Origin of the sequence: Rhizobium cerradonense, assembly GCF_030182455.1 — a bacterium.
Taxonomy (GTDB): Bacteria; Pseudomonadota; Alphaproteobacteria; order Rhizobiales; family Rhizobiaceae; genus Rhizobium.
This window is the reverse complement of record NZ_JAQJCK010000016.1, coordinates 57,672-115,342: the sequence shown is the minus strand read 5'-3', so window position 1 is coordinate 115,342 and position 57,671 is coordinate 57,672. Positions and strand designations below refer to the sequence as shown.

At 60.5% G+C, this 57,671-nt stretch carries 52 protein-coding genes and 1 riboswitch (2 of these 53 cut by a window edge); of the genes, 46 read left to right on the top strand and 6 right to left on the bottom strand.

Features of this window, described 5'->3' with window-relative positions; genetic code table 11:
* Positions 1–531, top strand: partial view of an aspartate/glutamate racemase family protein gene (locus PH547_RS26935; RefSeq protein WP_285169925.1) — the 3' portion only. The gene continues 213 nt to the left of window position 1, outside the view; the window shows 531 of its 744 coding nt (coding positions 214–744); its start codon lies off the left edge, out of view; it ends in the stop codon at positions 529–531.
* A gap of 79 nt (positions 532–610) precedes the next feature.
* Here the strand turns inward: PH547_RS26935 and PH547_RS26930 are convergent, their stop codons facing one another.
* On the bottom strand, positions 611–1,693 hold the full coding sequence (locus PH547_RS26930) for a LacI family DNA-binding transcriptional regulator (protein WP_285169924.1): 1,083 nt from the start codon (positions 1,691–1,693) through the stop codon (positions 611–613).
* Between the two features lie 219 nt (positions 1,694–1,912).
* Here PH547_RS26930 and PH547_RS26925 point away from each other — a divergent pair, with 219 nt between their 5' ends.
* From PH547_RS26925 to PH547_RS26900, 6 genes are all read left to right on the top strand, one after another.
* Complete coding sequence (locus PH547_RS26925) at positions 1,913–2,866, top strand: sugar phosphate isomerase/epimerase family protein (RefSeq protein WP_285169923.1); 954 nt, start codon at positions 1,913–1,915, stop codon at positions 2,864–2,866.
* A gap of 59 nt (positions 2,867–2,925) precedes the next feature.
* Positions 2,926–4,161 (top strand): ABC transporter substrate-binding protein, encoded by a 1,236-nt coding sequence (locus PH547_RS26920; protein WP_285169922.1) that lies wholly within the window; start codon positions 2,926–2,928, stop codon positions 4,159–4,161.
* 82 nt (positions 4,162–4,243) lie between these two features.
* Positions 4,244–5,131: a carbohydrate ABC transporter permease gene (locus PH547_RS26915; RefSeq protein ID WP_104827620.1), complete on the top strand. Its 888-nt coding sequence runs from the start codon at positions 4,244–4,246 to the stop codon at positions 5,129–5,131.
* On the top strand, positions 5,131–6,015 hold the full coding sequence (locus PH547_RS26910) for a carbohydrate ABC transporter permease (RefSeq protein WP_285169921.1): 885 nt from the start codon (positions 5,131–5,133) through the stop codon (positions 6,013–6,015). Before PH547_RS26915 ends, PH547_RS26910 begins: the two co-directional genes overlap by 1 nt.
* 4 nt (positions 6,016–6,019) lie before the next feature.
* A complete protein-coding gene (locus PH547_RS26905; protein WP_285169920.1) occupies positions 6,020–7,102 on the top strand; it encodes an ABC transporter ATP-binding protein in 1,083 nt (360 codons plus the stop codon).
* A 30-nt stretch (positions 7,103–7,132) separates the two neighbouring features.
* Positions 7,133–8,785, top strand: a complete 1,653-nt coding sequence (locus PH547_RS26900) for a GMC oxidoreductase (protein ID WP_285169919.1) — start codon at positions 7,133–7,135, stop codon at positions 8,783–8,785.
* 20 nt (positions 8,786–8,805) lie between these two features.
* Here PH547_RS26900 and PH547_RS26895 read toward each other — a convergent pair whose 3' ends face one another.
* Complete coding sequence (locus tag PH547_RS26895; RefSeq protein ID WP_285169917.1) at positions 8,806–9,705, bottom strand: LysR family transcriptional regulator; 900 nt, start codon at positions 9,703–9,705, stop codon at positions 8,806–8,808.
* A gap of 113 nt (positions 9,706–9,818) precedes the next feature.
* Here PH547_RS26895 and PH547_RS26890 point away from each other — a divergent pair, with 113 nt between their 5' ends.
* From PH547_RS26890 to PH547_RS26845, 10 genes are all read left to right on the top strand, one after another.
* Positions 9,819–10,331 (top strand): SRPBCC family protein, encoded by a 513-nt coding sequence (locus PH547_RS26890; RefSeq protein ID WP_285169916.1) that lies wholly within the window; start codon positions 9,819–9,821, stop codon positions 10,329–10,331.
* Positions 10,332–10,617: 286 nt separating this feature from the next.
* Positions 10,618–12,252, top strand: a complete 1,635-nt coding sequence (locus PH547_RS26885) for an arylsulfatase (protein WP_283052578.1) — start codon at positions 10,618–10,620, stop codon at positions 12,250–12,252.
* Between the two features lie 67 nt (positions 12,253–12,319).
* On the top strand, positions 12,320–13,297 hold the full coding sequence (locus PH547_RS26880) for an AAA family ATPase (protein ID WP_104827988.1): 978 nt from the start codon (positions 12,320–12,322) through the stop codon (positions 13,295–13,297).
* 9 nt (positions 13,298–13,306) lie between these two features.
* Positions 13,307–14,257 carry a DUF58 domain-containing protein gene (locus tag PH547_RS26875; RefSeq protein ID WP_285169915.1) on the top strand — a complete coding sequence of 317 codons (951 nt, stop codon included), beginning with the start codon at positions 13,307–13,309 and terminating at the stop codon, positions 14,255–14,257.
* Positions 14,258–14,259: 2 nt separating this feature from the next.
* Positions 14,260–14,775, top strand: coding sequence for a DUF4381 domain-containing protein (locus PH547_RS26870; RefSeq protein WP_285169914.1), 516 nt, complete (start codon positions 14,260–14,262; stop codon positions 14,773–14,775).
* Positions 14,762–15,751: a vWA domain-containing protein gene (locus PH547_RS26865; RefSeq protein WP_283052584.1), complete on the top strand. Its 990-nt coding sequence runs from the start codon at positions 14,762–14,764 to the stop codon at positions 15,749–15,751. Before PH547_RS26870 ends, PH547_RS26865 begins: the two co-directional genes overlap by 14 nt.
* A complete protein-coding gene (locus PH547_RS26860; RefSeq protein WP_283052585.1) occupies positions 15,748–17,304 on the top strand; it encodes a VWA domain-containing protein in 1,557 nt (518 codons plus the stop codon). The genes PH547_RS26865 and PH547_RS26860 overlap by 4 nt, the downstream gene beginning before the upstream one ends.
* Positions 17,301–18,638: a BatD family protein gene (locus PH547_RS26855; RefSeq protein ID WP_285169913.1), complete on the top strand. Its 1,338-nt coding sequence runs from the start codon at positions 17,301–17,303 to the stop codon at positions 18,636–18,638. Before PH547_RS26860 ends, PH547_RS26855 begins: the two co-directional genes overlap by 4 nt.
* 84 nt (positions 18,639–18,722) lie before the next feature.
* Entirely contained in the window at positions 18,723–19,688 is a 966-nt protein-coding gene (locus PH547_RS26850; protein ID WP_285169912.1) for a formylglycine-generating enzyme family protein, read from the top strand.
* Between the two features lie 13 nt (positions 19,689–19,701).
* Positions 19,702–20,712: an HAD family hydrolase gene (locus PH547_RS26845; protein ID WP_285169911.1), complete on the top strand. Its 1,011-nt coding sequence runs from the start codon at positions 19,702–19,704 to the stop codon at positions 20,710–20,712.
* A gap of 251 nt (positions 20,713–20,963) precedes the next feature.
* Here PH547_RS26845 and PH547_RS26840 read toward each other — a convergent pair whose 3' ends face one another.
* The gene (locus tag PH547_RS26840; RefSeq protein WP_285169909.1) at positions 20,964–22,706 is read right to left on the bottom strand and encodes a tetratricopeptide repeat protein; all 1,743 of its coding nucleotides are present in this window, start codon (positions 22,704–22,706) and stop codon (positions 20,964–20,966) included.
* Positions 22,707–22,833: 127 nt separating this feature from the next.
* Positions 22,834–23,133 (bottom strand): hypothetical protein, encoded by a 300-nt coding sequence (locus PH547_RS26835; RefSeq protein WP_283052593.1) that lies wholly within the window; start codon positions 23,131–23,133, stop codon positions 22,834–22,836.
* Positions 23,134–23,321: 188 nt separating this feature from the next.
* On the opposite strand from PH547_RS26835, the gene PH547_RS26830 reads away from it, so the two are divergent.
* Positions 23,322–25,280 carry a mechanosensitive ion channel family protein gene (locus tag PH547_RS26830; protein ID WP_285169908.1) on the top strand — a complete coding sequence of 653 codons (1,959 nt, stop codon included), beginning with the start codon at positions 23,322–23,324 and terminating at the stop codon, positions 25,278–25,280.
* Between the two features lie 277 nt (positions 25,281–25,557).
* Entirely contained in the window at positions 25,558–26,346 is a 789-nt protein-coding gene (locus PH547_RS26825; RefSeq protein ID WP_285169907.1) for a hypothetical protein, read from the top strand.
* 7 nt (positions 26,347–26,353) lie between these two features.
* Here the strand turns inward: PH547_RS26825 and PH547_RS26820 are convergent, their stop codons facing one another.
* The gene (locus PH547_RS26820; protein WP_285169906.1) at positions 26,354–27,061 is read right to left on the bottom strand and encodes a GntR family transcriptional regulator; all 708 of its coding nucleotides are present in this window, start codon (positions 27,059–27,061) and stop codon (positions 26,354–26,356) included.
* A 310-nt stretch (positions 27,062–27,371) separates the two neighbouring features.
* Here PH547_RS26820 and PH547_RS26815 point away from each other — a divergent pair, with 310 nt between their 5' ends.
* The 23 genes from PH547_RS26815 to PH547_RS26705 all read left to right on the top strand — a co-directional run bounded on the left by PH547_RS26815 (position 27,372) and on the right by PH547_RS26705 (position 52,818).
* Complete coding sequence (locus PH547_RS26815; RefSeq protein WP_285169905.1) at positions 27,372–28,499, top strand: BMP family ABC transporter substrate-binding protein; 1,128 nt, start codon at positions 27,372–27,374, stop codon at positions 28,497–28,499.
* A gap of 20 nt (positions 28,500–28,519) precedes the next feature.
* Positions 28,520–29,650, top strand: coding sequence for an ABC transporter permease (locus PH547_RS26810; RefSeq protein ID WP_285169904.1), 1,131 nt, complete (start codon positions 28,520–28,522; stop codon positions 29,648–29,650).
* Positions 29,650–30,576 carry an ABC transporter permease gene (locus PH547_RS26805; RefSeq protein ID WP_285169903.1) on the top strand — a complete coding sequence of 309 codons (927 nt, stop codon included), beginning with the start codon at positions 29,650–29,652 and terminating at the stop codon, positions 30,574–30,576. The genes PH547_RS26810 and PH547_RS26805 overlap by 1 nt, the downstream gene beginning before the upstream one ends.
* Positions 30,577–30,588: 12 nt before the next feature.
* On the top strand, positions 30,589–31,302 hold the full coding sequence (gene biuH, locus PH547_RS26800; RefSeq protein ID WP_104827639.1) for a biuret amidohydrolase: 714 nt from the start codon (positions 30,589–30,591) through the stop codon (positions 31,300–31,302).
* Positions 31,299–32,849: an ABC transporter ATP-binding protein gene (locus PH547_RS26795; protein WP_285169902.1), complete on the top strand. Its 1,551-nt coding sequence runs from the start codon at positions 31,299–31,301 to the stop codon at positions 32,847–32,849. The genes biuH and PH547_RS26795 overlap by 4 nt, the downstream gene beginning before the upstream one ends.
* The gene (locus tag PH547_RS26790) at positions 32,849–33,517 is read left to right on the top strand and encodes a cysteine hydrolase family protein (protein WP_283052603.1); all 669 of its coding nucleotides are present in this window, start codon (positions 32,849–32,851) and stop codon (positions 33,515–33,517) included. The genes PH547_RS26795 and PH547_RS26790 overlap by 1 nt, the downstream gene beginning before the upstream one ends.
* A complete protein-coding gene (locus PH547_RS26785) occupies positions 33,510–33,863 on the top strand; it encodes a cupin domain-containing protein (RefSeq protein ID WP_104827642.1) in 354 nt (117 codons plus the stop codon). Before PH547_RS26790 ends, PH547_RS26785 begins: the two co-directional genes overlap by 8 nt.
* A 246-nt stretch (positions 33,864–34,109) precedes the next feature.
* A riboswitch (guanidine-I (ykkC/yxkD leader) is annotated at positions 34,110–34,223 on the top strand.
* 75 nt (positions 34,224–34,298) lie between these two features.
* Positions 34,299–35,372, top strand: a complete 1,074-nt coding sequence (locus PH547_RS26780; protein WP_285169901.1) for a putative urea ABC transporter substrate-binding protein — start codon at positions 34,299–34,301, stop codon at positions 35,370–35,372.
* A 60-nt stretch (positions 35,373–35,432) separates the two neighbouring features.
* Positions 35,433–36,251 carry an ABC transporter permease gene (locus PH547_RS26775; protein WP_285169900.1) on the top strand — a complete coding sequence of 273 codons (819 nt, stop codon included), beginning with the start codon at positions 35,433–35,435 and terminating at the stop codon, positions 36,249–36,251.
* Positions 36,248–37,069 (top strand): ABC transporter ATP-binding protein, encoded by an 822-nt coding sequence (locus PH547_RS26770; protein WP_285169899.1) that lies wholly within the window; start codon positions 36,248–36,250, stop codon positions 37,067–37,069. Before PH547_RS26775 ends, PH547_RS26770 begins: the two co-directional genes overlap by 4 nt.
* A gap of 2 nt (positions 37,070–37,071) precedes the next feature.
* A complete protein-coding gene (locus PH547_RS26765) occupies positions 37,072–37,890 on the top strand; it encodes an urea amidolyase associated protein UAAP1 (RefSeq protein WP_285169898.1) in 819 nt (272 codons plus the stop codon).
* 17 nt (positions 37,891–37,907) lie between these two features.
* Positions 37,908–38,558 carry an urea amidolyase associated protein UAAP2 gene (locus PH547_RS26760; RefSeq protein WP_285169897.1) on the top strand — a complete coding sequence of 217 codons (651 nt, stop codon included), beginning with the start codon at positions 37,908–37,910 and terminating at the stop codon, positions 38,556–38,558.
* A gap of 1 nt (position 38,559) precedes the next feature.
* Positions 38,560–42,096, top strand: coding sequence for an urea carboxylase (uca, locus tag PH547_RS26755; RefSeq protein ID WP_285169896.1), 3,537 nt, complete (start codon positions 38,560–38,562; stop codon positions 42,094–42,096).
* Complete coding sequence (gene atzF / locus PH547_RS26750; protein ID WP_285169895.1) at positions 42,096–43,907, top strand: allophanate hydrolase; 1,812 nt, start codon at positions 42,096–42,098, stop codon at positions 43,905–43,907. Before uca ends, atzF begins: the two co-directional genes overlap by 1 nt.
* 339 nt (positions 43,908–44,246) lie before the next feature.
* Complete coding sequence (locus tag PH547_RS26745; RefSeq protein WP_285169894.1) at positions 44,247–44,498, top strand: acylphosphatase; 252 nt, start codon at positions 44,247–44,249, stop codon at positions 44,496–44,498.
* 138 nt (positions 44,499–44,636) lie between these two features.
* The gene (locus PH547_RS26740) at positions 44,637–45,281 is read left to right on the top strand and encodes a Rieske 2Fe-2S domain-containing protein (RefSeq protein WP_285169893.1); all 645 of its coding nucleotides are present in this window, start codon (positions 44,637–44,639) and stop codon (positions 45,279–45,281) included.
* The gene (locus PH547_RS26735; RefSeq protein WP_285169892.1) at positions 45,278–46,123 is read left to right on the top strand and encodes an aromatic ring-hydroxylating oxygenase subunit alpha; all 846 of its coding nucleotides are present in this window, start codon (positions 45,278–45,280) and stop codon (positions 46,121–46,123) included. Before PH547_RS26740 ends, PH547_RS26735 begins: the two co-directional genes overlap by 4 nt.
* Positions 46,120–46,773, top strand: a complete 654-nt coding sequence (locus PH547_RS26730) for a glutathione S-transferase family protein (protein ID WP_285169891.1) — start codon at positions 46,120–46,122, stop codon at positions 46,771–46,773. The genes PH547_RS26735 and PH547_RS26730 overlap by 4 nt, the downstream gene beginning before the upstream one ends.
* A 7-nt stretch (positions 46,774–46,780) precedes the next feature.
* Entirely contained in the window at positions 46,781–48,160 is a 1,380-nt protein-coding gene (locus PH547_RS26725) for an amidohydrolase (protein WP_285169890.1), read from the top strand.
* A gap of 21 nt (positions 48,161–48,181) precedes the next feature.
* Complete coding sequence (locus tag PH547_RS26720) at positions 48,182–49,282, top strand: BMP family ABC transporter substrate-binding protein (protein WP_285169889.1); 1,101 nt, start codon at positions 48,182–48,184, stop codon at positions 49,280–49,282.
* A gap of 7 nt (positions 49,283–49,289) precedes the next feature.
* Entirely contained in the window at positions 49,290–50,813 is a 1,524-nt protein-coding gene (locus tag PH547_RS26715; RefSeq protein WP_285169888.1) for an ABC transporter ATP-binding protein, read from the top strand.
* The gene (locus tag PH547_RS26710) at positions 50,810–51,910 is read left to right on the top strand and encodes an ABC transporter permease (protein WP_285169887.1); all 1,101 of its coding nucleotides are present in this window, start codon (positions 50,810–50,812) and stop codon (positions 51,908–51,910) included. The genes PH547_RS26715 and PH547_RS26710 overlap by 4 nt, the downstream gene beginning before the upstream one ends.
* A complete protein-coding gene (locus PH547_RS26705; RefSeq protein WP_285169886.1) occupies positions 51,907–52,818 on the top strand; it encodes an ABC transporter permease in 912 nt (303 codons plus the stop codon). The genes PH547_RS26710 and PH547_RS26705 overlap by 4 nt, the downstream gene beginning before the upstream one ends.
* A gap of 299 nt (positions 52,819–53,117) precedes the next feature.
* Here PH547_RS26705 and PH547_RS26700 read toward each other — a convergent pair whose 3' ends face one another.
* Positions 53,118–54,050, bottom strand: coding sequence for a LysR family transcriptional regulator (locus tag PH547_RS26700; RefSeq protein WP_285169885.1), 933 nt, complete (start codon positions 54,048–54,050; stop codon positions 53,118–53,120).
* Between the two features lie 98 nt (positions 54,051–54,148).
* On the opposite strand from PH547_RS26700, the gene PH547_RS26695 reads away from it, so the two are divergent.
* The 4 genes in view from PH547_RS26695 to PH547_RS26680 are tightly spaced (at most 27 nt apart) and all read left to right on the top strand, a layout consistent with a single transcriptional unit that may run on beyond the window.
* Positions 54,149–55,324, top strand: coding sequence for an acyl-CoA dehydrogenase (locus tag PH547_RS26695; protein WP_285169884.1), 1,176 nt, complete (start codon positions 54,149–54,151; stop codon positions 55,322–55,324).
* Between the two features lie 22 nt (positions 55,325–55,346).
* The gene (locus PH547_RS26690; RefSeq protein ID WP_285169883.1) at positions 55,347–56,516 is read left to right on the top strand and encodes a CaiB/BaiF CoA transferase family protein; all 1,170 of its coding nucleotides are present in this window, start codon (positions 55,347–55,349) and stop codon (positions 56,514–56,516) included.
* Positions 56,513–57,262: an electron transfer flavoprotein subunit beta/FixA family protein gene (locus tag PH547_RS26685; RefSeq protein WP_285169881.1), complete on the top strand. Its 750-nt coding sequence runs from the start codon at positions 56,513–56,515 to the stop codon at positions 57,260–57,262. Before PH547_RS26690 ends, PH547_RS26685 begins: the two co-directional genes overlap by 4 nt.
* Positions 57,263–57,289: 27 nt before the next feature.
* Positions 57,290–57,671 carry the 5' end (the start) of an electron transfer flavoprotein subunit alpha/FixB family protein gene (locus tag PH547_RS26680; RefSeq protein ID WP_285169880.1) on the top strand. The gene runs 554 nt beyond the window's last position, so the window shows 382 of its 936 coding nt (coding positions 1–382); the start codon lies at positions 57,290–57,292; its stop codon lies off the right edge, out of view.

Here is a 57,671-nt window from a genome sequence, read left to right as displayed (position 1 = left end):
GCGATCATCGCCTGTTTCGATGATACCGGCCTCGAGGCCGCCCGGTCGTTTTGCGATGTCCCCGTTCTGGGGCTTTGCGAGTCCGCCGTCGCGACCGCTGGCTTTCTCGCCCAGCGCTTCACGGTCGTGACGACGCTGGAGCGTTCACGCGTCCTGATCGACAATCTCGTTCAACGCTACGGCATGGGCGGTCGGGCGAAGGTGCGTGCTTCCGATATCGCCGTGCTGGAACTCGAACATGCCGCATCCGGGGCGATCGGCAAGTTGCGAGCGGAAATCGAACGAGCGCTGGAAGAAGACGGGGCGGAGGCGATCGTGCTCGGCTGCGCCGGCATGACTGATCTTGCGCACGAGTTGCAGGCGATCTACGGCGTCCCGGTGATCGACGGCGTCGCGGCGGCGGTGAAACAGGCGGAAGCACTGGTGTCGCTCGGCCTCTCCACCAGCAAACGCGGCTCCTATGCCTCGCCGCTGCCGAAGCCCTTTAGCGGCGCGATGAGCGATTTCGCGCCAAGGAAACTAGCTGTCTGAAGGCCGGCACGAAGATCATGCCCTGCTCGCTCAATCAGTAAAGTAGAGCGGCAGTTTCTCACCAACAAAGCGCAATGCGTTATTTTCCGATGCAGCTCTTTGGCGGAGCCATACTCTCGCGCGGGATCAGCCTGCTGCGGATGACAACACGCCTGTCCCGCTCCTTCTTTTCCTGTCCGATGGCATCAAGCAGGCGCGCTACGGCAACCTGTCCCATCTCCTCGAATGGCTGTTCGATCGTCGAAAGCGGCGGAAAGCAAAACTCGCATACCGGTGCGCCATCGAAAGAAACCACCGACAGATCCTCGGGAATTCGCAACCCCGTGCGCTTTATGCGACTGATGAAAGAAATCGCCATGTCATCGCTGGTCGCAATCACCGCTGTCGGCTTGTCCGTCAGCCGCGCGAAGTCGGCCGCCGCTTGAATGCCGATCTTGAAGCCTTCCTGGTAGTCGAGGTTGCCGCCGGATCGCGACACCGCCTCCTCAGAAAGCTCGGCATCGCGCAAGGCTTCGATCACGCCGCCATAACGTTCCACGTCATGATAATTGCCCTCCGGCCCGGCGATATAGAGAAACCGTTTATGGCCCAGTCTGATCAGCTCGGTTGTCACGTCCCGTACCGCCTCACGATCATTCGTCACGACACTCGGCACCCCGGCGTCGCTCATGTCGAGCAACATGGAGACGATCGGCAAGCCCGCATTGGCTAAGGAGCGTCCATCGACCTCAGGCAGTTTCGACGACAGGATGATGGCGCCGCGAATGGTGCCGCCGAAGGCCAGGTCGAGAATATGCCTTTCCGATTCCGCATCGCGGCCCAGATTGGCGATCATCAGATTGTAGCCATTCTGCAGCAAGGCCTTGTTGATGCTTTGCAGAACTTGGGGAATGACTTGGGAAACGCCGTAATAGAGCGATCCGGGAAGGATGATCATGATGGTGCTGGATTTGCCGACCCTGAGGCCGCGGGCCATAGCATTCGGCGTGTAGCCCAGTTGCTTGGCGGCCGCATCGATCTTGACGCGCGTCTTCTCGTTCACGCGACCGGGATTGGCAAGTGCGCGGCTGACCGTGGAAATTGCCACTCCAGCCAGCCGCGCGACATCCGCCATTAAAGGTCCTGATTGCTCCTCCACCGGCATATCTTTGTTTTTTTTCAATTTTTTCTTCCTTCCCGATGCCTGCTGCGCCGGATGCTACGGTAATCGCAGCCATATAGCAAACGATTGCCAAAAACCGCTTGCATAAAAAAACGACTTGTCTACTATCTGGGCATGGCAAACGATTGCCAATGACAGCGCATTGAAATCATTATGGATTATTCGTTGTGGACCTCAACTCCACAACCGATCCCCCATGCCCGGAGAACGGATAGCGTCATGACCTCAACCGAACGGCTTCGCTTTGGCGTCGATCTCGTCACCTTTTTCCACCCCGGTTTCTGGGGCGTGAAGGACTATGACAGCATCATTGCACTCTCCCGAAGCGAACCCCGCGTTTTTTGGGACAAGATCCTTGATGCCGTGCAGACTTCCGGCGTTACCGGCGTGGAGCTGACCTTCTCGCCGTTCAACTGGCAGGACGCGACGAAGACCTACGGCTCGGTGGAGGCTTTCGCCGCCGAGCTTTCCAGGCGCGGACTGACACTGGCGAGCGGCTTTTTCGCAGAGCTGGAAGCGGCGGGCGATTTTACGGAGGCGAACGCACAGGCTGCCATCATCGAAAAGGCGGAGAAATACGCCGAGTTCCTCAAGGCCTGCGGCAGCGATATCATGGTCATTGGCGCGCCGCTGCGTCAAACGCTTGGCGCTCAGCCGGTGCGGTTCTTCGATTTCGAGCAGGCGCGCAAGATTGCCGATTTCCTCAATCGCCTTGGCGCAGTTCTTTATGCGAAGGGCGTGCGGCTGGCCCTTCACACCGAGGCGCACTCAATCTTCGCTGCTTCCCGCGATGTCGATCTGCTGATGCTGCTGACAGACCCGGCTTACGTGCATATGTGCCCAGACACAGCCCATATTATCGTCGCCGGCTCGGACCCGCTGCAGGTCGTCGAGCGTCATCACGAGCGCATGATCATCGCCCACTGGAAGGATGCACTCGGACCTATGCCGGCCGATACCCCGATCGACGAGCACATCCATGATCGCCATCATCCCTATTTCTGCGGCTTCGGACTCGGCCGCGTCGATTGGCCGGGCTGGATCAGGCTGTTGCGAGACCGCGGCTATGAGGGCTGGGCCATTCTCGAGCTCGATGCCGCACCGGATCCGGTCACCGACATCGCAAATGGGCTCAAGCTCGTGCGGCAGGCGCTTTTGCCGACCTATCGCTGATTTTCATGACCCGAAAACCAAAAGCCCCACCAAGAGGGCTTTCTTGAAGAGGTGGAACGATGAAAAATACAATGAAGCTCCTACTGGTGGGAGCCGCCGTGCTCTCGGCAGCCATTTCCTCGGCCCGTGCCGAAGACAAGCCGAAAGCCGAGGTGATGACCTCCTGGACCTCCGGCGGAGAAGCGGCAGCTCTGGACGTCATTAAACAGGAGTTTGAAAAACGCGGCGGGATCTGGAAGGATTCGTCCATTGCCGGTTTCGGCGCGGCCGATGCAGCGTTTCAGAACCGCTTGGTCGCTGGCGATCCGCCGGCCGCCAAGCAGACCGTGCTCGGTCTCGCCAATGCGGACTTCGTCAGTAAGGGCCTTCTGAGCCCCATCGATGGCATCGCGAAAGCCGGAAAATGGGCGGATGTCCTGCCGAAATCGATCGCCGACCTCATTTCATACAACGGCCAGGTCTATCTTGCCCCCACCGGCGCCCATGGCGAAAGCTGGGTGTTCTATTCCAAGGAGACCTTCGCCAAGGCCGGCGTGAGCGAAGAGCCCAAGAGCTGGGACGAATTCTTCGCGGCTCTCGACAAGCTCAAGGCCGCCGGCGTACAGCCGGTCGCCTGGGGCGGCCAATCCTGGCAGGAATCCAAGGTCTTCAACATGATCCTGCTGACACAGGTCGGCATCGACGGCTTCCTGAAGATCTATGTCGGCAAGGACAAGGGCGAGGCATCGACGGAAGGCGTGAAAAAGACGCTCGATATTCTCGGCAAGCTGCGTGCCTATGTCGATGAAGGTGCCGCAGGGCGCAACTGGAATGACGCAACTGCCATGGTCATCACCGGAAAGGCCGGCGTGCAGTTCATGGGCGATTGGGCCAAGGGCGAATTCGTTGCCGCCGGCAAAGCGCTCGGCAAGGACTATGGCTGCATGCTCGCCCCGCAATCGCCGGGGATGGTCTATGTCGCCGATTCCTTCTCATTCCCGAAGATCGCCGATGCGGCTTCACAGAAGGGTCAGACACTGCTCGCGGAGGTCGCCATGGATCCTGCCATCCAGGTCGAATTCTCGCTCAGGAAGGGTTCCGTGCCGATGCGCACCGACGTCGATAAGTCGAAGCTCGATATATGCGCGCAGAAAGGACTGGAATTGATGAGCGCGGGCAAGATCGTGCCGGACCAGGCTCTGATCCTCTCCCCGCAGCAAGCCGGCGCACTCAACGACTTTGTAGACGAGTTCTGGACCAACCCTTCGGAAGATAGCGCCTCCGGCGCCGAGAAATTCTTCGCGATCTTCGAATAGGGCCTCGTCAGGCGCCGACCGGCAGGGACGCCGGTCGGCTCTGCCTATTCCTTTTGAGAGAATTTGTTGAGAGAGTTTGCCGATGCAAGCCAAGCGCAGACGTTCCCTTGCTGCGACCTGTGCGCTCCTGCCGACATGGCTCGCCGCGATTTTCGTCTATATCGGCACCATGGTCTGGTCGGTGCGGCTGTCCTTCACGGATTCGACGATCTTCCCGTCGTCCAACTATGTCGGCTTTGCCCAATATACCAGGCTGTTTAAGAATTCGCGCTGGCTCGCCTCATTGGAAAATGTGCTGATCTTCGGCGCGCTCTATGTCGCAGGCTGCCTCGCCCTCGGCTTCGTGCTGGCAGCCGCCCTTGACCGCAAGGTCCGCTTCGAAAGCATGTTCCGCACCATATTCCTCTATCCCTATGCCATGTCCTTCGTGGTCACGGGCCTCATCTGGCAGTGGATGCTGAACCCGACCCTCGGCATTCAGGCCACCGTCCGGGCGTTTGGCTGGCAAGGCTTCGTCTTCGACTGGATCGTCAATCGCGACATGGCGATCTATACCGTCGTCTTCGCTGGCGTCTGGCAGGGGGCTGGCCTTGTCATGGTCATCGCGCTCTCCGGCATGCGCGGCATCGGCGAAGAGCAATGGAAAGCCGCCCAGATCGACGGAATACCGATCTGGCGCATCTATCTCTCCATTATCCTGCCGCAACTTGGGCCGGCGCTTGCGGCATCGGGCATGCTGCTCTCCATGGGCGTGATCAAGACCTATGATCTGATCGTGGCGCAGACCGGCGGCGGACCCGGCTATTCGACGGAAGTGCCTGCAAAATTCATTATGGACAATCTGTTCGAACGCCAGAACCTCGGACTGGCGAGCGCGGGAGCCACGGTCCTAGTGCTCTCCGTCATCATCGCCGTTGCACCGTTTCGCTATGCGCTTGCCATGCGCGCCAGAAGAAGGGGAGCGCGTTGATGACAGCCCTTCACGCCCGCGGCCCGAAACCTTCGCGACTGACAGCCGGCCAGATCGGGCTCTATGCCTTCCTGATCCTTTCGGCGCTGTTTTTCCTGTTGCCGCTCTATACGATGCTCGTCACCTCCTTGAAAACGATGGAGGAAATCCGTCAGGGCCGTATCTTCGCCTGGCCCAGCGCGGTCACTTTCGATGCATGGAAAACAGCGTGGTCTGGAGCCTGCATGGGCACGCAATGCCTTGGCGTGCGCATCGGGTTCTGGAATTCGGTGAAGATCACCGTACCGGCCGTGGCGATTTCCGTCTTCATCGGTGCGATCAACGGTTATGCCCTGTCCTTCTGGCGGCCGAGGGGATCGGGCCTGCTCTTCGGACTTCTGATGGCCGGCGGCCTCATCCCCTATCAGATCTTCCTTTATCCGCTGGTGCGCCTGCTCGCCAATCTGAGCCTTTATAACTCGGTGGCAGGTGTCGTCCTGGTTCATGTCATTTTCGGCCTGCCGCTGGTGACGCTGCTGTTCCGCAATTATTTCGTCGCCATCCCCGAAGAGCTCTGCAAGGCCGCCCGCGTCGACGGCGCCGGCTTCTGGCGGATCTTCGTCGAGATCATGCTGCCCATGTCGGTACCGATGGTCGTCGTCGCCTCCATCTTCCAGTTCACCGGGATCTGGAACGACTTCCTGATCGGCCTGGTCTTTGCCGGGAGGGACAACCTGCCGATGACCGTGCAGCTCAACAACATCGTCAACACCACAATGGGCGAGCGCGCCTACAACGTGAACATGGCGGCCACCATCCTGACCGCCGTCGTTCCGCTCGCCATCTATTTCTTCTCCGGCCGCTGGTTCCTGCGTGGTGTCGCCGCCGGCGCCGTCAAGGGATAACGCCATGCAGCCTGCCGTATCGGTAAAAGACCTCAAGATCGCCTATGGCGACCATACTGTCATCGAGAAGCTCTCCATCGACATTGCTCCGCGCGAGTTTCTGGTGCTTCTTGGGCCGTCCGGCTGCGGAAAGTCGACCCTGCTCAACTCCATCGCGGGTCTTCAGGACATCAGCGATGGCGAGATCTGGATATCGGACAAGAACGTCACCTGGGCCGAGCCGAAGGACCGCGGCATCGGCATGGTGTTCCAATCCTATGCCCTCTACCCGCGCATGTCGGTGCGCAAGAACCTGTCCTTCGGTTTGCGCGTGGCGGGCCTTCCGAAGGCCGAGATCGAGGCGCGCATTGCCCGAACCGCTTCGCTTCTCCATCTCGACACACTGCTCGATCGCCGACCTTCGGAACTGTCTGGCGGTCAGCGCCAGCGCGTCGCAATCGGCCGCGCCCTGGTGCGCGAGGTCAACGTCTTCCTGTTCGACGAGCCGCTTTCCAACCTCGATGCCAAGCTACGCAACGAATTGCGCGTCGAGATCAAAAAACTGCATCAGAGCCTGGGCAACACGATGATCTATGTGACGCATGACCAGGTCGAAGCGCTGACCCTGGCCGACCGCATCGCCATCATGAAGGACGGTGTAATCCAGCAGCTTGCCAGCCCATCCGAGATCTACCATCGCCCCGCAAACCTTTTCGTTGCCGGTTTCATCGGCGCACCGGCGATGAACTTCATCAAGGGCGAGATCGCCATCAAGGCGGATACCCCGGTCTTTAAAAGCAACGGCCTGACCATCGATCTGACCGACTATCCATTTCTGGCACCAGTCAAGTCAGGTCCTGCTACGCTCGGCATCCGGCCGGAACACATCGCGCCGGATGGCGCTGCAAGCGGTTGGCCCACCATTTCCGGCATCGTCTCGGTCGTCGAGCCAATGGGAGCAGACACCGTACTGTGGTTCGACTGGGCGGGACAAAGTCTCTCCTACCGCATCATGGGGGACGCCGCACTCCAGCCGGGCACGACGATCAACCCAGGGCTCGATGTCGCCAAAGCCTCCCTCTTCGACGCTGATGGCGCCCGCCTCTAAAGCCACTTTCACCTCATACGGAAGCTACCCATGTCTCAGACTGTCTACGACGCGCTGGTGATCGGTTCCGGCGCCGCCGGCTCCTTCGCCGCCAAAGAATTGACCGCTCAGGGGCTTTCAGTGCTTTTGCTCGAAGCTGGTCCCGCAGTAAGCCAGAAGGATTTTGATCCGACTCGCAAGAAACTGCCGGCCAGCAGCATCAACATATGGGAGCGCGCACGCGCTACAATAAAGGGCCAGCCCATCCAGGCGCGCGCCGCCTTCTTCACCGAGCGCTTCAGCCATTTCTTCGTCAATGACCGAAAGAACCCTTACACCACGCCAAAGGATGCGCCGTTCCTCTGGATCCGCGGCAGGCAGGGCGGTGGTCGCCTGCACAGCTTCGGTCGCGTGCTGCTGCGCTGGACGGATGATGACTTCAAGATCCAGTCGCGAACAGGCAAGGGTATGGACTGGCCGGTCAGCTATGACGATCTCGTGCCTTACTACGAGGAGGTTGAAGCCGGCCTTGGGCTCTACGGCAATCCCGATGGTGTAGAGACGCTGCCGGACGGCATCTATGCGCGCCCGGCAAAACTCACACCGGCCGAACAAATCTTCAAGAGCGAAGTGGAAGGTCGCTGGCCGCAGCGGCATGTCGTGTCCTGGCGCTATATCGCGCCGGACGCAGAGCGTACGCCGAAACCCTTGAGGGAGGCGCTCGCGACCGGGCGGCTGACCATCCGCCACGATGCGATCGTCCGCCGTATCGCGACGGACGAGCAAGGCACCCGGGCAACCGGCGCCGAGTTCATCGATCGCGTCACCGGCAAGGTCGAGACCGTGCATGCTGCCCTCGTGGTACTGTCGGCTTCGCCAATCGAAAGCGTGCGGCTGCTTTTGAATTCGGCATCCGCCAGGCACCCAGAGGGACTGGGCAACAGCTCTGGTGCGCTCGGGCGTTATTTCATGGATCAGTTGCCATGCCTTGCCTTCGGCTCCTTCGGCAAGGCAAAAGGATGGGCGACCGACGATTCCGCCCCGACCGATCCTTTCTACAATTCCTCGGGCGGCATTTTCGTGCCGCGTTTTGGAACCGGCGATGCCGGTCGCGGCGATTTCGACTACCAGGGCAGCATCGGCCGTGCGCCGACGCCCGATGACGGTCCGGCGCGGCTGGCATTCTTCGGCTTCGGTCGCATGCTGCCCTACGCGGACAATCGCGTTACCCTCAACGCACGACGGAAGGATGTCTGGGGGATCCCCGTTCCCCATATCCGCTGCCTCATGGGCGAGGAAGAGCACGCACTTCTCCGCCAGCAGGAAGAGGTGCTCATCGACATGGTGCGCAGCGTCGGCGGCGATCTCGAGTTCATCGGCTCCCCCACTGGCCTCAGGGAAATGGGACGCGGCGCCTTCCCCGATGCCGATCCGTTCAGCCGCTTCATGTTCCGAAAATGGTTCCGCAAGACTATGTGCATGGGAGCAGCAATCCATGAAACCGGCGGAGCGCGGATGGGGAGCGACCGGGGGAGTTCGGTGCTGAACCCTTACAATCAGCTTTGGGATGTTCCCAATGTCATCGTCACCGACGCCAGCGCCTTTCCCGGCAGTGGCATCGCGGGCACGACACTTACCGTCATGGCGTTGACGGTCCGCGCCTGCCGGAATCTTGTCAGCCGGCACTCAGCAAATCATACGTGAGCCCAGCACGCCAGATCGGGTCAGGTGACCGCAAGCGTCTCGAATATCATCGAGCGGATCCACCGATGGCGCGGATCGCTATGCGTTCGTTCATGCCAAACCGCGATCTTCGAGAATCCAGGAATGCTGACTGGCGACTCCTTCACCAAAATGCCCTCGACGCCTTCAACAAGACGTCGGGGAACAACGGCGATCAGGTCAGTACTGCGTAAGATTTCGGCAAGGATAAGGAAGCTGGTTACGGAAAGCGCGACCCGCCGTCGGCGGCCAAGGGAGGCCAAAGCGTCGTCGGTGACGCCCCAGAAGCGCTCGCCGGAATAAGATACGAGCGCGTGGTCCAGTGCGCAAAACCGGTCGAGATCGATCGTCCCACAAGCGTCTGGATGTCCCTCGCGCATGGCGCACACGTAGGTCTCGTCGAAGAGATGGCGCGCATGCAGGTCCGGCGGCGCAGTTTCCGGCGTCACGAGCGCCAGATCGAGATCGCCACGCTCGAACTGCATCTGTGCCCGATCGTGCTCCAAGGGCCGCACGGCCACGCGTACACCTGAGGAGACTGCCCTTAGCTTCGGCAGGAAAGGGAGGACAACAGCATGCAGCGCGTAGTCTGTCGCCGCGATAGACATTGTGAACTCCGCCGTAGCAGGATCGAATGTCGGCGGCTGAAGCAATGCTTCTACGTCGCCCAGGACTTGTTTAACCGGCCCAGCGAGCTCCATCGCTCTCAGCGTCGGCACAACCCCGCGCTGGGTTCGGACAAAGAGCGGATCATCGAAGCTCACTCGCATTCTCGTGAGCATACCGCTGACCGCAGGCTGAGTAAGGCCGAGCCGTTCGGCGGCGCGAGTAACACTGCGTTCGTCCAATAGGGCGTCAAGCGCCTTGAGGAGATTGAGGTCCAGGGATCTGATATCTCGCATTCTTATATCCATCATCATGAATGCCAATTTCCCTTATGTCTGCATATTTGGCATTACGGAGCAATACGAAACGAGCACGACCTCCAGCAGGCTGCAGTATGAGGAATTTCCGAATGATGAATGCAATTCAATGGCCGGAAGGCTACCTTCCAGGCTTCACCGAAAACTTCTCCTCCAACGAGGTCATCGCCGCCGATCTTCAGGTTGCTGATGTCTGGCCACAGCTCAGTCAAGCCACGCTCTGGCCAAGCTACTATCCCAATTCCGCGAATGTCCGCTTCTACGACGGCAAAGGGCCGGAACTGGAAGAAGGCGTGCGCTTTTATTTTGAGACCTTTGGATTTCCCGTCGAAGCTGAGGTCGTCGAATACGTGCCTCCAACGAAAGGAAAGCCGGGTCGTGTCGCCTGGCATGGCTGGGCTGGTGAAGGCGAGACCCGTCTTGACGTCCATCACGCATGGCTGATCGAGGAGCTGCCAGGCGGGCGGGTTCGCGTTCTCACCCAGGAGACACAAAAGGGCAAGCCTGCCGAAGATCTGGCAAAGACCAAGCCCAACCCCATGATCAACGGCCACCAAGACTGGCTGGATGGTTTGATCGCTGCCGCTCGCACGGCCACGAGATAGCGGCAAGGCAGCGCCTATAAGAAGCGAATGCCAAGATCACCGCCCGCTCGATGGCGCGGATCGATTCATCGTCATCGCTGACGGCCGCTGACCCTGTAGCCCGTCCCGATTTACGTCTTCTGTTACGTCCGCAACGTCCGCGTTTACCGTAACGTACTTCCACGGGAACCTTATCGGGAGAAGTGTGGCGTGGTCGAATACGACATCCAGTTTCGGCAGCGCCAGACACTGCCCGACCAAAGGAGACCGTAATGTTGAACGACCACGACATGGCGAGGAGGACGTGATGAACACGGCCTTCTCTCGACGCCTCCTCGGTGCCACCGCAGCTCTCGCTATGACGCTCGGCGCAATTTCGCTTGCGTCATTCCCGGTCCATGCACAGCAGGCCGCACCGTCTGCAACAACGCCGGCGACGGACAATGCCGGCTCGAAGCCGAACATTCTCGTCATCTTCGGCGACGATATCGGCCAGACGAACATCAGCGCCTATTCCTTTGGCGTCATGGGCTACCGGACGCCGAACATCGATCGCCTTGCCAAGGAAGGGACGATGTTTACGGACTACTACGCCGAAAACAGTTGCACGGCAGGACGCTCAACCTTCATCACCGGTCAGGTCTGCCTGCGCACCGGCCTTTGCAAGGTCGGTATCCCGGGCGCAACGGTCGGCCTCCAGCCCCGCGATATCACGATCGCGCAAGCCCTGAAGCCGCTCGGCTATGCAACGGGCCAGTTCGGCAAGAACCATCTCGGCGATCGGGACGAATTCCTGCCGACCAACCATGGGTTCGACGAGTTCTATGGCAATCTTTACCATCTCAATGCCGAGGAGGAGCCGGAACGGCCCTACTATCCGAAAGATGATCAGGAATTCGTCCGCACGAACTCTCCGCGCGGTGTTCTCAAGGCGTCATCGGACGGCAAGATCGAAGACACTGGCGCTTTGAACCGGAAACGCATGGAGACGGTCGATGACGAAACGACGGCGGCCGCCATCGATTTCATGCAGAGGAAGGCAAAGGAGGGTAAGCCCTTCTTCACCTGGATGAACACGACCCGAATGCATGCTTTTACCCACGTCCGGCAATCAATGCAGGGCCAAAGCGGCATGCCCGGCAACGACTATGCCGACGGGATGATCGAGCACGACGGCGACGTCGGCAAACTGCTGAAAGCACTGGACGATCTCAACATCGCCGACAATACGATCGTGCTATACACGACCGACAACGGCCCGAACCAATGGTCATGGCCGGATGCCGCAACGACGCCGTTCCGAAGTGAAAAGGATACAAACTGGGAAGGCGCTTTCCGGGTACCCGCGATCATCCGTTGGCCCGGCCATGTAAAGGCGGGTGAAACATCCAATGAGATGGTATCCGGACTTGACTGGTTCCCGACGTTGCTCGCTGCTGCCGGCGACCCCGACATCAAGGACCGCCTTCTCAAGGGAACGGCGATTAGCGGCAACCAGTTCAAGGTCCATCTCGACGGCTATAATCAGCTTCCATATCTGACGGGGCAACAGCCGAAATCGGCCCGTACCGAATTCTTCTACTTCGATGACGACGGCCAGCTTGTCGCCTATCGCTTCGGCGACTGGAAGCTCGTCTTCTGCGAACAGCGTCAGCCGGGCGGTTTTCAGGTTTGGGCCAATCCGTTCACATGCCTTCGCGCTCCGAAAACCTTCAATCTTCGAATGGACCCTTATGAGCGGGCGGATATCGTTTCCGACCAGTATTATGACTGGTACGCCAAGAATGCCTATCTCGTGCAGTATGGCGTCTGGCGGGTGGCTCCATTCCTGCAAACTTTCCGCGAGTATCCGCCCAGCCAGCGGCCGGCCAGCTTCAGCGTGGACCAGATGATCGACGCACTGATGAAATCGCTGGAACAAAGTCCGGCGACAGCCAAGTAGTTCGGCGAACCCCATCGACGGGCGTGGCCTGAAGGCCTCGCCCGCTTCCAATATGGACGGGACGAGCATGACCGCACGTGACGACATTATCGCGCTGAGCGCACGGATTGGCCGTTCGATCATCGGCCAGGAGGCGATGGTCGAGCGGCTTCTCCTTGGGCTGCTCGCCAATGGCCATCTTCTGGTCGAGGGCCTGCCGGGGTTGGCGAAGACGCGCGCCATCAAGAGCCTGGCGAGGAATCTCGACGCCGAGCTCTCGCGCATCCAGTTCACACCGGACCTGCTGCCGGCCGATATCACCGGCTCGGAGATCTATTTCAGCGAGGGCGGCAGGGGCGAGTTCAAGTTTCAGCAGGGACCGATTTTCGCCAGCCTGATCCTCGCCGACGAGATTAATCGCGCGCCCGCAAAGGTGCAGTCGGCCTTGCTGGAAGCGATGGAGGAGCGGCAGGTAACCGTCGGGGGCAAGAGCTATCCTCTGCCCGCGCTTTTCATGGTGATGGCGACGCAGAATCCGATCGAGCAGGAGGGTACCTATCCCCTCCCCGAAGCGCAGCTCGACCGCTTCCTGATGCATGTGGAGGTCGGCTATCCCAACGAAACATCCGAAGGAGCAATCATGCGGCTCAATCGCGATGAGGAAAAAGAAGCACATGGAGAGGGCAAGGCCACGCCGCAGCAAAGGCTTGATCCGCAAGCAATATTCGAGGCACGCAAGGAGATAGGAGCGGTTGCCGTCTCCGATCCCATAGAGAAATACATCGTCGCTTTGGTCTTCGCCACGCGATACCCCGACAGATATGACAAGGACCTCGCCAAATTGCTGCAGGTCGGTGTCAGCCCGCGCGGCGTCATCGGTCTCGACAAAGTTTCCCGCTCCTATGCCTGGCTGAGGGGTCGCGACTATGTCATCCCCGACGACGTCAAGGCTGTTGTCAGCGACGTTTTCCGCCATCGCCTGATCCTCTCCTACGAGGCTCATGCCTCCAACACCGCGCCAGATCAGGTCATCGACCGCATCGTCGAACTCGTGGCGGTTTCATGAGGAACGGCCATGGCTCGCAACGAAGGCAGCACAGGCGTCCATGTCAGTACCGAGCAGCTCGTCGCTCTCGAGCGCCAGGCTCGCGACCTGACCTTCGTCCAAAAGGCGCGGAGCCATCGTCAACTTTCCGGCCGGATGCGCTCGTCGATGCGTGGCCGGGGCCTGAGTTTTGAGGAACTGCGCGACTATCTGCCGGGGGACGACATCCGCACAATCGACTGGCGGGTCACGGCACGCACCAGCAGGCCGGCAGTCCGCGTCTACACGGAAGAGAAGGAACGGCCAGCGCTGATCGTCGTCGACCAGCGCATCAACATGTTCTTCGGCAGCCGACGGTCGATGAAATCGGTGACCGCAGCGGAGGCGGCCATGCTCTGCGCCTGGCGGATTCTCGGCTCCGGCGACCGGGTCGGCGGCTTCGTGTTCAACGACAGCGAGATTGTCGAGCTCAGGCCGCACCGCAGCCGGGAAGCCGTCATGGGCCTTGCCGACAGGATTGCCCGCCAGAATACAGGGTTGAGCGCTGCCTATGCCGGAACGCCCGGTCTCGCCGCGCTCGACGCCGTTGCTGCCCGCGTCGCGAACATCGCTCATCATGATCATCTCGTCGTCTTCATCAGCGACTTCGATGGTCATACGGCGGCGACACGCAACACGCTGCTGCGCCTCTCGGCACATAACGACGTGATCTGCCTCCTCGTTTACGATCCCTTCCTTCTGCAGTTGCCGCAATCGGGCAACATCGTGATCAGCGGCGGCAGTCTTCAGGCAGAACTGATACTCAGACAAGGCGACGTCCGGCAAGCGATCGATCGCTTCGCACGTGAGCGCGGCCGGGAACTGCGGTCCTGGCAACGAGAGCTTGGCCTTCTAATGCTGCCGATTTCAACCGCGGAAGAAACCGCGCCGCAGCTCCGCCGCCTGCTGGAGCAATCCGCCTGGCGGCAACGGAGGCGATGACCATGGGACCAGCCACTCCGACGACCGATCCGATGACCGAGATCGCCCTGCGATCCCTCAGGGACATCGCCGTGCCACCGCCGGTCTCGTGGATGCCGCAGACCTGGGGATGGGCCGTATTGGCGACAATTCTCGTCGTCGTTCTCTTGGTCGTCTTTCTGCGCTGGCTGAAGGCCTATCGCGCAAACGCCTATCGACGCGAGGCGCTCGCCCAACTCGCCGAGATTGAAGAGAAAATCCGCGATCCGGTCGCGCGAGGAGACGGGCTGCGCGAACTCGCCGCCCTTCTGAAGCGCGTCATGCTGGCCGGCTGGGGCCGGCCGGCCGTGGCAGAGATCGCCGGCGCGGCCTGGGTTCGCTTCCTGAGCGAACATGGCGACGAGAAAGCGAGTACCGCCCTGGAAAGACTGCTCGACGATCTTGAATACCACGGCAATGCAGAGCCGCCGCCGGATGTCGTCGACCAAGCGGTCCCGGCCGCACGAAGCTGGATCGGACACCATCATGTATCAGCTTGACCATCCATGGCTGCTGTTTCTTCTTCCCGTGCCGCTGTTCGTCTGGTGGCTTCTTCCAGCGCATCGGCAAACGTCGGAGGCCGTTCGCATCCCCTTCTTCGAGCAGGTTGCAGACGCCGCCGGCATCCGTCCGACGGAAGGTTCGGTCATCCCGCGCCGGACTTGGCTACAGTTGATCGTCGAGACGCTCGCTTGGTGCCTGATGCTGCTCGCCCTCGCGCGTCCGCAATTCGTCGAGCCGCCGATCGAGAAGGTCGAGCCGCAGCGAGACATCATGCTCGCACTCGACCTATCGCAGTCGATGGATACGAAGGATTTCCGCGCCGCGGACGGAAGCACTGAGGCACGCGTCGATGCCGTTAAGAAGGTCGTCTCCGATTTCGTATCGAAGCGACCCGGCGACAGGATCGGCCTCGTCGCCTTCGGCGATGCGCCATATCCGTTGGTCCCCTTTACCATGGACCATGCCACCTTGCAGACGATGATCGCCGAGATCGTGCCGGGCATCGCAGGTCCCCGCACGTCGCTCGGCGACGCCATCGGGCTGGCGATCAAGATGTTCGAAAAGACGACCGTTCCGGAGAAGGAATTGATACTGCTGACCGACGGCAACGACACCGCCAGCAAGATGCCGCCTGCCAAGGCTGCCGGAATCGCCAAGACCAAGGGGATCGTTGTTCATACCGTCGGAATCGGTGATCCGGCCGCGACCGGCGAGGACAAGCTCGATACAGAAATGCTCCGAAAGATCGCCACAGGCACCGGTGGGCGCTACTTCTTTGGCGAAGATCAAACCGCGCTCGCTGCCATCTACGACGTGCTCGACCGGATTACGCCGGTGAACCAGAAGACGCTTTCCTGGCAACCGCGCATAGAACTCTTCTATTGGCCTCTTGGTGCATCAATCGCGCTCATCGTGGTCTATTATGGACTGTGCGGCATCCGCAGCCTCCTGCATAGAGAGGTGGCGGCATGATCGAGGACTTCCATTTCCTGCGTCCATGGTGGCTGCTGGCGCTTGCGCTTCCGGTCGCGTTGCTCTGGCTGTCCTCCCGCTCCGGCGATGCCCGCAACCGATGGAAAGGGATCATCGCGCCGCACCTGCTCGACAGCCTCGTCATCAAGGGAAGGGGCGGCTCCCGGTTTCGGCCTTCCTGGCTCCTTGCCGCCGCGATGGCGGCAGCAGCGATCGCGACATCAGGACCAACCTGGGAGCGGGAGGTTCCACCGTTCGTCGAAAATACGGCGCCGCTCGTCATCGCCGTCGACCTGTCGGTGACGATGAATGCGATCGACGTTACGCCTTCGCGGCTTGAGCGCACCAAGCTGAAAATCAGGGATGTCATCGCGGAGCGGCAAGGTGCGAGGACGGCTGTCGTCGCTTATGCGGGAACGGCGCATCTCGTCCTTCCTTTCACAGAGGACGCCTCTCTCACCGAAACCTACACGGATGCCCTGGCGACGCGCATCATGCCCGTCCCCGGCAAGGATTCGACTAGGCCGCTCCAGCTTGCCGAAGAGCTCCTCTCGAAGGAGGAGACGACCGGCACGATCCTGTTCATGACAGACGGTATCGAGCAGAGAGCATTTGAAGCTTTCAAACGCGGAGCGGGCCGCAGCATTGTCGTACTCGGCGTCGGCACGGCGGCAGGCGGTCCCGTCAAGACACCGGACGGCGGCTTCGAGACGGATGCGGGCGGCGGACGCATCTTCGCCAAACTCGATGTCGAGGGTCTGAAGCGCCTGCATACGCAGACGGGCACGGAGGTCGCGACAATCACCGACGACGACACGGACGTGCGCTGGATAATGCAGCGCATCCGGACGAATTTCGAACAGAAGCAGGCTAAGGAAGGCGATCGCTGGCGCGATATGGGATGGTGGGCGGTCATCCCCCTCGTCATTCTCTACGCGGCATCGTTCCGGCGCGGCTGGGTCGTACGCTTTGCCGGCATCGTTCTTGCTGGGAGAATGGTGATGCCCACCGAGGTCGATGCCGGCAGCCTCGCGGACATGTGGTTGACATCAGACCAGCAGGGCCGGCTTGCCTACGAGCGCAGCGATTATGCAGCGGCATCGGCGCATTTTCTCGATCCGATGTGGAAGGGCACCGCGCTCTATCGCGCCGGCAAATACGCGGAAGCCGTCGACGCCTTCGCCGCCGTCGACACAGCCGAGAGCTGGTATGATCAGGGAAACGCGCTGCTCCACCTTGAAAGGTTCGACGAGGCGGTCGCGGCTTACAAGAGGGCGCTGGATGGACGAAAGGGCTGGCCGGACGCGCAGGCGAATCTCGCAATCGCCGAAGCGCTGCTAAAGGCGAAGCAGGAGGAGGAACAGGACGAGCAAGGGGAGCCGAACGAGAAACCCGATCAGGTGCAATTCGACGACAAGGGCAAACAGGGCAAGCAAGGAAGGATCGACATCGCCGAACAGACGTCGGAGATGTGGATGAAGAATATCCAGGTGAGCCCGGCGGATCTCATGGCACGGAAGTTCTCCCTCGAAACGCGGGAAAAGACGCCATGAGATCGGCAGCCATGGGCCTTGCCCTCTCTCTGTTGGCCGCCACTTCCTGCTTGGCGGCGGAACCTTTCGCTCGTGCAAGCGTCGATGACGACGGCCAGATTGTGCCTGGCCAGCAGGTGCACGTCATCGTCGACGTCTTCGTTCCGGATTTCTTTACCTCGCCTCCGCAGTTCCCGCTGTTCGACCTTCCCAACGCCGTCGTCACGCTCGCGAACGAGCGCCCGCAAAATCTGCTGCAGACCATCGATGGCGTTCAATATTCCGGAATTCGCAGGACCTATGCCGTCGTTCCGGAGGTATTGGGAACGTTCACCCTGCCGTCGGTGCCGATCGAGCTCGGCTATTCGGAAGACGGGAGACGGGTCAAGGGAACGGTGCAACTCCCCTCCATCGGCTTCAATGTCATCGGTTCGGCATCCGGACAACAGACACCGGCCTTTGCCGCCAGGCAGATTGCGCTCACCCAGTCCTTCGACCGGAATCCCTCACAGCTTAAGGTCGGTGATGCGATCGTGCGGACTGTGACCGTCTTCGGCGAGGATACACAGGCCATGATGATACCGCAGGTCGTCATCGGCGAGGCTGCCGGTCTCAGGCAATATCAAAAGCCACCGCAGATCGCGGATAACATCGTGAGCGGAAATACGACGGGAAGCAGGCGCATAGAGACCATCGTCTACACGGCGGACAAGGCCGGCACCTTCCGCATCCCCGCGGTTTCCTATCCATGGTTCGATGTCGACGCGCATCAGGCCAGGACCACCACGTTGCCGACTGTGGCCGTCACCGTCATCGATGCACCGGCATCGTCCGACATCATCGCGCCCGAGCTTCGGCAGGAGACGGCGCCGAGCCGTTCCCGAACCTTGACGGCCGCGGCACTGGCCTCGGGCTGCGCTCTTTGCGTTGCCGTCCTATGGGCGGGTCGGCGCTTCCTGCCACGGTTTTCAAACGGAATGCGAGCCTGGCGTCGCCCGCGCCCAAACTCGGAACACGTGGAATTCAAGCGGCTGATGAACTCAATCGCCGGTGATGAAGAGAGTGCCGTCTATCAGGCTTTGATGCGCTGGACACGAGTGGTCGGCTATTCCTCGATTTCGACATGGATGACCGCCTCGTCCGATCCCGACTTGCGATCGCAGATAGAGGCCATAGAAAAAGCCCTCTTCGGTTCCGGAACCGATGGCGCTCCATTCGACCGGCAGGCGTTGGCGGATGCTGTTCGCAGGTCGCACATCGCAAAACCTGCTCCAGGCAGCTTGCGGGGCGGTGCCCTGCCACCGCTCAATCCAGGCGCGGCTTCGCCCACTTCCGTAAATTTACGCCGGTGGTAACATTTGCCGCCGGGCATTTACCGTAACGTACTTCCGAACAGCCGCATCGAAGGCAAAGCTGTTCTTTCAATTTCGGAGGCAAGGATGGCTTTGGCATTCGAAAACGAGCGGACAGCGGACGGCGGCCCCGAGGGCATGGTCTGGATCCCCGGCAAGACCTTCACGATGGGATCGGACAACCACTATCCGGAGGAGGCCCCTACCCATCCGGTACGGGTCGACGGCTTCTGGATCGAGGAAACGCCGGTGACGAATCGGAAGTTCATGGCATTCGTCGACGCCACCGGCTACGTGACTTTCGCCGAGAAGGCTCCCGATCCCAAAGACTATCCGGGCGCACGCCCCGAAATGCTGAAGGCAGGATCGCTCGTCTTCTTCCAGCCGAAGAATGTTGCTGGCCCGGACATAACGCAGTGGTGGAAATTCAAGTTCGGCGCGAACTGGCGCCGTCCGCTCGGCGGACTGAGTGACCTGCGTGGGAAGCTGGACCATCCTGTTGTCCATATCGCCTGGTGTGATGCCAAGGCCTATGCGGACTGGGCAGGCCTCGATTTGCCGACCGAGGCGGAGTGGGAACTTGCCGCCCGCGGTGGCCTGGACGACGCCGAATTCGCCTGGGGGGATGAACTCATGCCCGACGGTCGCCCGATGGCCAATACGTGGCAGGGAACATTTCCGACGCTCAGCACCAAGCCTGCGGGAAAAGAACGGACCTCGCCCGTGCGCTCTTTCCCGCCGAACGGCTACGGCCTTTACGACATGATCGGCAATGTGTGGGAGTGGACCTCCGATTATTGGTCAGCACGGCACACCGAACCTGCCGCCAAATCCTGCTGCATCCCGAGCAATCCCCACGGCGGACCGGCAGATGCGAGCTACGACCCCATGCAACCGCAAATCCGCATCCCGCGGAGGGTGCTGAAGGGCGGCTCGCATCTCTGCGCCCCGAACTATTGCCGTCGTTATCGCCCGGCCGCCCGCCATGCCGAGCCGGAGGATACGTCCACAAGCCATGTCGGCTTCCGCTGCGTGAAAAGAACGACCGCGTGACAGGAGATATCCGATGAGACCGATCCGGAACACCGAAACGATCCTCGCCTCGCTGATTGTTGCCGTGTTTACGCTGGCGGCGGGCTTCGTCAGTCCCGCCTTCTCGCAGGAGTCGCTGCCGTCATGGAACGACACGGCCGCGAAGAGCCGCATCATGGCCTTCGTCAAGGCAACGGTGACGGATGGCGGCGAAGGCTACGTCGCGCCTGAAGATCGCATCGCCGTCTTCGACAATGACGGTACGCTCTGGGCCGAACAGCCCTATTACGTCCAACTCGGCTTCATGCTGGACCGGGTGAAGACATCGGCGCCGCAACACCCGGAATGGAAGGAGAAGGAACCGTTCAAATCCATCCTTGCCGGCGATCTGAAAGGGATCGCGAAGAGCGGCGAGAAGGGCATCGTCGAACTCGGCATGGCAACGCATGCCGGAATGACGACTGACCAGTTCGCCTCGATCGTCACGGACTGGTTCGCAACGGCAAAACATCCGAAGACGGGCAAGCCGTATACGGAGATGACGTATCTGCCGATGCGCGAACTGCTCGACTATCTGCGCGCCAACGGCTTCAAGACCTACATCGTCTCCGGCGGCGGCGTGGAGTTCATGCGGCCGATTACGGAAAAGGCCTATGGCATCCCGCCGGAACAGGTGGTGGGAAGCACAATCACCACCGAATTTGCGATCGTCGACGACGTACCTGTCCTGAACCGTCTACCGGAAATCGACTTCATCGACGATGGCCCTGGCAAGCCTGCCGGTATCAACAAGTTCATCGGGCGCAAGCCGATCTTCGTTGCAGGCAATTCCGACGGCGATTACGAGATGATGCGGTGGACGACCGCGGCGAAGAGCCCGGGCTTTGCGATGCTGATCCACCATACGGACGGCGATCGCGAATATGCCTACGACCGCCAGTCCGCGTTTGGGAAGCTGGACAAGGCGCTCGACGAAGCCGGACGCCGCAACTGGCTGGTCGTTGACATGAAGAATGACTGGAAGAAGATCTTCGCTTTCGAATAGTCAGGGCTGATGGCGGCAAGCCGGGGGCCGGGCCTGCCTGCCCTCCCCCGGTCAGAAGTGGAATACCGCACCCACCATCGGGCCGTGCTCCATGATATCCTCGGTGAGGCTGCCATTGCTGTAGTTGACGCCAAGCGCTCTGTAACCGGCAATCGCGGAGCCATGGCAGGCAACAGGTCGGCGGCGTGAGAAGCCACCGGAATAGTAAGAGCCACTGCCGACAGGCGGCCTTTCTCCGACATCCCCCGCCTCTAGGATGCGCTGGCAAGCCGGTCGGCGGCTTTGAAGTCCGCACCGGCCTTCGTCAGGCCGTCCTTGAGCTTTGCAGTAATGGACGGGTGATAATGTCTCTGCTCCATTCTTTGATGAAACAGGCGAATGAAATCCGGATCCTGATTCTGCATGGCTGCGAGCCGCGGGGCAGCCTGGCTCGATCCGAGCTGAGCCAGTGCGGCGATCCTCAGCACCTTCAGCACATAGTCGCCGCGATGCACCTGCTCGGCCAGCAACGAGGCCTCGGACCAGTCGGACCTGCGATAGGCGTCGAGAGCGAGAACGATAACCGCATCGCCTGGCACGGCGTCGACATTGCGCCCGGCATCCCGTGCCAGCGAGACGCCTGCGTCGAAATAGCCGGAGGCAAAAAGAACCGTGGCGAGCGTTGCGCCAACATCCGGATTGTTCGGATTGAGGGACATGGCCCTGTTGCCTGTGTCTATTGCTGTCGTGTTCCAGCCGGCGGCAAACTGCGTCATCATCAGGGCGACTTGCGCCCGGTCGGAACGCGGCGCAAGCGATACGGAGCGGCTTGCGAGTTTATAGGATCTGGCGAGCGTCGCCTGGTCGATCACACCCTCTTCTCCTGTCAGCAGCGCCCTTGCGAGCGTTGCGCCGGCATCTGCATCGTCCGGACTTTTCGCTATTGTCCGCTCCAGACAGTTCATCGATCTCGCAATCACCGCTGAGTCTCGGTCCTCGAGCGCGCGCTCTGCGCGGAGCACGCAAGCGTTTCCAAGCGAACCTGCAGCGCTTCCATAGGTCTCCGCGTTATTGATCACGCTATCGCTCGAGGCAAACCTTCGGGCTAGAGACGCCGCGAGATTCATGCTAACGGCCGCGGGGCTCTTGCCTGCCGTATCCTCCCTTTCGACCCCGGACCGAAGCACTTCGCCGGTCGCGAGGTTCGCTATCTGCCACCAGATGCTTCTATCGTTCCCGTCGCCATAATACTTCATCTCGATCCGATAGGCGTTTGCGTCGGAAGAACGGTGTGCCGCAAACTGCAGTCTGTCCGGGGGCAAAGCCTCTGTGACAGTCAGCGTCCGAAACTGGGTCAGGGCGGTCAGCAGCATCTCACGCGTCGCGTTTGCCTCTCCGCTCCATGCGGCGTCGGCAGCTACCATCTCGACCGAGACCGCCGGGCGGACAGTGATTGCCGGAGCAATCTCAGACATTCCCCACATGAGCGCCGTCCCCATGCCAAGGACTGCCGCAATCGCTGCCCATGCCTGCCACCCTGCAACCGGAGAACGTTTCGAACGCGAAGTTTGGAGGGGGCCGATGTATTCCTCCAGCTCCCTCCTCGCTGTTTCGGCCTCTGCCGCTTCACCGCCGATCTCATATTCCGGCAAGGATGATGCGGAAAAAATCGTGACATAGCGCCCCTTTGGCAGGTCGATCATGATTCCGCGCGGCGAGCCGTATGCTTCGTAATACTGGCTGAGCGCAGTACGAAGCCGGCTAACCTCGATACGGACGATAGGATCGAGGGAGGCATCGAAACTGCTGGTGCGTCCAAGCACATCGATTGCTATGGAATAGGCTTTGACCCCTTCCGCACGCCCGCTTAATCCCTGCTCGGCAATATATCCGAGAATTGCCTTCGCCCGATCCGTCGCATGAAACCTTGGGTCGGAGAGCAGCCTGTCGAGCTCGGCTCTGGCGTCTGCTTCGGAAACTTCGCAAGCCCTCGTGTCGTGTTCTTCAGCGTCCATGGCGGCCCCCGCACACATTGGTCCAGCTAAAGTAGAACAGACGAATTTATCACTCAGAAAACAAACGGTTGCAATACAAGTCTCTAACAAAACCAAAACGTGATTGATTTTGACGCGAGTTCGCGGGTTATTTCGGCACGCTCGAACCGCGTTCGAGGCAATATTGTATAACTTCGGATTCAATTTCCGCGCAGATGTCCGTGTACTCTTCGATCATGGGCGAGCGGTCGCCGGTGGATTCGCTACGAAGCCGGTCCAGCGTGGAGCACGCGTCGTCATAGGCTTCGAACAGATTTCCAAGCGAAGAGGGCTTCGTGGCAAGAATCTGAAGGCGGCCGCGAATTGACGGCAGCTTCAACATCAACCGCCACATGCCGCGTTCCCGCGTACCTACCGGGGCTCTTTCGTTGCCGCTCCCCTTGTCCATCAGACCATTCAGACTCCCGCCGGCACCTTTTTCAGGAGTATGATCCGGCGCCCACTTTCAGGAAGTACGTTACCGTAACAAGGACCGTAAATGCCCTGCGCGATAGTTGTTACGCCGAGTTTACCGTAACGTACTCCCCTGTAGGGAACTTGTATGCTCCAATTTCAGGGCCGACAGAGGAGCATGCCATGAAGTCCGCATATCTTGCCGTCGCCACAGTCTTTATTTTCGGCCTGCTTCTCCTCGCACCCGCGGCGCATGCCCAGCAGCAAACCTCGGATGCCAAAGTCGATGAACTCGTCCGCCTGCTGCAAGATCCCGACGTCAAGGCCTGGCTTGATAGCCGCAAGGCCGGTTCCGCAGCCGCGCCGGCTGCAAAACCGGATGATTCACCGCTTGCCGACTGGGACAATCGCGCTCGCTCGCGGTATGGCGGCATTGTCGCCGCCATACCGACGATTCCAGGTGAAATCGCCGCGGCCATGCGCCGAGGGCGGGCCGATGCAATCGACCACGGATATGCTCCGATCGTCGTGCTGCTGGGCGGGCTCGTACTGCTCGGCGCAGCGGTCGAAGCCGTATTCCGGCGACAATGGTCCCATCGCGCCTCGTCGTCTCCGGTTGCCGCGGAGTTCCTGCCGATTGCCGTTTTTACCGCAGCCATGGCGATCGTCTTCTTCGTGGTCGACTGGCCGCCTCTCGTGCGCATCGTGCTGTTGACCTATCTCATCGCTTTCGTGGCTTATCGTTGCCTCTCGGCGGCAGTGGCGCTTGCAACCCCGGACATAGGCCTGCGTCGGCGAATCAAGGCGTTCGCAGGCCTGCTTTTCTTTGCAATAGCGACCGCGACCCTTGGGCCTCCACTCGGCGTCCCGCCACCTGTCAACCAGGCGATTTCCTTCTGCTTCTCGATCTTCCTGTTCGCGCTCGCCCTGGAAGCCGTCTGGACCCGCAATTCATCGTCACGTTCGCGAAAACTTGCGCTATCGCTCTGCCTGTTTGCCGTCTGGCTGCTTTGGCTGCTGAACTTCAAGGGTCTTGCCTGGCTCGGGATCTTTGCCATGATCCTGCCGCCCCTGCTTCGCCTCGTCGGGCGCGCTGTCGAGCGTGCAATGGGAGAGAACCGGAAAGACCTCAAGGCCGTTGTCGCTGCCAGGGGTAGCCGGGCCGTCGTCATTGCGATCGCCATCGCATGGCTTGCAATGGTGTGGCACCTCAATCCGGATTCGTTGGCGCATCAGGATCCCACCTTGAGCGCCATTACCTACGGCCTGCTGAAGAGCGCCGTCGTTCTTCTCGTTGCCGATCTCGTTTGGCACATCGCCAAGGCTTTCATCGACAGCAAGCTGCAGACTTTCTCCGCCGATCCTTCCGCGCATGGCGGCGAGGCCGCGAGCGAGCACCGCATCGCCACGCTGCTTCCGATCTTCCGCAACGCGCTGGCCGTCTTCGTGCTCGCCGCGACGGCACTGACCGTGCTCGCCGAACTGGGAGTCCAGATCGGCCCCCTCATTGCAGGCGCGGGCATCTTCGGCGTCGCCCTCGGCTTCGGCTCGCAGACGCTTGTGAAGGATGTCATCAGCGGCATCTTCTACATGCTCGACGACGCATTCCGCGTCGGCGAATACATCCAGAGCGGCAGTTACAAGGGCACTGTCGAATCCTTCAGCCTTCGTTCGGTACGCCTGCGCCACCACCGCGGGCCGATCTTTACCGTGCCCTTCGGGGCGCTAGGTGCGGTGCAGAACATGAGCCGGGACTGGGTGATCGACAAGTTCATGCTGCGTGTTGCATTCGACACCGACATCGCCATGGTAAAAAAGCTGGTAAAAACCATTGGTGCGGAGATGAAAGAAGATCCTGAGCTTGCCCCATTCATCATAGAGCCGGTGAAGATGAAAGGCGTCGAGCAGATCGGCGAATTCGGGATCGAGCTCAGCTTCGCATTCACCACCGTGCCGGGCCATCAGTCCGCCGTGCGCCGCCGAGCCTATACGATGATCCGCGATGCGTTCCGATCGAACGGGATCGAGTTCGCCCAGCCAACCGTGCAGGTCGGCGGCGAAGAAAAAGCCGAGGGCAGCGCAGCGGTGGCGGCGCTGCGGTCGGTCCAGCTCAAGCAGCAGGCCACCGAGGTCCCGAAGTAACGGCCATGTCATCGTATTAGGAAGAGCTGTGGCTACGGATCATGCGTGGCGGTCTTTTCGATACGCTGATGATTGGATTGAGACTCACAAAACGACATGGCGCCCTCGTCTTGGGCAGGCCTGTATTGGGGAACCCTGATCCTGTTGCTCCTGGGCTCCGGGCGACTACAGCGAACTGGAATTTTCCAGGCTTTTTAGGTGCTTACGCACCAATCAATAGCCTCATTCCGCTTCTCAGAACCCGCAAATATCGAGCCCGGAGGTCGGCGAGAGCGCAATGCGCTGCTTTGCGCAAAATGCACCACATTCTGTTTATTGGTTGGTAGTGCTTTTGATTTATCGGGATAATCAGAGGTTGATAGCCGCCGTGCAATGGCACAAGCGAGTCCGCCAGCCACGATATGAGTCTTATCCATTTGCCAGCGAGGCGCGTCACTTGAACCACCGCCTCCTCCAATTTTTAGGCTGTATGATGAAAGCAAAAATCCGTTCTTGCGCCATTTCCGTAGTCACCGTTGCGGCATTGGCAGGGTGCCAAACTGCAAAGCCTATCGCGATGAGCGTTGTGGCCACACCGACCGCGAAAGGCGTACAGTACGGCGATGTGCTGTCACCACAGCGCGCTGCCGGTCAGGACATCCCGGCCCTCAAAGGCCAGAAGATTGTTACGGTACGAACCTACGAGGATGTCCGGAAGAAGGACGCGCAATTTTCCACCAGAACCGAATTGGAAGGCATCGACTGCGCGTTGGATAGCGAGGGGTATCGTGCCTCTGTGAAGACCCCCGCAGAAATTAGAGTGCCTGACTACGGCTACGCCTCACGCCCGGTTTCCGTCCACTGCCAAGCCCCGGGCTACAGGACCGGTTATGCAAGCGCTCAGCCTTTCGATGAAACATCCCATGACCGCATGGCGGCAGCAAGCAACAACGGTCTTGTAACAATGGTGGCAGTCGCCTTAGTCGATGCCGCGACAGACAAGAAAAAGCATGACTACAGCTATCCGCCCGTATTCGTGACGATGAACCGGATTGGATGTGAAAAGGACAAATCAGGATGCCACTAGCGCATAGCTAGCTTTCACTTGCTTTGGCAAAGACCGCGCTAACGTCGCTGACAATTTCCACATGGGAATATGCGGCCTGCGCAGCGCCGGCGCCATCCGCTCGCATGATCGCCGTCACGATTACGTCGTGCTCGTCATAGGATTTCGCCAACCGGCCGGGTAACCGAAACTGCGCGCGACGGAACGGTGCAAGCCGCGCTCGGCTTTGCGTGACCAGTTCGTAGATGTGTTCGTTGTGCGCGCCGCGATAGAGCCGAGTATGAAACTCGGTATTATGGGCGGCATAGTCTTCCTCCGCACCCAGATGCACAAGGCGTGCGGAAGCGTGATGCTCGATTTCCAGCATGCGCCGTTCGTCGACTGTCATTCGCTCGGCCGCAAGCCGCGCGCAGATTGCCTCAAGCTCCGCCATCGCCTCGAACATCGAATGCAGATAGGTCTCGGTCACATTGGTGACGAGGGCGCTGCGGTTCGGCTCGCGTTCGACAAGCCCCATTGCCCCGAGTTCGCGCAGCGCCTCGCGCACCGGCGTGCGCGATACTTCGAAACGGGCGGCCAGCGAAATTTCGTCAAGCTTCTCGCCCGGTAGCATCTGCCCGGTCACGATCATGTCGGCTATTGCCCGCACCATCTGCTCGACGGTCGTTCCTGCCCGGATGATCTCTCTGCGTCTGACCTGTTTCAAGAATTGATTCTGTTTTGTTGCGTGTTGCATACACATGTAGCGCCGACTGATCAAAGTCAAACACTGGCAATATTATATTGTTTATATTGAATAATATCTCGCGCGAATCCAAGCCAGCGTGCACTCAATCGCTATTGCCCATATGATTATACGGCTATTTTATAGGCTATGCACAATCTTTGGCCTGATTGAGATTAAAATTGCATACACTTTAACATCTTCCCTAAACAACCCCGGAAATTTTTATGTAAAATCAATGCAATAAAATCTGGCACGGGCATTGCATACACTTTTCTGCAATCAGTTGAACCGGCAAAACCGCCGCACGGGGAGCATTCCGATGACCAGACTCCTTTCCATGAACCGCCGCCGTTTCCTTCAGGCTTCCACCACCACCCTCTTCGTCGGCACAGCACCCGGCTTTTTCTCCTCCCAGGCCCTTGCGCAGACAGCCCTCACCGTCGGCTTCATCTATGTCGGCCCGAAGGATGACTATGGCTACAACCAGTCGCATGCCGAGGGCGCAGCCGCAGTCAAGGCGCTGCCGGGCATCACGGTTGTCGAAGAAGAGAACGTGCCCGAGACGGTCGACGTCCAGAAGACGATGGAATCGATGATCAACCTCGATGGCGCGACCCTGCTTTTCCCAACCTCCTTCGGCTATTTCGACCCCCATATGCTGGCCATGGCCGCCAAATACCCCGATGTCCAGTTCCGCCACTGCGGCGGCCTCTGGCAGGAGGGCAAGCATCCGGCCAATACGGGTTCCTATTTCGGCTATATCTTCCAAGGTCAGTATCTGAACGGCATCGCCGCTGGCCATGCAACGAAGAGCAAGAAAATCGGCTTCGTTGCCGCCAAGCCGATCCCGCAGGTCCTGCAAAACATCAATGCCTTCCTGCTTGGGGCTCGGTCCGTGGATCCCACCATCACCTGCCAGGTGATCTTCACCGGAGAATGGTCGCTCGCGGTCAAGGAGGCCGAAGCGACCAACGCACTGATCGATCAGGGCGCCGACGTCATCACCTGCCACGTCGACAGCCCCAAAGTGGTGGTCGAGACTGCTAGTGGCCGCGGTGCCTTCATCTGCGGCTACCACGCCAACCAGAGCCCGCTTGCTCCTGAAAAATATCTCACCGGTGCCGAATGGGCCTGGGGCAACGTCTACAGCAACTTCGTCAAGAAGGCGCAGGCAGGCGAAAAGCTCGGCAACTTCGTACGCGGCGGCCTGAAGGACGGCTTCGTAAAGATGAGCGCACTCGGCCCGGGCGTTTCCGAAGCAGGCCGCAAGGCCTTCGAGGCCACGCATGCCGAGATGATGAAGGGTGAGTTCTCGGTCTTCAAGGGGCCGCTGAAGGACAACAAGGGCAACATAGTCGTGACCGCCGACAAGAGCTACGCCGAAGACGCGATCGAGCTTGAAAGCATGAATTACCTGGTCGAAGGCGTCGTCGGGTCCACGGCGTAAACCGCAAAGGGAGAAGCGCCATGACTGTCCAGGCCAATGATCCCGCAATATCAGTCGCTTCCGAAAAACCGGCTTCGCTGCGCCCAACCCTTGAATGGATCGCGCGGCGGGCCGAGCCGATTGTCATCGGCCTTGCGGCTATCGTGATCGGTCTTGCGCTCTTCTCCCTCTTCATCCTGGCGATCGGCAAATCGCCCGCAATGCTCTTCCAACTCATGTACACCGGCGGCTTCGGCAGTTGGTTTTCCGTGCAGAACAGCCTCAGCCGTGCGGCACCCCTTCTCCTGACGGCACTCTGCGTTGCCCTACCTGCCCGTCTCGGCCTCGTCATCATCGGCGGAGAGGGGGCGGTCGTTCTGGGCGGCGTAGCCGCCGCGGCGATGGCTCTGCCACTCGTCGGCTCGGCACCGGCCTTCCTGACCTTCATTCTCATGGCGATCGCTGCCATGCTGGTTGGCGGCGTCTGGATCGGCCTCGCCGGCTTCCTGCGCCATTACCGCGGCGTCAATGAGACCATCTCGTCGCTGCTGCTTTCCTATATCGCCATCGCCCTGATGAACCAATTCGTCGAAGGGCCGCTGCGTGATCCTGCAAGCCTCAACAAGCCCTCGACCAAGCCGTTGCCGCAAGACTACATGCTCGGCCATATCCCGGGCATGGACGTGCATTGGGGTCTCGTCATTGGCGTCGTCGCCTGCATCGTTTCATGGGTATTGATCGAGGTGACGAGCTACGGCTTTGCGGCCCGCATCGCCGGTGGCAATGTCCGCGCCGCGCAGATCCAGGGCCTGCCGGTCGGCCGGCTGATTGCCGGCTTCACGGCGATCGCCGGCAGTTTCGCCGGGCTTGCCGGCATGATCGAGGTCACAGCCGTGCAGGGCAGCGCCAACGCGTCGCTTGCCGCTGGCTACGGCTACACCGGCATTCTCGTTGCCTTCCTCGCTCGGCACAATCCGCTGGCCATTATCCCGGTCGCGATCCTGCTTGGCGGCATCAATGCCGCGGGCGGCCTCATCCAGCGCCGCATGGGCCTGCCGGATGCCACGGTGCTGGTGCTGCAGGGCACGCTCTTCATCGTCATCCTCTTCTGCGAGACCTTTTACGGCCGCTTCAAGATCTTCAATCCCGACCTCTGGAAAAGGAGCGAATGATGGACGACACCGCAATCGGCCTCTGGGGAGTGCCCCTCGCCATCTTCGCCAGCGCGATCCGCGTCTCGACGCCCTTCATCTTCGTCAGCCTCGGCGAGACGATCACCGAGCGTTCGGGCCGCATCAATCTCGGCCTTGAAGGCACGCTCGTCTTCGGTGCCATGACCGCTTACGCTGTCGCCGTCATGAGCGGCTCCCCCTGGCTCGGCGTACTCGCTGCAATGGCGACCGGCGCAATTTTCGGCGCCGTGCATGGCTGGATCTGCAAATGGCCGAAGGTCAACGATATCGCGATCGGCATCGCCATGATGCAGTTTGGCCTGGGCCTCGCCTTCTTCCTCGGAAAACCGTTCATCCAGCCGGCGGCGCCACACCTGCCGGCAATTCCGTTCGGATTCTGGTCCAGCCTGCCGCAGATCCAAGCGGCGCTGAGTATCAACGTGCTGTTCATCCTCGGCGCGATGCTCGCCTTCGCCCTCCGGTGGGCGTTCAAGAATACACGTGTCGGCCTCATTTTGCGTGTCGTCGGCGATAGCACGGATGCTGCACGCGCCATGGGCGTCAATCCGGATCGCGTGCGCCTGATCGCCACCGCCGTCGGCGGCTCGCTGGCGGCGATCGGCGGCGCCTATCTCTCGCTCTACTATCCAGGCTCGTGGAACGAACGCATCTCCTCCGGCCAAGGCTTGATGGCCGTGGCGCTCGTCATCTTTGCGCGGTGGAATCCGATCGGCTGCTTCCTCGCAGCATTGCTCTTCGGCGGCGCTGGGGCGCTCGGCCCGGCGTTGCAGTCGGTCGGAGTGACCGAAGGCTATTATCTTTTCTATGCCGCCCCTTACGTGCTCACGCTCGTCATCATGATCATTACCTCGTCGCCCACGCGCTCGCTCGCCGGTGCGCCGGGTGCACTCTCGCTCACCAAATAGGAGAGATCATCCATGAACAGTCTGGCAACAGCCGTCATCCCCGGGAAGCCGACCTATGTCGACGCCGACCCCTATCCCTGGCCCTATAATGGCGCGCTCCGGCCGGACAACACCGCCCTCATCATCATCGACATGCAGACTGATTTCTGCGGCAAGGGCGGCTATGTCGATCACATGGGTTATGATCTGTCACTGGTCCAGGCGCCTATCGAGCCAATCAAGGCAGTGCTGGCGGACATGCGCGCCAAGGGCTACCACATCATCCACACCCGTGAAGGTCATCGGCCCGACCTTGCGGACCTTCCGGCCAACAAGCGCTGGCGCTCGCGTCGCATCAATGCCGGCATCGGCGATCCCGGACCTTGTGGGCGCATCCTCGTGCGCGGCGAACCCGGCTGGGACATCATTCCCGAACTTTATCCCCTTGCGGGCGAGACCATCATTGACAAGCCCGGCAAGGGCTCCTTCTGCGCCACCGATCTGGAACTGATCCTCAACCAGAAGCGCATCGACAATATCATCCTGACTGGCATCACCACTGACGTCTGCGTGTCCACCACGATGCGCGAGGCCAACGATCGCGGCTTCGAATGCCTGCTATTGGAAGACTGCTGCGGCGCGACCGACTACGGCAATCACCTCGCCGCCATCAAGATGGTGAAGATGCAGGGCGGCGTCTTCGGTTCTGTCTCCAATTCTAAGACGCTGATCGAGGCTTTGCCATGAGCACGGTCCGCGATACGCCCCTTCCGAGAGCTGGCAAGGCCGTCGGCATCGACACGATCGACATGACGATGTGCTTCGGCAGCTTCACCGCCCTTGACCGTGTCTCGATCAAGGTGCCTACCGGCAGCTTCCATGCGCTGCTCGGCGAAAACGGTGCCGGCAAGTCGACGCTCGTCAAATGCATCATGGGCTTCTATCACGCCACGTCGGGGTCGCTTTCCGTCGACGGCCGCGAAGTGGCAATCACCTCGCCCAAAGACGCCGCTACCTACGGTCTCGGCATGGTCTACCAGCACTTTACGCTGGTCCCCTCGCTGACGGGGGCTGAAAACCTCGTCATCAGCCGCGCGCAAGTGCCTGGTATCATCAACTGGGCGAAAGAGCGGAAGGATCTGGCCGCCTTCATGGAGCGCATGCCGTTCAAGATCCCGCTTGATCGACCGGTGAGCGAGCTTGCCGCCGGCGAAAAGCAGAAGCTGGAGATCGTCAAACAGCTCTATCTCGGCCGCTCCTTCCTGGTGCTGGATGAGCCAACGTCGGTGCTGACGCCGGCCGAAGCCGATGAGATGCTTGGCCTCGTGCGCGGTATGACCGAGCGCGGTGAACTGACCGTGCTGATGATTTCGCACAAGTTTCATGAGGTCACGAAGTTCGCCGATGCTGTCTCGATCCTTCGGCGTGGTAAGCTGGTCGGCGCCGGCAAGGTCGGTGAACTCTCCACCGCTGACATGGCGGCGATGATGATTGGCGACGTCAAGCTTGCCGAACTCGATACACGCGTTCCCGTTTCAGAAAACGCCAAGCCAGTGCTGACGATCGAGCAGGTCAAGGCACCGGACCGCTCCGGTCTCAAGAGCATCGAGATCGATAAGCTCCTGGTGCGCTCGGGCGAGATCGTCGGCATCGCCGGCATATCCGGAAACGGCCAGAAAGAGCTGACGGAAATCCTCGCCGGACAGCGGCCGACGGAAAGCGGCCATGTGAGCGTCAACAGCGAGGCTTATGGCGCAACCCGCCCCGAGACACGCAAGAACAATGTTCGTTTCATCCCCGAAGAACCGCTGCAGAACGCGTGTGCCCCTCGTATGACCGTTAGCGAAAACCTCGCTTTCCGCACATTCGATCTCAAAGCGGACGGCAAGGATGCGATCTGGCTGAACAAGGGCAAGATGAAGAAGCGCGCCAGCGCGCTGATCTCCGACTTCAAGGTGAAAACGGCATCCGCCGCCTCACCGATTGCAGCGCTTTCAGGCGGCAATGTGCAGCGCGCGGTACTCGCCCGCGAGCTGACGGGCAAGGTGGACCTGCTCATCGTCTCGAACCCCTGTTTCGGCCTCGATTTCTCGGCTGTCGCCGAGATCCGTGCCCGCATCATGAAGGCGCGCAATTCCGGTACGGCCGTTTTACTGCTGTCCGAAGATCTCGACGAGCTGCTCGAAATGTCGGACCGCATCATGGTGATTTCCGAAGGCAAGCTGGTTTATGAGACACCGGCGCGTTCGGCGGATATCGGTGTGATCGGCGCGCATATGGCGGGGCATCACTGATGGCGGAGATCAAGGCAGAACCCTTCGCCTTTCCGGTGAAACACGACCAGCTTGCCCTTATCGTCATCGACATGCAGCGCGACTTCGCCGAACCCGGTGGCTTTGGTGCCAGCCTTGGCAATGATGTCAGTCGCATCGTCAGAATCGTCCCCGATGTCAAACGCCTCATCCAGGGCTTCCGCAACGCCGGCCTGCCGGTCATCCACACTATGGAATGCCACAAGCGCGATCTCTCCGACCTGCCGCCGGCAAAACGCGACCGCGGCAATCCGATGCTTAGGATCGGCGACAAGGGTCCCATGGGTCGCATCCTCATCTCCGGTGAGCCCGGCACGGCGATCCTACCGGAGCTTGCGCCGATCAAGGGCGAGGTCGTCATTGAAAAACCCGGCAAGGGCGCCTTTTACGCCACGAAACTTGGCGATGTCCTGCATGAGAAGGGTATCAAGCAGCTCGTCTTTGCGGGTGTAACGACAGAAGTCTGCGTGCAGACGACGATGCGCGAGGCAAACGACCGCGGCTATGAATGCCTGCTCGCCGAGGAGGCGACGGAAAGCTACTTCCCCGAATTCAAGGCCGCCGCCATTGCCATGATCCGCGCCCAGGGCGCCATCGTCGGCTGGACGGCTCGTGTCGACGATATCCTGGAAAGCATCGCCCATGCCTGAAACGACCCGCGAACTGCTCACATCAGGCGGCTGGAAGGATCTGGAATTCGGGCCGTTCCGTGAAGAGGTGACAATCCATTGGATTCGCCCCTTCGAAGGCGACCAACCGGGCGTGGCGCTCCTGAAATACGAAGCCGGCGCGTCCGTTCCCCGCCATCGCCATGAGGGGCTGGAAACCATTTTCGTTCTCGATGGGGTGCAGTCCGACGAGGCCGGCGACTACGGCCGCGGCAGTTACATCGTCAATGCCCCCGGCACAGAACATTCGGTCTGGAGCGATACCGGCTGTGTCGTGCTTATTCAGTGGGACCGGCCAGTGAAAATACTCGGAGAGGAAACGGCATGAAAGCACGGCCAGCTTTCGAGGCCGCCCTGCACGATTTCTATCGCAACGGCGGCAGCGCCGAGGTGAACGATCTGGGCATCTTTATTCAACTGACGAAGAAGGACCCCGCGGGAACGCCGGCAGAAATTCTGGGCAGCGTGATCAAAATAGCGGCATTGAATGACGTAGCTGCCGTTCGCGATCATGCTTCGGACCGCGTCTATCATGCATATTTGGGAGTGGCATGGACCTTGCTTCTTTATCCGCAGAGTTGGTGGCTAGGGTTCCGGCGTTCCTCTTCGGAGCGTGCTGGTCCGAGAGCCACCACCGGCTGGGGGAGAAATCCCACCGGATGCACGGCGGGATAAAAGCCCGGGAGACCTCGTAAGCCAAGGGATTGGCGGCGCGATGGTCTTTGCCGATCCCTTTTTGAAAAAAAGCAAAAGGGGAATTTCTATGCAGACTTTTTCGAAGATCCTTTCCGTAACGGCTCTTTCGGTATCGCTGGCTTTCGGGCTGGGCTCTGCCGCAAGCGCCGCGCCGAAAACCAGTTTCAAGGTCGCCTGGTCCATCTATGTCGGCTGGATGCCCTGGGGTTATGCCGCCGATCACGGCATCGTCAAGAAATGGGCCGACAAATACGGCATCAACATCGAAGTCACCCAGTTCAACGATTACGTCGAGTCGATGAACCAGTATACGGCCGGCGCCTTCGATGCCGTTACGCTCACCAACATGGATGGCCTTTCGATCCCGGCAGCCGGCGGCGTCGACACGACTGCCGTTATCGTCGGTGACTTTTCGAATGGCAACGACGCCGTCATTCTCAAGGACAAGGCAAGCCTCGCAGACATCAAGGGCCAGAACATTAATCTGGTTCAGTATTCGGTTTCGCATTATCTGCTCGCCCGCGCGCTCGACAGCATCAAGCTTACCGAGCGCGACGTGAAGGTGGTCAACACCTCCGACGCCGATATGGTTGCGGCCTACAAGACGCCGGATGTTTCCGCCGTCGTTACCTGGAACCCGCTGGTCTCGACCATTCTCGAGGAGCCTTCCGCCAAGAAGGTCTTCGACAGCTCGCAGGTGCCGGGCGAGATCATCGACCTGATGGCCGCCAACAGCAACATCCTGAAGGACAATCCGAATTTCGGTAAGGCGTTGGCCGGCATCTGGTATGAAACGGCGGCGCTGCTGAGGGCAGACACACCGGAAGGCAAGGCTGCCCGCGAGGCGATGGGGGCCGCATCGGGCACAGACCTGAAGGGTTTCGAGGCGCAGCTCGCCGCAACCAAACTCTTCGATAAGCCTGCCGACGCGGTTGCCTTCACCACCTCGCCGAACCTGCCGAAGACGATGGATCTGGTGCGCAGCTTCCTGTTCCAGAAGGGTCTGCTCGGCAATGGAGCGCCTTCGGCTGACGTCATCGGCATCGAAATGCCCGATGGCAAGGTTCTCGGCGACAGTGCGAACGTCAAGTTGCGCTTCACGGAGACCTATATGAAGGCGGCCGCCGACGGTTCGCTCTGAGCGATACCTTCACTGGCGGCGCCGGCGCGCCGCCAGATCCCTTCATCCGCGGAGCCTTTCATGCGTTGGATCAATACCAGGCCTAGCCGGGGTGCGCAGCTTGCCTTGACGCTGTTGCCCTTTTTACTGCTGATCGTCGCTTATGCCGTCGGTTCAGCCGCACGGCTTGCCGAAAACGCCAATGACAAGCTGCTGCCCAATCTTGCCGGCTTTGCCGACGCCATCAACCGTATGGCCTTCATCGCCGACCCGCGCACGGGAGAATACCTGCTGTGGTCGGACACCTGGGCGAGCCTGGTACGGCTCCTGTCGGGGCTCGGCATATCCACGGCAATCGCGCTTTGCATCGGCATGCTCATCGGCATGCTGCCCTATCTCAGGGCACTGCTGTCGCCCTTCGTCGCAGTCATTTCGATGGTGCCACCGCTCGCGTTGCTGCCGATACTGTTCATCGTCATGGGCCTTGGCGAGACCTCCAAGATCGCCCTTATCGTGATCGGCGTTGCACCGACGATGATCCGCGACCTGGCGCTGAAGGCGCTGGAATTGCCGCGCGAGCAGATCGTCAAGGCTGAGACGCTCGGCGGCTCCTCCTGGCAGATCGCGCTTCGCGTCGTGTTGCCGCAGATCCTGCCGCGGCTGATCACCTGCCTGAGGCTCCAGCTCGGGCCGGCCTGGCTGTTCCTGATTGCCGCCGAGGCGATCTCCTCCGATTCCGGCCTTGGCTACCGCATTTTTCTCGTTCGCCGATATCTCTCGATGGATGTGATCTTTCCCTACGTCGTCTGGATCACACTACTCGCCGTGCTCATGAATTATCTTCTTGATCGCCTCCGCATCGCCGTCTTCCCCTGGTCCGAACTGGAGAAGCAGGCATGAGCGAACTCAGGATAGAAAAGGTCTGGAAGGAATACGGGGACCAGATCGTGCTCGAGGATGTGTCGCTGACGGTCGCCTCCCGCGCCTTCGTCGCACTCGTCGGTCCCTCCGGCTGCGGTAAGTCGACTTTCCTGCGCATGCTTTTGGGACAGGAACAGCCCACCAGAGGCACGATCTCTCTCGATGGCGCGCCGCTGCCTAGCGAGCCCGACGCCGACCGTGGCGTGGTCTTCCAGCGCTACTCGGTCTTTCCGCATTTGACCGCACTCAACAACGTGCTGCTCGGCAAGGAGCTTGCCGGCTCGCGCTACAAGGCCAGGCTTTTCGGCGCGGCGCGGCGAAACGCGATCGACGAGGCGCGGCAACTCCTCGCGGAGGTCGGCCTTGCCGGCGCCGAAAACAAGTATCCAGCCCAGCTTTCCGGTGGCATGCAGCAGCGCCTGGCGCTGGCGCAGGCGCTCATCATGCGCCCCAAGGTGCTATTGCTCGACGAGCCTTTCGGCGCGCTCGACCCTGGTATCCGCGCCGAGATCCACACGCTGATGAAACGGCTTTGGCACGAAACGCAGATGACCGTCGTCATGGTCACGCATGACATGCGCGAAGCCTTCACGCTTGCCACCAGGGTTGTCGCCTTCGAGCGCCGCCGCGACCGGCCGGAAGAGAAGGAGCGCTACGGCGCGACGATTACCAAGGACATTTCCATCTGGCCGCCGCGTACTGCCGGCGCAGCCTCGATCTTCAGCTCCGACCGGGACGGCCCGATCGCTTCAAGGGGGCACCGCCGGGACGACCTGGCACCGTCGGGAGACATCTAGCCATGCAGCACGTCAGACGTTCGCCGGAAGAAATCGCCGCCAACCGCGCCCGTTATGAAAAACATCAGAGAAAGGGTCTGGAATTCGCACCCAAGGCCTTGCCGACCCCGAGCCCCCTGCCCGCCCCGCCGATCGATGCGGCTTTGATCGTCCATCAGGAAGTCATACCCGGCGGCTGGTACTGGTCGACACGCGTCAAGCGCGGTGAGACGCTGCGCATTGCCCAGGAACAGGGCTTCTCGACCATCTCGCTCGCCGCCTGGAATGCGGCCGATACGAGCGAGCGGCTGAATCTGCCCGATACGGTGAAGATGCAATGGACCACCGCCCTTTCGAAAGGCCGGGTGATCTTCTCCGACATGGGACGCGTGATGTTCTCCATCACCGAGGATTCTTCCGGCGCACATGATTGCCTGATGGGCAGCTCGACTGCCGCCTCAAACCTGGCGAAATACGGCGAAGGCACCCGCAACAGCCGCGACAATTTCATCAAACTTGCGACCAAGGCCGGATTGGACAAGCGCGACATTCCCGCCGTGCTCGCTCTCTTTGCTCCCGTTCGCGTTGATGTGGACGGCAAGTTCGCATGGCAGTCGGAGCTGCCGCATGACGGTGACTATGTCGAGCTGCGCGCCGAGATGGATATGATTGTCGGCTTTTCCAATTGCCCTCATCCACTCGATCCGAGCCCGACATACGCACCGAAGCCGGTGACCGTGACGCGGCTGGCTGTCCGGCCCACCAGTTCCGACGACCTGTGCCGCACCGCCACCGCCGAGGCCGTACGCGGCTTCGAGAACAACGCATCCGCCGACCTGTGAGCAGTGGAGAGACGATCATGACCGACTTTATCCAGACCGCTCCGTTCCGCACGCTCGAGAACGCCGTGCAGGATCACTTGATTGCCGCAGAAGCGCCGTTCTCGACGGTGGTTCGGAAAGGCCAGACATTGCGCATCGAGGATAGCTATGGCCAGCAGGCGATCGACACGCTGTTCTACAACGCAGAAGATCATTCCGAACGCTATTCCAGCCAAGACACCATGCGCGAGCAGGGTGCGGCCTATGTCACAACGGGCACCGAGATCATGTCCAACGAAGGTCGCGTCATGTTGAGGATGACGGCCGACAGTTGCGGACGTCACGACACTTCAGCCGGCGCATGCTCCTGCGAGAGCAACACGGTGCGCTTCGGCCACGGCACCAGATATCTCCATGCCTGCCGGGACAATTTCGTTCTGGAGGTCGCAAAACATGGCATGGGCAAGCGCGACGTCGTGCCCAACATCAACTTCTTCATGAATGTGCCGATCGAGCCGACCGGCGAGATGACCATCGTCGACGGCATCTCCGCACCGGGCGACTATGTCGAGCTCAAGGCCGAGATGGACGTGCTGATCGTCATTTCCAATTGCCCGCAAATCAACAATCCCTGCAACGGCTTCGATCCGACGCCGATCCGCGTCCTCGTCTGGGACGATGAGGCTTGAGATGTTCAGGAAGATATTGATCGCCAATCGCGGCGAAATCGCTGTCCGGATCATCCGGACGCTGAGGCGCATGGGCATCGCGTCCGTCGTCGTCTATTCGGACGCCGATCGCTTCGCCAAGGCATCGCTGATGGCCGACGAGGCCGTCAGGCTCGGTCCGGCGCCGGTCGCCGAAAGCTATCTCGATGTCGACGCCGTCATTGCGGCTTGCAAGGCTACCGGCGCAGAAGCCGTGCATCCCGGCTACGGTTTCCTTTCGGAAAACATCGGCTTTGCCAAGCGGCTGGCGCAGGAGGGCATCGCCTTCATCGGCCCGACGCCGGATAATATCGCCGCCTTCGGGCTCAAGCACACGGCCCGCGAATTGGCGCGCGCAAGCGGCGTACCGCTGCTACCGGGCAGCGGTCTCGTCGAGACGGGCGACGCAGCGCTCGCTGCGGCGGTTGAGATCGGATATCCGGTCATGCTGAAATCGACGGCCGGCGGCGGCGGCATCGGCATGCAGCTTTGTGAGGATGCCGATAGTCTTAAGGCCGCCTTCGAAAGCGTGCAGCGCACGGCCAAGGCCAGTTTCGGCGATGCGCGCGTCTATCTCGAACGCTTCGTATCGAAGGCACGGCACGTCGAGGTCCAGATCTTCGGCGACGGCAAGGGCCGCGTGATCGCGCTCGGCGAACGCGATTGCTCGTTGCAGCGCCGGAATCAGAAGGTGATTGAGGAGACGCCCGCTCCCGGTCTTTCGCCTGAGATACGCGAGCGCCTGCATGCCGCGGCCGTGGCGCTTGGCTCTTCCGCGCACTACCAGTCCGCCGGAACCGTGGAGTTCATCTATGATCCTGCCCTCGAGGAATTCTATTTCCTCGAGGTCAATACCCGCCTGCAGGTCGAGCACCCGGTTACGGAAGCCGTCTACGACATTGATCTTGTCGAATGGATGATCCGTCAAGCTGCCGGCGAGGATATCATTTCCGGCGGCGAAACCCTCGCCCCTAAAGGCGTGGCGATCGAAGCGCGCCTCTATGCAGAGATGCCGCATGCCGGCTTCCGGCCGAGCGCCGGCCTGCTGACGGAGGTCGTCTTTCCGGCGGGCGTGCGCGTCGACGGCTGGATTGAGACAGGCACCGAAGTCACCCCTTTCTACGATCCGATGCTTGCCAAGGTGATCGTGGCAGCCGAGGACCGGCCGGCCGCGATCGAGAAGCTGAAGCGCGCGCTGGCGGAAAGCTCCATCTCCGGCATCGAGACCAATCTGCAATATCTCCAGGCCATAGCAGGATCCAAGCTGCTGGCGAGCGGCGACGTGGCGACGACGGCGCTCAGGGACTTTCCTTTCGTGCCCGATGTGATCGAGGTGCTGGCGCCGGGTGCGCAGTCGAGCATTCAGGAACTGCCCGGCCGGCTCGGCCTCTGGCATGTCGGCGTGCCGCCGAGCGGCCCGATGGACCAGCGCTCGTTTCGTCATGCAAACAGGCTCGTCGGCAATGCTGACGAAACCGCGGCGCTGGAACTTACTGTTTCCGGGCCGGTGCTTAAATTCTTTTCCGACATTACGATCGCGCTCGCAGGCGCCTGCATGCCGATGACCCTCGACGGCGTACTGCTGCCACATGGCGAAGCCGTCAGTGCGTGGGCGGGGCAGACACTGGCCGTTGGTGCGATAGAGGGGCCGGGCCAGCGGTCTTACCTCGCCGTTGCCGGCGGCTTTTCCGCGCCGGTCATGCTCGGCTCCAGGGCGACCTTCGGCCTCGGACGGTTCGGGGGCCATGCCACCGGCACGCTCCAGACCGGCCATGTTCTGAGGCTGGCACGCACGCCACAGCAGCAAACGGAGGCGGCAGGCCGGCCCGCCCCTTTGACCCGAGCCTGGGAGGTCGGTGTCCTCTACGGCCCGCACGGTGCGCCCGACTTCTTTCTCGAAAACGATATCGAAACGTTGTTCTCGACCGAATACGAGGTGCACTTCAACAGCGCCCGCACCGGCGTGCGCCTGATCGGTCCTGCGCCAAAATGGGCACGCAGCGACGGTGGTGAAGCCGGCCTTCATCCCTCCAACCTGCATGACAATGCCTATGCGATCGGCGCGATCGACTTTACCGGCGACATGCCGATCATTCTCGGCCCCGATGGTCCGAGCCTCGGTGGGTTCGTCTGCCCCGCCGTCATCGCTCGCGACGAGCAATGGAAGATGGGCCAGTTCAAGCCCGGTGACAAAATCCGGTTTCGTCCTGCTGAACGTGCAGAAGACCCCATCGCCGGTCCGAGGCTGCAGCGCCTCGGCGATGCAGCAGGGTCGGGGATCGTCGGCCAGAGCCAAGAAAGACCCGTGCCCGTCGTCTATCGCCGCCAGGGCGACGACAATCTGCTGGTCGAATATGGGGCGATGACGCTTGATATCGCGCTGCGTCTGCGCGTGCAGCTTTTGATGCAGGCGATCGTCCAGGCTCGCCTGCCGGGCATCATCGATCTGACGCCCGGCATCCGCTCGCTGCAGATCCATTACGATGGCACGACCTTGACCCGCAAACGCCTGCTCGGCCTGCTCACCGAGATCGAGGCGGGCTTGCCGGCCGCGCAGGATATCAAGGTCCCCAGCCGCATCGTGCACCTGCCGCTGTCCTGGAACGATCCGGATGCCGAGCTTGCCATGCGCAAATATCAGGAACTGGTGCGCCCGAACGCGCCCTGGTGCCCTTCCAATATCGAGTTCATCCGTCGTATCAACGGCCTGCCGGATGAACAGGCGGTGCGCGACGTCGTCTTCAATGCCAGCTATCTGGTGCTCGGCCTCGGCGATGTCTATCTCGGCGCGCCGGTCGCAACCCCGGTCGACCCGCGCCATCGGCTGGTGACGACGAAATACAATCCAGCTCGTACCTGGACGCCGGAAAACGCCGTCGGCATCGGCGGCGCCTATATGTGCATCTACGGCATGGAGGGGCCTGGCGGCTACCAGCTTTTCGGCCGCACCATCCAGGTCTGGAACAGTTGGCGGCAGACTGCGGTCTTCGCCAAGGACAAGCCATGGCTGCTCGACTTCTTCGATCAGATCCGCTTCTTCCCCGTCAGTCACAAAGAGCTGACAGAAGCCCGCGCCGCCTTCCCACACGGGGGTTATCCGGTCAGGATAGAGGAGACCGAATTCTCCTATGCCGCCTATGAAGCCGGGCTTGTCCGCGAAGTCGCCGCGATAGGCGCCTTCAAATCAGGGCAGCAGGCGGCTTTCGAAGCGGAACGGCAACGGTGGAAGGAACTCGGTCTCGACAGCTTCACCGTCGAGGAAGGCGCAGGCGCCGGCCTCGACGGCGACATACCGGAGGGTTGCTTCGGGATAGAAAGCGCCGTGCCCGGCAACGTCTGGAAGATACTGGTCGAAGAAGGCCAGCCAGTGGCTGCCGGCGACACATTGGCAATCATCGAATCGATGAAGATGGAAATCAACGTAACCGCACATGCCGCCGGACGCGTCCGCGATCTGCGCGCCGGCCCTGGGCGCAATGTCAAAGCCGGCGATGTGCTGGTCATTCTGGAGGAAATCTGATGCTTCCCACCATTCTCGATCTTGCTTCGCTGAGGCACGCTTATGCGGCCGGCCTGTCGCCGCTCCAGCTAATGGAAGAGATCATCGCAAGATGCAGGGCATCGGACGATCCGGCCATCTTCATCACGATGACGCCCGAGGACGACTTGCGAGCTGCGGCCCGTGAACTGGTGGCGCGTGCGCCAGAATCCAACAGCCTGCCGCTCTGGGGCATTCCCTTCGCGGTCAAGGACAATATCGACGTAGCGGGCTTGCCGACAACGGCCGCCTGCCCGGCCTTCGCCTATCACCCGCAGGCGGATGCGACGACAGTCGCGCGATTGAGGGCTGCCGGCGCCATCGTGATCGGCAAGACCAATCTCGATCAGTTCGCGACCGGACTGAACGGCACGCGCTCGCCGCATGGCGCGCCGCGCTCAGTGTTTGATCGCAATTACGTCTCCGGCGGCTCCAGCTCAGGCTCGGCGGTCGCCGTTGCGGCAGGTCTCGCGAGCTTTTCGCTCGGCACCGACACCGCCGGTTCGGGGCGCGTGCCGGCAGCATTCAACAATCTTGTCGGCATCAAGCCAACGCCGGGGTTAGTGCCCAATGTCGGCGTGGTGCCCGCCTGCCGCAGCGTCGACGTCGTCACTATCTTTGCCGCGACTGTGGGCGACGGCATTGCCATCCGCAAGATCATGGAAGGCTACGACGCCCGCGATCCGTTCTCGCGGCAAGCCGCTCCAGCAAGCTTGCCGTCGACACGCCCGCGTATCGGCGTTCTCGACGCTGCGGAACGGGAGTTCTACGGCAACAAGGATGTGGAGGCGCTTTATGACGCCGCCATCGAACGGGCGCGATCGCTGGGCGCTGTGATCGTGCCCTTCGACTACGCTCCTTTCCGGCAAGCGGCCGAACTGCTCTATAACGGCCCCTGGGTCGCCGAGCGGCTGGCGGCGGTCAAGGAGTTCCTGGCGACGAATGGCGACGACTTCGATCCGACGGTGCGCGCCATCATCGAAGGGGCAAAAGCCTACGACGCAGTCGACGCCTTCGAAGGCCGGTACAAGCTGGAAGCATTGCGGCAGAAAACCAAGGCCGAATGGGAGAAGGTGGATTTCCTGATGCTGCCGACGTCCCCCACCACTTACACGGTCGAAGAGATGCAAGCGGACCCGATCGTCAGGAACAGCCACTTTGGCCGCTATACCAACTTCGCCAACCTGCTCGATTGCGCGGCGATTGCCATTCCCGCCGGATTTGACGCCGACGGCCATCTGCCCGCAGGTGTGATGCTGGTGGGACCCGCCTTCACCGACGATGCGCTGGCCCCCTTCGCCGATGCCATGCATCGAGCGCTGGATACCGGAATGGGCAAGGACCGCAAAGCCGCGCTGCCGGAGGCAAGCCGCGTAGCGCCTTCGGCCGACGACTTCGTGCCGATCGTGGTGGTCGGCGCGCATCTGACGGATATGCCTCTGAACCACGAGCTGACGCGACCGGGCGGATATAAATTGAGGAGCGGACGGACGGACGGCAGCTACCGGCTCTTTGCCCTCCCCGGCACGATCCCGCCCAAGCCGGGGCTGCTGCGCGATCCCGGCTTTACGGGTAACGGCGTGGAGGTCGAAGTCTGGGCCTTGCCACCTGCGGCATTCGCCCGTTTCGTCCAGAACATTCCGGCGCCACTTGGCGTCGGCAAAGTCACGCTCAATGACGGCAGTTCCGTCACCGGTTTTCTCTGCGAGGCTCATGCGGTCACCGGCGGTCGTGAGATTACCGAGTTCGGCGGCTGGCGCAATTATATCCGCGCCTCCGGCCCGACAGTGTGAGCAAGGAGGGGCGGAATGCGAAAACTTCTGTCAATGGCAGCGCAGCTCGTTCTCAGAGGCCTGATCGCCAGGACCTGGGCGATTGGCGGCCGCTGCGCAGCCAGACATGGTGCTCGCTTGCGAGAGGCTCACACGGGAGATCCTTGACCGTCTGTCGCCATTGCTGCAGTCCACCTTGAAAGGATACGAGCTGGCGCGCAGCCCGACGGTTGACGAGGTCATGCCTCGAACGCGCCAGACGTTCCTCTTTTCGCAAACTCTTCAAGCAGCTATTCTACCAGCCTGATATCAAGCAAGGGCCATTTGCAGATGCCACGACAGGGTGAGTTTCGAGAACACATGACCATCCTTGGCGACGTCAACTCGAGCTCATTCGTCCCGTGGATCCAACGCCACGCCAATAAGCTTGGACTTTCGCAGACATTCTTCCATTTTGGCGCAGATAGGATCGAGCTTGAGGTTGCCGGCCCCGTGGAATTAATCGATATGCTGGAAATGGGCTGTTCACTCGGTCCTTTCGACGTCTGGGTCGAGGAGATCCAGCGCAGAGTCATTGAGCGCCCCGAAATATCGCGTCTTAGCAATCCCTGATTTTCTGCCTTTTATTTAATCAATGTTGCCAATGCGAATTATTTATGCAAGCTTCCGGGGGCTGAGGGGATGCAGGGATCGGCGCCTGCCTATGACCGGTGGCGCTAAGTCATTGGTAAAATTAAGAGAGTTAAGGCTATGCCATTTGATGGGGCCGGATCTTGGGCGCCAGTTGCCCTTTCCTCTGATCTGCCACCAGGAACGGTCATACCGGCCTGGTCGTCGGCCGGCTCAATTGCCCTGTGGCGCAGCCAGTCGGGCCGCGTAACCGCATCCGCAGATCGCTGTCCACATCGCGGAATGCGATTGTCGCATGGTTTTGTCCGTGGTGAGGCGCTGTCCTGCATCTATCACGGATGGAGCTATTCCCCGTCGGGCGGATGCATTCGCATTCCGGCTCATCCCGATCTGGTCCCTCCGGAAACCATCCGTGTCGCTGTCCAGCGGGTCGAAGAATCGGGCGGTATTTTATGGATAGCCGCCGGACAACCGGCGACACAGCCCCCACGCTTCGACAAGCTCATACCGTTGCGCTCGCTAACAATGGAAGCGGATGTTGCGGCAATCGAGATCGTAGCAGGAGCAAAGACCGACGCAAACGGGCTGATCCACCTGCCTGATTTCCCCTGGATCGTGCTGCTGCTCGCGCGCCAGGGTAAGCATACGCTCCTTCATCTCATGATCGAACAGGACCGCAGCCCGACAAACCGTCTGACGGCTTCCCGTATTGCCGAATCTCTCCGCCGCCGGGCGGAAGAACGCCAAAGGGAGAATGCGGAATGACAGGCGGCGCGATGATCGACGAATGGTATCCGGTCGGCCTTTTCAGCCAGCTCAGCGAAAAGGGAAGCAAGACCTGTCTGATGGGCGAGGCGATCGAAGTCATGCGCGATCGCGACGGGAATGCGCGGGTGGTGACCGACAATGGACGCTCCCTTCCCGTCCGCGTCCGGTACGGCCATGTCTGGTCCTCCCTCGGAAAGCCGGACAGGGAGCTATTCGCCATTCCGGAAGCCGATCAGCCAGGCCGCCGCTTCGTCGATGTCGGTGTAGTCCGCGTGCGCTGTTCACCGCTTCGTGCCGTGGAGAACTTTCTCGACATCGCGCATTTTCCCTTCGTTCACACCGATATCCTCGGTGCAGAACCGCATACGGAGGTCGAAAATTACAAGGTCGAGATCCGCGAGAGTGAGGATGAAGTCTGGGCAACGCAGGTGAAGTTCTACCAGCCGCAGGCGGCAAAATCGGCGTCCGGCGGCATTACGACCGAATATATGTACCGCGTGCCGGCACCGACCTGTTCAGTGCTCTATAAGACGTGCCCTCCGCGACCGGGCGAATGGGACGTCATCACCTTGTTCGTGCAGCCTCTTGCGGAAGACCTTTGCGACGTATGGCCATGGATGGCTCTCTTCGACGACGATACACCGATGACCGATCTCATCCACTTTCAGCAGACGATCTTCCTGCAGGATCGCTCGATCCTCGAAAACCAGATACCCACGCTTCTTCCGCTTGATCCGGGCATGGAAATTCCGACAAGGGCCGACCTCACCTCGGTCGCCTATAGGCGATGGCTCAAGCGCCATAACTATACCTACGGCGCACAGTTGGTCGCACAATGAAACTCTACGACTACATTTTATCGCCAAGCTGCTACAAAGTACGTCTGATGGCCGCACTCTTGGGCATCAAGCTCGAAATCCGGCCAGTCGATTTCCATCCCGGTGCGGAGCATCGCGGACCGGAGCTTCTGGCGCTCAATCCGGCGGGGTCTATTCCAATCCTCGAGGATGGCGATCTTGTGCTCACCGAGTCCACAGCAATGCTCGCCTATCTCGCTGCCAGTGGTGCGCCGGAATGGCTGGGCCATAGTTCGCCGCAGGAGACGGCGCGCGTGCAGCAATGGCTCTCCTTTTCGCATCGCCTGACCGCAAACCTTGGAGGCGCGCGGCTCCACGAAATGCTGCTGCGACCGGGAGATATCAAGGCATTGCAGGCTCAGGGGATTGCGGCCCTGCGCGAGCTGGAGGCTGGCCTCTTCGAACAGGGCGAGCGCGGAATGCGGTTCCTTGCGGCAAGCCAGCCGACGATCGCAGACATCGCCTGCTTTCCCTATGTGGCGCTTGCACCCGACGGCGGCGTCTCGCTCGATCCCTATCCCTTGATCCGGCTCTGGTTGCGCGCCATCCGCAGCCTGCCCGGTTTCATCGAAATGCCCGGCATTCACCGCCTGCACGAGCTGAAACCCGATCCGCATCCGGCTGGGGAGTAATGATGGAATGACCGGCTATCTTCTGAAGAATTGTGCGGCTGTTATCATCGACGAGGGCAACGGGCCGAGCGTGCGCCGGAATGTCGACCTGCTCACCAGGGGTCCAGCGATCCAGGCGATCGGGGAGAACCTGTCGCTGAACGCCTTGCCCGAGGGCATCGTTGCGCAGGACGCCTCCGGCTGGTTCGTCTATCCGGGGCTCGTCAATACGCATCACCACTTCTTTCAGTGCTTCGTGCGCAATCGGGCCGACCTCGACTGGACGAAGCTTTCCGTCATCGAATGGCTCGACCGGATCTATCCGATCTTCTCTCGACTGACGGAGGACTGCTTCTATCACGCTTCGGTCACTGCAATGGCCGAGATGATCAAGCATGGGTGCACCACCGCATTCGACCATCAATATTGCTTTCCCCGCCATGCGGGAAAGCGCCTGATCGATCGTCAGTTCGAGGCGGCCGAACTTCTGGGCATGCGCTTTCACGCAGGCCGCGGCGGCAATACCCTGCCGAAATCCGAGGGGTCGACGATCCCGGATGCCATGCTCGAAACCACCGATGAATTCATCTCCGATTGCGCGCGGCTGATCGATAGCTATCACGATGCCAGCCCCTTCAGCATGCGCCAGGTGGTGGTCGCCCCCTGCCAGCCAGTCAATTGCTATCGCGAAACCTTCGTCGAGTCGGTCGCGCTGGCGCGAGATCGCGGCGTGCAGTTGCACACGCATGTCGGCGAGGGCGAAAGCCCCGTCATCAAAGCGCGGCATGGAATGCGCACGGTCGACTACTGCGCCGAATTGGGTTTTGCCGGCCCCGACACATTCTATGCTCATTGCTGGGAACTGACGCACGACGAATTACACAAAATGGCAGCGAGCGGCACGGGCGTCTCCCATTGCCCCGAGCCGGTTTACCTGGTCGGCGCCGAAGTGACCGACATCCCGGCGATGCAGGCCTTCGGATTACGTATCGGTCTTGGTTGCGACGGAGCGGCATCGAACGACAACTCAAACCTGATGCATTGCATCCATTCCGCCTACATGCTGCAGTGCCTGACAGCCTCGACGCGTCAGCATGCCGCCCCCGCCCCGCTTGACTTTCTCCAGTACGCGACAGGCGGAGGCGCGAGCCTGCTGGGGCGCACGGATATCGGGCGTCTTGCCCCGGGCATGGCGGCCGACCTCTTCGCAATCGACACGCGACGGATGGACTATGTCGGGACGCGGCATGACCCGCTGAGCCTCATTGCCAAGGTCGGGATCGGCATGCCGACGGATATGACCATGATCAACGGACGCATTGTCTGGCAGGGCGGTGAATTCACCGGACTGGATGAGGCCGCACTGTTTGCGGCGGCCGAGGCAACACTTGCAACAGTAGAATTCTGAAAACGAAAAAGGGGAACTGGGATGCAGAAGAATCTGACCCGCAGAACATTGATGAAGAGCGCGGCCGTCGCAGGCCTCGCAACGGCCTTCACCGGTCGCTCCGCCTTTGCCGCCGACGAACCGCTCGGCATCACGCTCGTCGTGCCCTCGCCGATCGGCGATGTCGGCTGGGGGCATGCGCTGGCTGCCGGCCTTGATCCGATCAAGGCCGCCTATGGCGACAAGGTCAAGGTGACCGTGATTGAGAACATCGCGGAAGGCCCGGATGCCGACCGCATCATGAACAAGACGGTCGCCGACGGAAATCACTTCCTGATCGCCGGCTCGTTCGGCTATCAGAACGGCGCGCTTCAGATTGCCCGCCGCAACCCCAAGGTTACCGTCCTGCATGCCTCCGGCTTCCAGGTCGCACCGAATTTCTCACCCTTTGCCGCCAAGTATTTTCAAGGGACCTACCTGCTTGGCATGGCGGCGGCCGCTGTCTCCAAGACGGGCAAGCTTGGTTCTGTTTCCGCCTTTGCCATTCCCGAATTGATCACCTCCATCAACGCTTTCACGCTGGGAGCGCAGGCCGTGAAGCCGGACATCGAGGTATCGGTCGTTTGGGTCAATTCCTGGTTCGATCCGGCCAAGGAGCAGGAAGCAGCCAAGGCATTGATCTCGCAGGGCTGCGACGTGATATTCTCGAATGCCCAGGATACGCCCTCGGTCATTTCCGCCTGCGAGCAAGCGGGTGTCTACGCCTTCAATCTGAACTCCTCGATGAAGAAATATGCGCCGAAAACCTATCTCGGCTGCATCTCCACGGACTGGTCACCCTTCTTCAAGGCATCGGTCGATGCCCATCTCGCCGGTACCTTCAAAGGTGCCAACGCGTTCCTCGGCGTCGCCGACAAGGTCGTCGAAGTCGTCGACTGGAGCCCGGCGATCCCGGCAGACACCATGGCGAAGATCAGGGAGATTGAAGCGAAGATCGCCAGCGGCGGCTTTTCCCCGTTCGCCGGCCCGATTACCAAGGCAGACGGCAGCGAAGGAGCGGCCTCGGGCGCAACCTTGACGGATGCCCAGATCGTCGCGATGGACTGGCATGTCAAAGGTGTGAAGACGCCTTTGCCGAAGTAAGTCAATCATGACCATCCCGCTGCTGTCGCTGCGCGGCATCTCCAAAAGCTACGGCCAGACCCATGCCAACCAGCATATCGATCTGGACGTAGTCCCCGGCTCGATCCATGCCATCCTTGGAGAGAACGGCGCCGGCAAATCGACCCTGATGAAGTTGATCTACGGCGTCGAACAACCGGACGACGGGACTGTTGCCTGGCATGGACACCCCCTCAGCCTTGCCTCCCCCGCGGAGGCGAGGCGCACCGGCATCGGGATGGTCTTTCAGCATTTCTCGCTGTTCGAGAGTCTCACGGTTGTCGAAAACATCCGGCTGATCGTGTCAGGCCGAACGGCCGAACTTGCGAAGCGCATCCGCACATTGGGGGATGAATTCGGACTTGAAGTCGATCCGCTGGCCCACGTGCATGAACTGTCGGTCGGCGAGCGGCAGCGGGTGGAAATCATCCGATGCCTGATGACCGATCCGAAACTGCTGATCCTCGACGAGCCGACATCGGTCCTGCCGCCGCAAGCCGTCGGGAAGCTGTTCGACACGCTGCGCCGACTTCGCGACGGCGGCGTGTCGATCCTCTTCATCTCGCACAAGCTGGAGGAGATCCAGTCCCTGTGCGACCGTGCCACTATCCTGCGCGGCGGACGCGTGACCGGACATGTGGATCCGCGCGAGCACGACGCCCATGATCTCGCCCGCATGATGATCGGCCGCGATATGCCGGAGCCGATGGCCGCATTGCCGATGGCCGAGGGCGAAAAGCGCCTGGAAATCATTGGCCTCGACTACCGGCCAGGCGATCCTTTCGCAGTGCCGCTCTCCGCTGTCAGCCTGAGCGTGCGCAGCGGCGAGATTCTCGGCATTGCCGGTATTTCCGGCAATGGACAAAAGGAACTTGCCGCGCTGATTTCGGGGGAAACGACCCTGCCGCGGGACAAGCGCGACCAGATCTTCATGATGGGACGGGATGTGGGTAGCCTCGACGCCGCCAGCCGTCGAAAACTGGGCTTTGCCTTCGTCCCGGAAGACCGGCTCGGTCACGGCGCAGTTCCCGAGATGTCGCTAATGCTCAACAGCCTGCTGACAGCTCATCCCTTGAGGCTCGTGAGACATGGTCTCCTCAACAGCGCCAGGGCCACCGCCTTCGCAAACGAGTGCATCCGGGGTTATGACGTGCGCACGCCAGGCCCGGATGCGGAAGCCGGCTCACTTTCCGGCGGAAACCTGCAGAAGTTCATCGTCGGACGCGAAATCATGCTGGCGCCGAAACTGCTCTTTCTTGCACAGCCAACCTGGGGCGTAGACGTCGGCGCGGCCTCTGCCATTCGTAAGCGGCTGATCGAGCTGCGCAATCAAGGCATGGCCATTCTCGTCATATCCGAAGAGCTCGAGGAATTGTTCGAGCTCAGCGACTTCATCCAGGTCCTGTATCATGGCACGCTTAGCCCGCCGCTCGTCACACGCGATACAAAACCGGAAGAGATCGGTCGATACATGATCGGCGCACAGCCCCAACGGGAAAAGCTATCCGCATGAGCAGTTCCTTCTCCGCCGCCCTACCCACCTTCGTTCGCCGGGAACGGGCCTCGTTCACCGCGAAGTTGCTTGCGCCGCCGATCGCCCTCATCGTCACTATCGCTCTTAATTTGGGCCTCTATGTCGCCATGGGTCGTGATCCGGCAGCGGTGATCTACGCCATGTTGATCGAGCCATTTTTCTCCTGGGCGTCATTCTCCGAAGTATTGCTGAAAACCGGCCCACTGCTTCTCATCGCTCAGGGTCTGGCGATCGGCTTTCGGGCGAAGGTCTTCAACATCGGTGCCGAGGGTCAATTCATTCTCGGCGCAATCTTCGCCTCCGCCATACCCATCTGGATGCCGCAGGCGACAGGCCAATGGATCTGGCCGACGATGCTGCTGCTCGGCACCATCGGGGGTGCGGTATGGGCCTCCCTCACCGCCTTCTGGCGCGTCAGGCTCAATGCCAACGAAATTCTCGTCTCTCTGATGCTAAGCTTCGTCGCCGCACAATTGCTCAATTACCTGCTTCTCGGGCCATGGAAAGATCCGAACGGTTTCAATTTTCCTCAGTCGGTCATGTTCCAGTACGACGCCATGGTTCCGATCCTGTTCGAGGGGACGCGCGTCAATGTCTCGCTTCTCCTCGCGGTCGGCCTATCGATCGCGGCATGGATCTTCATGCAGAAAAGCTTCGCCGGGTACAAATTGCAGGTTGGCGGACTGGCTCCCCGCGCGGCAAGCTATGCCGGCTTCAAGGAGAGCCGGGCAATTTGGCTCTCGCTGATCATCGGCGGTGCGGCGGCCGGTCTTGCGGGCGCTGCCGAAGTTGCCGGCCCCCTTGGTCAGTTGCAGCGTTCCATCTCGACGGGATATGGCTACGCGGCCATCATCGTTGCCTATCTTGGCGGCCTCAATCCGATCGGCATCGTTATTTCCTCGATCGTCATGGCCGCGCTCTACATTGGCGGCGACAATGCCATGGTTTCCGCCAATCTACCCATCGCGGCCGTCCGCGTCTTCCAGGGCAGCCTGCTCCTCATCTATCTCGTCGCCGTGGCTTTCGTGCGCTATCGCATCGTATGGCGCCCCGTGTCCGCCCGGAGCGCATCATGAGCGCTGTCGAGTTCATTCTCGCGGGCATGCTGGCGGCCGCAACCCCGTTTCTGCTGGCGGCTTTAGGTGAGCTTGTCGTCGAGCGCGCCGGCGTCCTCAATCTCGGCGTCGAGGGACTAATGGCGCTTGGTGCCGTCATCGCGTTCATTGTTGTTTATCACGGGGGCGGTCATTTTCTGGCTTTCCTCGCGGCCGGTCTCGGAAGCGCTCTCCTCTCGATGATTTTTGCCGGTATCATTCTGGGGTTTAACGCAAACCAGGTCGCGGCCGGTCTTGCGCTCGGGATTCTCGGTCAGGGCCTCTCGGCGCTGTTTGGCAAAAGCTATGAAAGCCTGACCGTCACCACGCTGCCGAAGATCGCGATCCCCGGGCTTTCGGAGATTCCCGTCGTCGGCGGGCTCTTCAATCAGGATATCGTCGTCTGGATCTCCCTTGTCTTGACCTTAGGCATCTGGGCGCTGTTTGCCTACGGCAAGATTGGCCTGGTCCTGCGCGCTGTCGGTGAAAATCCGAAAGCCGCCCATGCCATTGGCTACCCCATCATCGCGATCCGTTTCGCCGCGGTTGCGTTCGGCGGCATGATGGCAGGCTTTGCCGGTGCCTACGCCGCGACGATCTACACACCGCTCTGGGCGGACGGCATGATCGCCGGTCGTGGCTGGATTGCCATTGCTCTTGTTGTCTTTGGCACCTGGCTGACATCAAGGATTTTCTTAGGCGCCTGCCTGTTTGGCGCGGTATCGCTGATGGGTCTTGCCGCCCAGGCAAGCGGGCTTGCCGTTCCCTCACAACTGCTGGCATGCCTGCCTTATCTCGTGACGATCATCGTCCTCGGCATCATCTCGGTAGATCGCCGCCTACTGAAGCTCAACGGCGTCGCCTCACTCGGCGAGCCGTTCGAGCGGTGACGATATTTGCGCCGAGGGTTGCAGGACTCGGTGTTTGCATAAGCCATGACGTTCGCCTCGCAGCGCTCTGAAGACGTCGTCGATGCCATCGCAAAAGCCTTCGAGACTCGCCGGAACTTACTATATGGATAGACAGGCTTAAAAAGTGCAAATCTATAACCTTGGTCGTTTGCTTCGGACGTTCCCCTGGTGCGGCAAGGACAGAACGACGACAAGCTGCCGCCGTGCGGTCCATCCGCTTGTGTAGGCCGAGTGCTCCCCCTCCGGCCGCCGACGGAGTCCATTTGGTTCGGGCAACCTCAATATTGGCTAGGCAATGAAGCCGATTCCAATTCACGGAATTCCGCTGTCTCTCGCAGAAGCCATTCTCGAAATGCTTTGACAGGCTTGGGAGGCTCCAGCCCTTCCGGTGACACAAGATAGTAATTGCTTCTGCTTCGCACCCGATGATGTGAGGCAACAATGAGTTGCCCGCTGTCCAATTCAGGTTTGATGAGAAAAAGAGGCATCAAGGCTACGCCGAGACCCGCTATGCAAGCTTGAGCAACACCGAGAAATTGCTCGAAACCCATATTTGCTAGCGGCTTGCCTTCAATTCCCAGGCTCGAAAACCAGTCTTCCCAAGCAAGGGGTCTCGAGCGCATTTGGAGAAGCGGTAAGCGTAGAAGATCCTGCTCCGAGACAATTGCACTGTCTTTCAAAAACGCAGGGCTGCAAACCGGTGCGACGATCTCTTCCATAAGAAACGTACATTCGCCGTTCGGCCAGTCATCGCCGCCGATGTGGATCGCCGCGTCAATGCCTTCACTTGCGAAATCAAAGACTCCGATACGCGTTGCAAAATTGAGTGTCACTTCGGGATGCTCAGAAACGAAATTTGGAATGCGAGGTAGAAGCCACCGCGTTCCGAACGTCGGTAGAATGGCAAGGTTCAGCGTTGCCGACGGCGAGCCCGTTATAGCGTGCAACGAGGCTGTTCGGATCAACGCAAGAGCCTCTTGAATCGATTTGTGGTAGACGACGCCTTGAGGCGTCAACGCCACGCCGCGCCCGCCGCGTATGAAGAGCGTCGTGTTAAGCCGCTCCTCGAGTGTCAGAATCTGGCGGCTTATCGCCGCCTGAGTCAACGTCAGCTCAACGGCGGCGGCGGAAAAGCTTCCGAGGCGGACGACGGAATCGAATGCCGCCAGAGCGGTTGTCGAGGGCAGCAGACGACGTTGTAGCGGATCCATCAGCTATAACTATACCTCATACCTCGATGAGTAAACATCGTTTCTCACCGCGCAAATTTGCTGACATCCTAGAGGAAGTCCAAATGTGAGATACGACGATGACGTTCGCCTGGAACGACCCTTTTCTCCTTGATGAACAGCTTGCGGAAGACGAGCGGATGATCCGCGACACAGCAGCGGCTTTCGCCAAAATAGAATTGCTGCCTCGCATTCAGGAGGCCTATCTTGATGAAGTTACGGATCCCGAGCTGTTTCGCCTCATGGGTCGAGCCGGGCTTCTTGGAATAACATTGCCAGAGGAATACGGCGCCGCGAATGCGAGTTATGTGGCATACGGCCTCGTTGCCCGTGAGGTCGAACGCATCGATTCCGGATACCGCTCAATGATGAGCGTGCAGTCCTCACTGGTCATATATCCAATCTTTGCCTACGGCTCGAACGATCAGAAAAAGAAATACCTGCCGGGCCTTGTTTCCGGCGACTTGATTGGCTGCTTCGGCCTGACGGAGCCGGATGCGGGATCGGACCCGGGCAGCATGAAGACTCGTGCGGAAAAGATCGAAGGCGGCTATCGTCTTCGCGGTGCGAAAATGTGGATTTCCAATTCGCCAATCGCCGATGTTTTCGTCGTGTGGGCGAAATCCGAAGCCCATAACAATGAGATCCGCGGCTTCGTGCTCGAAAAAGGCATGAAGGGCCTTTCGGCTCCGAAGATCGGCGGCAAACTGAGCCTGCGTGCCTCGATCACCGGCGAGATCGTCATGGACGGCGTCGAGGTCACAGAGGACGCACTGCTTCCGAATGTCTCAGGCCTCAAAGGCCCCTTCGGGTGCCTTAATCGAGCGCGATATGGCATCTCATGGGGCGTCATGGGTGCGGCGGAGGACTGCTGGATTCGCACCGTGCAATACGGCCTTGATCGCAAGCAGTTTGGCAAGCCGCTTGCAGGTATGCAGCTCTATCAGAAGAAGCTCGCCGATATGCAAACGGAGATCGCACTCGGGCTTCAGGCATCGCTGCGTGTCGGACGGCTCCTCGACGATCATAAGATGGCGCCGGAAATGATTTCCATCGTCAAGCGTAACAATTGCGGCAAGGCCCTCGATATCGCTCGGCAAGCCCGCGACATGCACGGCGGCAACGGCATTCAGATCGAGTATCATGTCATGCGTCATGCCCAGAACCTTGAGACCGTCAATACGTACGAGGGGACACATGATGTCCATGCTCTCATCCTCGGTCGCGCTCAGACCGGCATTCAAGCCTTCTTCTGATCCCCATCATCGAGGACATATAATGTCGCAAGCACCCCTCGCCGGACTGAAGGTAGTGGAACTTGCTCGCATCCTGGCAGGTCCGTGGATCGGCCAAACGCTGGCAGAACTGGGGGCCGATGTCATCAAAATCGAAAGTCCGGACGGTGACGACACCCGCCATTGGGGTCCGCCGTACATCGACGAAGGCGAAGGCAAGCGCTCGGCCGCCTATTTTCACGCGTGCAATCGCGGCAAAAGATCGATGATCGCGGATTTTAACTCAAGCGATGACATGAGAGCCGTCCGGGCGCTGATCGCCTCCGCTGATATAGTCATTGAGAACTTCAAGGTTGGGGGGTTGAAGAAGTTTGCCCTCGACTACCAGAGCCTCCAACCGACACATCCGCGCTTGATCTATTGCTCCGTGACCGGCTTCGGCCAAACTGGCCCATATGCGCATCGGCCAGGTTATGACTTCATGATCCAAGGCATGAGCGGCATCATGGATTTGACGGGAGAGCCCGATGGGTCGCCGCAAAAAGTGGGCGTCGCGTTCGCCGATATCTTCACAGGCCTTTACGGCGTCATTGCTATTCAGGCCGCTCTGAAAGCACGCGAAGACAGCGGTTGCGGCCAGCACATCGACATGGCGCTTTTCGACTGCATGGCTGCGGTGTTGGCCAACCAAAGCATGAATTTCCTGGCTTCGGGAGTTACGCCGAAGCGCATGGGCAATGCTCATCCGAATATTGCGCCGTATCAGACCTTTCCCGTTGCTGATGGCTATATCATCGTCGCCTGCGGAAACGACGGTCAATTCTCCCGTTTGTGTCAGGTGTTGGCCATGCCTGAGCTGCCTGTCAGCGAGGCGTTCGCGACAAACGCTCAACGTGTCCAGAACCGGCTAGTTCTTGAACGAACGTTGGCCGCGAAGACGGCTTTGTGGACCCGAGACAGTCTTTTAGAAGCACTCGAAAAAGCTACCGTGCCGGCGGGGCCGATCAATACGGTTGGCGACTTGTTTGCCGACGAGCAGTTCCATCATCGCCAAATGCTCGTCGAACTCGATGGTGTGCCGGGCTTGCGGACGCCGATCAGATTTTCGGGGGCCTCGTTCAACCCGTCCCGCCGCTCGCCCCGATTGGGTGAGCACACTGCGGAGATCCTGGCCGAAATCGGTCTCGGCGATCATGAAGGAAGGTTTCCATGAAGATTCTCGTCCCGGTGAAGCGGGTGGTTGATTACAACGTGAAGATCCGCGTGAAGGCGGATGGCACGGGTGTCGAGCTTGCGAATGTGAAGATGTCGATGAACCCGTTCGACGAGATCTCGGTCGAGGAAGCGCTGCGGCTGAAGGAAGCCGGCAAGGCCGAAGAGGTGGTGGTGGTGTCGATCGGTCCGGCCAAGGCCGAGGAGACGCTGAGGACGGCGCTCGCCATGGGGGCGGATCGTGCCATCCTGGTCGAGACCGACGATCAAGTCGAGCCGCTGGCAGTGGCGAAGATCCTGAAAGGCGTGGCCGAGGCCGAACAGCCGGGTCTGATCATCGTCGGCAAGCAGGCGATCGATGATGACTCGAACCAGACCGGCCAGATGCTGGCGGCCCTCTTGGGCTCGGCGCAGGCAACCTTCGCCTCGAAGATCGAGATCGGTGAGGGAAGCGCCAAGGTCACCCGCGAAGTGGATGGCGGCCTGCAGACGATCGAGGTCAAGCTGCCGGCGGTGGTGACCACGGACCTGCGCCTCAACGAGCCGCGTTATGCCTCGCTGCCGAACATCATGAAGGCAAAGAAGAAGCCGCTCGACAAGAAGGCACCTGCCGACTTCGGCGTCTCCACCGAGCCGCGTCTGAAGGTGTTGAAGACCGAGGAGCCGTCCGGCCGCAAGGCGGGCGTCAAGGTCAAGTCGGTGGCCGAGCTGGTCGAGAAGCTCAAGACCGAAGCCGGCGTGCTTTAATCCAGTCCGAACGAGGAGTTAGACACCATGGCCATTCTTCTTCTGGCTGATCATGACAGCAACCACCTTTCCGACCAGACCGCCAAGGCGCTGACGGCGGCGACACAGATCGGCGGCGAAGTCCATGTGCTTGTCGCCGGCAAGGACGCTAGACCGGCTGCCGAGGAGGCAGCGAAACTCTCTGGCGTCTCCAAGGTGCTGCTGACCGAAAGTGACGCGCTTGCCAACAATCTCGCCGAACCGCTTGCCGATCTCATCGTGTCGCTGGCGGCGAGTTATCACACCATCGTTGCAGCGGCCACTTCCGTCGGCAAGAATGTCATGCCACGGGTTGCCGCTTTGCTCGATGTCGCTCAGGTCTCTGAGATCATCGAGGTTCTTTCGCCCTATATGTTCAAGCGACCGATCT

Excerpts from the sequence above, each read along its gene's own strand:
- PH547_RS26925 (WP_285169923.1), top strand. The coding sequence starts at position 1,913 with ATGACCTCAACCGAACGGCTTCGCTTTGGCGTCGATCTCGTCACCTTT.
- PH547_RS26920 (WP_285169922.1), top strand. The coding sequence starts at position 2,926 with ATGAAAAATACAATGAAGCTCCTACTGGTGGGAGCCGCCGTGCTCTCG.
- PH547_RS26915 (WP_104827620.1), top strand. The coding sequence starts at position 4,244 with ATGCAAGCCAAGCGCAGACGTTCCCTTGCTGCGACCTGTGCGCTCCTG.
- PH547_RS26910 (WP_285169921.1), top strand. The coding sequence starts at position 5,131 with ATGACAGCCCTTCACGCCCGCGGCCCGAAACCTTCGCGACTGACAGCC.
- PH547_RS26905 (WP_285169920.1), top strand. The coding sequence starts at position 6,020 with ATGCAGCCTGCCGTATCGGTAAAAGACCTCAAGATCGCCTATGGCGAC.
- PH547_RS26900 (WP_285169919.1), top strand. The coding sequence starts at position 7,133 with ATGTCTCAGACTGTCTACGACGCGCTGGTGATCGGTTCCGGCGCCGCC.
- PH547_RS26895 (WP_285169917.1), bottom strand. The coding sequence starts at position 9,705 with ATGCGAGATATCAGATCCCTGGACCTCAATCTCCTCAAGGCGCTTGAC.
- PH547_RS26890 (WP_285169916.1), top strand. The coding sequence starts at position 9,819 with ATGATGAATGCAATTCAATGGCCGGAAGGCTACCTTCCAGGCTTCACC.
- PH547_RS26885 (WP_283052578.1), top strand. The coding sequence starts at position 10,618 with ATGAACACGGCCTTCTCTCGACGCCTCCTCGGTGCCACCGCAGCTCTC.
- PH547_RS26880 (WP_104827988.1), top strand. The coding sequence starts at position 12,320 with ATGACCGCACGTGACGACATTATCGCGCTGAGCGCACGGATTGGCCGT.
- PH547_RS26875 (WP_285169915.1), top strand. The coding sequence starts at position 13,307 with ATGGCTCGCAACGAAGGCAGCACAGGCGTCCATGTCAGTACCGAGCAG.
- PH547_RS26870 (WP_285169914.1), top strand. The coding sequence starts at position 14,260 with ATGGGACCAGCCACTCCGACGACCGATCCGATGACCGAGATCGCCCTG.
- PH547_RS26865 (WP_283052584.1), top strand. The coding sequence starts at position 14,762 with ATGTATCAGCTTGACCATCCATGGCTGCTGTTTCTTCTTCCCGTGCCG.
- PH547_RS26860 (WP_283052585.1), top strand. The coding sequence starts at position 15,748 with ATGATCGAGGACTTCCATTTCCTGCGTCCATGGTGGCTGCTGGCGCTT.
- PH547_RS26855 (WP_285169913.1), top strand. The coding sequence starts at position 17,301 with ATGAGATCGGCAGCCATGGGCCTTGCCCTCTCTCTGTTGGCCGCCACT.
- PH547_RS26850 (WP_285169912.1), top strand. The coding sequence starts at position 18,723 with ATGGCTTTGGCATTCGAAAACGAGCGGACAGCGGACGGCGGCCCCGAG.
- PH547_RS26845 (WP_285169911.1), top strand. The coding sequence starts at position 19,702 with ATGAGACCGATCCGGAACACCGAAACGATCCTCGCCTCGCTGATTGTT.
- PH547_RS26840 (WP_285169909.1), bottom strand. The coding sequence starts at position 22,706 with ATGGACGCTGAAGAACACGACACGAGGGCTTGCGAAGTTTCCGAAGCA.
- PH547_RS26835 (WP_283052593.1), bottom strand. The coding sequence starts at position 23,133 with ATGGACAAGGGGAGCGGCAACGAAAGAGCCCCGGTAGGTACGCGGGAA.
- PH547_RS26830 (WP_285169908.1), top strand. The coding sequence starts at position 23,322 with ATGAAGTCCGCATATCTTGCCGTCGCCACAGTCTTTATTTTCGGCCTG.
- PH547_RS26825 (WP_285169907.1), top strand. The coding sequence starts at position 25,558 with ATGCGCTGCTTTGCGCAAAATGCACCACATTCTGTTTATTGGTTGGTA.
- PH547_RS26820 (WP_285169906.1), bottom strand. The coding sequence starts at position 27,061 with ATGCAACACGCAACAAAACAGAATCAATTCTTGAAACAGGTCAGACGC.
- PH547_RS26815 (WP_285169905.1), top strand. The coding sequence starts at position 27,372 with ATGACCAGACTCCTTTCCATGAACCGCCGCCGTTTCCTTCAGGCTTCC.
- PH547_RS26810 (WP_285169904.1), top strand. The coding sequence starts at position 28,520 with ATGACTGTCCAGGCCAATGATCCCGCAATATCAGTCGCTTCCGAAAAA.
- PH547_RS26805 (WP_285169903.1), top strand. The coding sequence starts at position 29,650 with ATGGACGACACCGCAATCGGCCTCTGGGGAGTGCCCCTCGCCATCTTC.
- biuH (WP_104827639.1), top strand. The coding sequence starts at position 30,589 with ATGAACAGTCTGGCAACAGCCGTCATCCCCGGGAAGCCGACCTATGTC.
- PH547_RS26795 (WP_285169902.1), top strand. The coding sequence starts at position 31,299 with ATGAGCACGGTCCGCGATACGCCCCTTCCGAGAGCTGGCAAGGCCGTC.
- PH547_RS26790 (WP_283052603.1), top strand. The coding sequence starts at position 32,849 with ATGGCGGAGATCAAGGCAGAACCCTTCGCCTTTCCGGTGAAACACGAC.
- PH547_RS26785 (WP_104827642.1), top strand. The coding sequence starts at position 33,510 with ATGCCTGAAACGACCCGCGAACTGCTCACATCAGGCGGCTGGAAGGAT.
- PH547_RS26780 (WP_285169901.1), top strand. The coding sequence starts at position 34,299 with ATGCAGACTTTTTCGAAGATCCTTTCCGTAACGGCTCTTTCGGTATCG.
- PH547_RS26775 (WP_285169900.1), top strand. The coding sequence starts at position 35,433 with ATGCGTTGGATCAATACCAGGCCTAGCCGGGGTGCGCAGCTTGCCTTG.
- PH547_RS26770 (WP_285169899.1), top strand. The coding sequence starts at position 36,248 with ATGAGCGAACTCAGGATAGAAAAGGTCTGGAAGGAATACGGGGACCAG.
- PH547_RS26765 (WP_285169898.1), top strand. The coding sequence starts at position 37,072 with ATGCAGCACGTCAGACGTTCGCCGGAAGAAATCGCCGCCAACCGCGCC.
- PH547_RS26760 (WP_285169897.1), top strand. The coding sequence starts at position 37,908 with ATGACCGACTTTATCCAGACCGCTCCGTTCCGCACGCTCGAGAACGCC.
- uca (WP_285169896.1), top strand. The coding sequence starts at position 38,560 with ATGTTCAGGAAGATATTGATCGCCAATCGCGGCGAAATCGCTGTCCGG.
- atzF (WP_285169895.1), top strand. The coding sequence starts at position 42,096 with ATGCTTCCCACCATTCTCGATCTTGCTTCGCTGAGGCACGCTTATGCG.
- PH547_RS26745 (WP_285169894.1), top strand. The coding sequence starts at position 44,247 with ATGACCATCCTTGGCGACGTCAACTCGAGCTCATTCGTCCCGTGGATC.
- PH547_RS26740 (WP_285169893.1), top strand. The coding sequence starts at position 44,637 with ATGCCATTTGATGGGGCCGGATCTTGGGCGCCAGTTGCCCTTTCCTCT.
- PH547_RS26735 (WP_285169892.1), top strand. The coding sequence starts at position 45,278 with ATGACAGGCGGCGCGATGATCGACGAATGGTATCCGGTCGGCCTTTTC.
- PH547_RS26730 (WP_285169891.1), top strand. The coding sequence starts at position 46,120 with ATGAAACTCTACGACTACATTTTATCGCCAAGCTGCTACAAAGTACGT.
- PH547_RS26725 (WP_285169890.1), top strand. The coding sequence starts at position 46,781 with ATGACCGGCTATCTTCTGAAGAATTGTGCGGCTGTTATCATCGACGAG.
- PH547_RS26720 (WP_285169889.1), top strand. The coding sequence starts at position 48,182 with ATGCAGAAGAATCTGACCCGCAGAACATTGATGAAGAGCGCGGCCGTC.
- PH547_RS26715 (WP_285169888.1), top strand. The coding sequence starts at position 49,290 with ATGACCATCCCGCTGCTGTCGCTGCGCGGCATCTCCAAAAGCTACGGC.
- PH547_RS26710 (WP_285169887.1), top strand. The coding sequence starts at position 50,810 with ATGAGCAGTTCCTTCTCCGCCGCCCTACCCACCTTCGTTCGCCGGGAA.
- PH547_RS26705 (WP_285169886.1), top strand. The coding sequence starts at position 51,907 with ATGAGCGCTGTCGAGTTCATTCTCGCGGGCATGCTGGCGGCCGCAACC.
- PH547_RS26700 (WP_285169885.1), bottom strand. The coding sequence starts at position 54,050 with ATGGATCCGCTACAACGTCGTCTGCTGCCCTCGACAACCGCTCTGGCG.
- PH547_RS26695 (WP_285169884.1), top strand. The coding sequence starts at position 54,149 with ATGACGTTCGCCTGGAACGACCCTTTTCTCCTTGATGAACAGCTTGCG.
- PH547_RS26690 (WP_285169883.1), top strand. The coding sequence starts at position 55,347 with ATGTCGCAAGCACCCCTCGCCGGACTGAAGGTAGTGGAACTTGCTCGC.
- PH547_RS26685 (WP_285169881.1), top strand. The coding sequence starts at position 56,513 with ATGAAGATTCTCGTCCCGGTGAAGCGGGTGGTTGATTACAACGTGAAG.